Here is a 41566-nt window from a genome sequence, read left to right as displayed (position 1 = left end):
ATGATTGGTGTCAATCCCCATGCAGCAACTTAAATAATCGCAAGTATAAATACTGATTACATAACTGTTATGCTCCCAGATTATCCTACTCGGCATCGCCCTGATTATCAAGTTGCTTGGAGTAATGCAGTCAATAGATTTACTAGGGAGTTTCTAGAAAACTTTTCTACATCAGAAGGGTCATTAGATTGGGAAAAAATTGTTCAGCTTAACAGTGGAAAGAAACCACCAAAAAAGCCAAGAATAAAAAAAAGTAAGTCCTCTATCTAATTTTAACCCTGTGTTCATTATTTGAACCCCTAAAATCCAAAAGCTAGAGCATCAAGCATATGCTTACCCTTCTCCCGCCCAACTTCTTGATATATATCCAAAAGTTCTTCATAGGCAGTCTCTCCCCCTATAATATTCCAAAACTCATGTCCCATAATGACAGCTTGTTCAAAGGGCGTATACTTCCTTGCAACTGACCATTTATAATCTGAACGATTTGGCCCATAAGGATTGTAAGCCATAGCATAATAAGATTGAGCATCGGGGCGAGACAGTCCGCACAGTAAATGATATCTCAGCAGTCGTTGAATCACCTCCAAACATTGTCCTTTGTTGGGTTTCGATCCTTTTATTTCAAAGAAAAATTTCCTTCCGTCATGGGATAGCACGTACAAATCTGCTTTGACCGATCGCCTAACTAAATGGTTGGTTTGTTGAGCTTCAAGAACAGCTTCTATCATTCCTTCAAAACCAGGTTTAGTTGCATTCTTGTCTGCTGACTGTTCAAATAGTGCTATCTGACGCTCAATTTCATTGACAGCCTCTATGCTAACTTCGCCAGAAATTTCATAGCTTCTACTTGCTTCTTGGTGATGTTCCAAAGCAATGAGTTTTGCACATTCTTCATATGTTGTACCCAAGCTACTGCTGAAACCTCTTTCAAACTCGTTAATCCGCAGCAACTCTGAGGGCATAATAGCAGCCTGAAACGGTTTCAATTGACCTTTAGAGGATTTGCATGATAAATATGCTGCTGGAATATCCAGTTTCGGTATTAGCCGTCCTCTGTATTCATTGACAAGATTTTCGATGAAAACCTCTAAGTATGCTTTGATTATGACGCGGGTAGTTGAGCTAATGGCTGACATTATTTTACTGCAAATATTCTGTTGACTAGACTTGTGACAAAAGTGAAATATGTTTCTAGTAAGGACTTTAGTCCTTGCTGATGACTTGGCGAAGAAAGGACTTCAGTCCTTACTACAAAAAGGTCGATCGCGACTTTTACAGTCCTGCACGCATGGGGGCCCAGAAACCGGGTTTTTTACGACAATACTTGATTGTAGCCAGCAGTGCGTAGGTTGGGCCCTTGGAACGAACCCTCCGTTTCACTCCACCCAACATTTTCGCTACAATTTTCCTTAACTGAACCGTATTGAAGCATAAATTATTGCATAAATTGTTGCAGATACTCGCTCTACTTTAGTAGATTTACAGGTCGCTTTAAAATTTGTTGAACTACCCCATAATAATTAGGATTTTCTAACCCTTTTAATTCATGTTGAATATCTTCCCAATCCCCTAATTTACTTTTCCACATACCATTCTCTGCTTGTATTGCAGCGTGCTGTGGTTCACCGTTATAGGTGTATATTGCTATCTTTTGAAATCCCGGTTCAATCTCACCATTATCGCAACATTCATATCCAATAGTTTGATAAGCCTTGATAAAAGCATCCAACGTTAACTCTCTTGGTACACCATCGGGCCAGTATCCATCAGGGTCTACCGGGTCCCATCTACAGTCCTCTTCACCAGCTACGAAAGCAAAGCAATTATAATCTACTGTTTCTTCACTTGTTACTTCATATTCAGTATTCTCTAAATTAGGAAATCTCAAGAGTTTGCGATATTCCAGCCTACCATTCATAACCGTGTTCTTTTCCCCATTGTATCCACGCTTGAGCCATTTGTTTCATTCGACCGCGCTGCTCTGGTTTTACCGGATTATCACCAGTAATTGCCCTCAACGCCCAAAACCAATGATCTGGTTTTTGTTCGAGATCGCGAAAAAGTAACGGTACAACAGGCTGTCCCATGCCAATAATTCTTTGATAAGCTGGGTGCATTGACTTTTGTGTAACCAAGGACAGCATCCTTGTCTGGGCACGCCATTCTTCTGCAAGGCGATTAAACTCCGCTTCGAGTTCTACCTGACTTTTAATCGGGTATTTATAGGTTGTGATGCGATCCGGTAGTTTCATGTCAAGCCGTGGCTACTTCATAAATCTATATTACCTTACCTTCCCAAAGTATTCAGCCAATTAGCTAAAGCATAAACAATTCGATTTGAGTAAGGTGCGTCAGACCGGAAAAACTCGATAATCGTTATAAAACTTCATCTGACGCACCCTACAATTCGATTTGAGTGTGACACGCTTGCTTTATTCCTGTCTATCCAAAATGGGTTAAGAATCGGAAAGCATCGAGTACGTGACTCGCACAAACGTAAGGCGAAGTATTGTAAAAAGCTTGCCAAGCCGCCGCTTTATCTTCGTCGTATTTACCCGCTCTTTCCGGGTGTTTTCCTTGCCAATTCAGCCGCACTGCGTGACCGACTAATACATCTAAAACGATGTATTCTTCTACTTGCAATTCTGGGTTGCGCTGGGCGATCGCCGCCAACTCCATCAGCGCCTCAATATTTACTTGCCGATATTCCGGTGCGACAATTTTATTCAGCAAATGCTCAATTTGTAGCGCAAAATTCTTTTCACCAGGCGTCATTTCCGATAATATAATATGGCTATCTAACCGATTGCGCCGCTCTAATTTATCGCCAATTATCAAGCCTTTGCAGTGCCGCAGCAGTCCCCAAACACTCGGATAAAAATCCTTCGGTACGCGATTGACAGTACCTTCCATTTGCCGTTTCCGGCGCCATCCTCCCCCAGGCATTGTTGGTTCTTCAGAAACTGGCGCGACTACCCATTCAATATCTTTTTCCGGCTGTTTGACGCGCAGGGATTCTTGGTGTTTGAGGATTTGATTCATTTCCTCGTATTCCGTCAACACTTGGCGCAGGCGATTTTTGATTTCAAAGGGACTTAGCTGCATTAAATGTTCGTAAGCTTCATTTTGCGTAACTCCTAATTCGCGGGCAAACTCGCTAGTCAGCAGCAAAATAAAGTAGCTAACTCTTAGCGTCAGCAGGCCTTTAAATAACTGCGGTTCGGCTTTAATTAGCAAGCCAAGGTAGATGAGAACTTCTTGAGTTAGAACTCGATCGCGAATATCTTCTCCGCAGAATTGGCGAATTTTGTCCATCACTTCCGTATAAGAACCCGGCCGCGAAATTATCGAATCTTCGCTGTAGGCTTTCCCCACAGCAATCTGTTTTTGCCGCACCAAAATGTCTGTCACCGCATCGGACAAACTGATATCAACTTTGTCCAGCAAACCTGCGGCATGACGGATGACTGCCCATTGAATTTTTGATTGCGAACTTTCTCCAGCTTTTATATAAACTTCGTTGAGCAAATCCACAACTTTAACTGTTTCTTCCGCCCCACCAAATCCCGTATCAAAGTTTAATCCTTTGAGGCGAACTAACGTGTGCAGCAACTCAATTTGTTCGTACAAGTTTTCTGAATCACGCAGGCTAGTTAGCAAGAATTGAGTATTAGTTTCGCACTCTAATTTAAATTCTTGCGTGTGACCCAAAGGCCAAGTTTTTTCCGGATTGTAAGTTAGATAGCTGCGCGTTTCTACTGCACCGGTCACCGGAGATTCGGTAAATTCAAAATCGTGCATGAAATCAATTCTTTCGGTGCCAGCGGTCAGCATTAACTGCTTAAGATTTCCGAGTTTAACTGGCGTGTTGTTACAGTGTCCATCCCGGAATTCCTTCATTAATTCTAACAACGCTTCCCGCCCGGTTTCCAGCATCGTGTGAGTCAGCATCAGCGTTACCGTAGGGCGTCCCAACTGATACCAGTGGCGGTGAATGTGAGCTATTTCGCTCTTGATTTGAGCTACTAAAAAATGGTAATCTAAAGTTAAGTAAAACTCTTGTCTGTTCAAGAATGAGGGGAGAAATACGATCGCCTCTTCGCGAATTTTAAACACCCTAGAAGTGGTTAAACTCCGCAAACGGCGCACGGGGCGGCCGGTTAAGCCTAATTGGTCGTTGCGTCCAATTTGCGTGTAAATAGCTGATAATTCTTTAGTCTGGCGGACTTGAATAGGTTCTACCTGTTTTGGGGTTTGCGCCGCAATGCCGTTAGCCGCTAATTCTGCTTGCAAATCTTCGTCTTCAGCTAACAGTGCAATTTGCACTAAAGGTTCTCTGTGTTGGCCCACTGACAGATGCCTTCCCAGCGGGTCGATGTCGCCAACTGCGATTAATTCTTCATTTAGCAATTGACCGAGAAAATACAGACTTTGCGCCCAAACTAGGGGAATATTTTCATTGGGTAAGCGCTGCTGGCTGCGGGGATTTCGCTTTTCTGCTTCTATATTTTCGGCGGGGACGTAGTACAATTCTGGTAAGAGCGGCAAACCAGAGCGATCGACTGCTAAAGATTCCAAACGCTGCTGGTACTCCTGCACTTGAGCTTGATTTCCCTGAAATATGCCGTCCAACAATAAATAAGTGAAAAATAGCGGCCACTCGCATTCTATATGCTCGAACTGCCTTAATTCTGTGGGTTCGTAGTGCAGGCGATCGGCATCTTCCAACACTGTTTGGTGTCCGTCGCGCAGAAACCGCTTGCAGCCGTATTTTCCTTGCAATTTGTCAATAATCTTATTTCGAGTCCGTTCTATTAATTCTCGGTCTTCAACAGCAAAAGCCGGAAAACTAATCACGCTCAATAAAGCGGCATCTACTTCTTTTGAACTAGATTCGCGAGGCAAAAGCGATTCCAAAGTTATGCGACTTCGGGCAATTTCGTCTGGCAAAACGTGAATAACTGACGCTTGAGAACCTTTAATCCCGAACAAATCCAACCCGTTTATTGCTTCTAGGGCTGCTTTTGCCATGCCAACAGAACTGGCGTTCAATTCTGCATTGCCTCGATTGATTTTATGGCCTCTTTCCCAAATTCCGTAATCCGGCGTGCGGTAGGCTCTACCGATGTAGTAAACTAAATTTTGCACGAAATTGACTTCATCAATTGTAAAAATTACGTGCAGCCCGGAAGCCGTCATTTGAGCAAGAATTAATAAAAATATAGATGTAGCGTCTAACTGTAAATGTCCCCACTTGTCATCACCGACAACAATACCTCCAGTTTGAGTATTGTATTTAGCGTGCAGGGCGTCTAGGGGCGACTGAGTATTTTTAAAACGTTCTACTTTGCTCGATTGCTGCATCATCGCAAATAGCAAGCCGCGCATCAGTTTGACTGTGCTGTGTTCGAGTTCAAATGTCCTGCCCTGATCTCCATCAATTTTGCGGTAAGCTAAACCCAAACCCCAAACCGCGAGAATGCTGTACACGTTGTCGCGCACCCAGGCATCGGTGTAGTCGCCGTGGGCGTTAACGGCGGTACTCGCGGGCAGCAAACCAGTAATTGGGTTCTGGCGCTTGAGGATGATGGTTTTGATTTGCTCGTAGTAATAATCTAACCTGGTTTGCCGCTGGTTTTTTGCGATCGCCATTTCGTTTTCCTGCTTTTTCCTGATGCGAGTAGATTTGGGGTGAATAGACTTTTAAATATATCAGATATTAGATCATTTCTCAAGTTATCCAAACACAAAAAGGTAATTGCCATGTCTACGCAAAACCACAATAACAACAGCGTTCCTTTCGTGAAAGTTGTCTACTCTACAGTGAAAATTAATGGTAAAATTGAGCTAGTACCGATGGAATGGTACGCCGACGGCTCTGTCAAAAAAATCGAACGCTAATGCTCGATCGCACTTGGCGGGCAAACTCTAATGAACTTGCGCGACTCGTCGCTTACAAAAAAACCGGTTTCTGGGCCACCGAACGATGACTTAACAGACTATTGGTGCCACAAACCGGGTTTTTTGCGTCCAAAACAGCTCTAGCGTCGATCGCCAATCTAAGCTAATTTAAATAACTAGGTGTGTAGGAATCTCAAAGAAAAAAATATGGATCGATCGCCGCCGCAATTTTCAGTGCTGGGACTACCAGTTCACATATTAGATGATTATGCAGGTTGGCTGATGGAGCGCCTGCATCAAGGGTTAGGAAGTCATGTAGTGACTTTGAATGCTGAAATGGCCATGCAAGCCGAGCAAAATCAGACCTTAGCGGATGTAATCCGCAAAGCGGAACTCGTGATTCCCGACGGTTCGGGAGTGGTGCTGTACTTGCGGCTGCGTGGCAAACCGGCACAGCGCTATCCGGGGATTGAATTAGCAGAATCGCTGCTGCAACAAGCGGGAAAATTGCCTGATTCGGAACCACTATTTTTCTTTGGAGGTTCCCCAGGAGTAGCGGCTGCGGCGGCCAAAACTTGGCAACAAAAAGTTAACGGATTATCGATTGCTTCTCAACACGGTTATCTTTCCGCAGATGAAGAGAAAGACTTCCGTGAAAGCCTCAAACAAATGCAGCCAAAACTGATTTTTGTAGGATTGGGAGTGCCGCGCCAAGAATTTTGGATTGCCGAACACCGACACCTTTGCCCTCAGTCAATTTGGGTGGGAGTTGGCGGCAGTTTCGATATTTGGGCGGGAACAAAAACCCGCGCGCCGGCGTGGTTTTGCGACAATCATTTAGAATGGCTGTACCGGCTTTATCAAGAACCTTGGCGCTGGCGAAGAATGTTAGCTTTGCCACAATTTGCCTTGAAAGCTTTGGGGGATTTGCGAGGGTAAGTTAATAGCATCAATCTTCTGTCTGAGTCACAATCCTCTCGATCCCCCCTAACCCCCCTTAACAAGGGGGGGACAAGAATTGAGTCACAATCCTCTCTATCCCCCCTAACCCCCCTTAACAAGGGGGGGACAAGAATTGAGTCAAAATTTTCTTTATTAAGGGGGATTCGAGGGGATCTAGACTCGACTACAAGCGACATAAATCGTGTTATTTCTTCAGTCCGCCTACGCGGACTTTGTTTGTGTAGTAGCGGTTTCAACCGCCGATTCTAATCAATACAAACCTATTGCCATTAGACAATGTAAGGAGAATCGATCGCCTTTGCCCGATTAATCGCCACCAAAGTCTGGTAAATTAAAGCCGAAATCTCACCGCGGGTAATGTCCCGAAGCGGCGAAAGCCAATCGCGGGAAGGATAATTAACCACAATCTTCAAAGCAGTTGCTGTGCCGATCGCACTCAAAGCATAATTAGGAATTTGAGAGCGATCGGTGTATACTTTCAAAGTATCAGCATTTCCCCCCTTAAGTTCCAAACCGTTAACCAAAGACACGATCGCATCAGCCTTAGTTAAATTCTGATTCGGGCCGAACTTCAACCCCGGAAACCCCGCCAAAAACCCCCCCCGATTTGCTCGTTCGATCGCACTTCTCGCCCAAAAAGTAGCAGAAACATCAATAAAATTTGTAGCCGGCACCCTCGGAATCGGACTAAACGCACTCACCAACAGCGCCGCATATTGAGCACGGTTTAAACTGTCATCAGGCCTAAAAGAACCGTCAGGAAAACCGCTAATTATATTCGCCGCAGCCAAAGCTTCAATAAACTTCTGTGCCCAATGTCCAGAAATATCACTGAACACTGTACCCCCGATATTCGGATTGCCGCCGCCCTTTCTCACCGCAGCTTGCACAGCTTTAAAAGCATTCACTTTCCCGTAACCAAACCAATCGCTGCGGCCGTTGTTAGGATCGTAATTTCCCATGCGATTGCCCAACTGGGGATCGGGATCGGGATCGACAATTTTCTCAGCAGTTTGTTCGAGAATTCCCCGCACTTCCCGCGCCGTCAAACGGGGGTTAGCCGAAAGTATCAACCCTGCAACCCCAGCGACTACTGGAGTGGCACTGGAAGTACCGCCAAAAGTATCCGTATAGTCCCCCCAGTCGTAGCCCCGATCGCCCACTCGATCGGCAGTAAACACCCCCAAACCGGGCAAATACTGCGTCACCTCCGGCGGCGTGCCGATAAATCCGGTTTCTGGCAACCAAGTTCCCGGCGGCGCGTTGTTGCTGGGGGCGCAAACCGAGATGCTGGTGCCCCAATTGCTGTAGGCTGCTTTTTTGTTAAGGGAAGTGGAAGCGCTGACGGCAATTACGTCGGGGTGGACGGCAAATCCTGCCAGCCATCTAGTTTGACCGCCCAGGATGTTGTTGGGCCAGCCTTTCTCGTTAATTGTGCCGTTGACTGGGCGGTTGGCATTCCCCGCCGCGAACAGAATGACGCAGCCTCTGCCGCCCCGCCCTTGGGTTGCTGCTTTGGTGATGACCGCACTCTGCCGCAGGGAAAGGGGATAGTAAACTGCAGCAGGCCCCCAACTGCAAGAAATGACGGCGGCCCCTTTTGCGATCGCCCAATTAAACATTTTTTCAACAGAATCGTCATCGAGAAAACCCGTGGTACGAATGGGCATCAGGGCGCAGCCGGGGGCGACGCCGACAATGCCTTTGCCGTTTTCTTCAGCAACGGCGACGCCGGCACAACTTGTGCCGTGGTTGTCTGAGTCGGCGACTGGCATCGGGGAAGTGTCGCCCTCTTTGAAATCGATGGGTGAGACGATTTTGCCTTGGCCTTGAAAATCCGGGTGGGTGATGTCAACTGCATCGTCGGCGATCGCAATTACGATCGATCGAACTCCGCGAGTCATGTTCCAAGCTGGTTCTGCATAAATTTGAGCACCGCCGACAAGTTCGTTGCCACCTTTGTTGTTGAGATACCACTGTTTGGGATAAAGCGGATCGCGGGGCGTATAATGCTGCTGCGTCTCTACTACAATGTTGGGTTCTGCTACGAGAACTTCTGGATATCTTGTCAGGCGGTTGGCAATTTTGACCGGGTTTTCTGTTGCTTGTTTTGTGACTTCGCAGACGAAAGTGTTGAGAATTCCTTCTACTGGCCGGACTATTTTTAAAGCTGCTGCATTGGCGATCGCCTTTCGCGATTGTTCGTCTACTTGTTCGCCAAATTGAATCGTAATTTGGTCGGTTAAATAAAAGAATGTACTGGGATTGTTGGCGGGGCAATAGACGTGGCTGGCAAAAGCTACAGCATCGCTGGCGCGGGCTGCTTGCATTGCTGCTTCTAGGCGATCGGGTGCAACGAGATATTCTTCGAGATTGCTTTGGCCGACGCGACGGTTGAGTTTGGCCCCAGTTGTTGCAGCCCAATCGTTTGAGGCTGATGCTGTTGATGAGGGGCGGACTGTAAAGCGATCGTTCGCTTTTGACAGCAGCAATTCATCGCCGCCGCGCTGCAAAATCAGTGGGAGACTTTCATCGGGAACTCCAATTCCTTGATAATTTTGTAAGGTATTTGCGGAAAGTTCGATCGGTTGTGTCATCAGAAATGCCTTTGTTTAATTTTAATCCAGTCTTACTATATTCTCAAGAACAGGCAGGATGCCTGTTCCACAAAAACTGAATTTTCTTCTTGTGGGGAGTAGGGGTTGGGCTTCTAGCCCGCCCGTAAAAGGCTTATTAACAATGATTCAGCAAATCCCTCAAACTCACATCTTGCACCTTTGTCAATAACCCTTTTCTGAACAGGCAAGATGCCTGTTCCACAAAAGATGAATTTTCTTGTGGAACAGGCATCTTGCCTGTTAAGAGAGAATGGTGCAACATCTGAGTCAAATAAACACGCTAGGATTAACATTAAAAAATTCTCCCAGCGCCTTAGCTTGCGCCTTGCTAATCGCCCGTTTCCCATTAACCACCTCAGAGACTACTCCTTTGGAACCAATCACGCCCACTAAATCGGCTTGTTTGAGTTCGCGAACTTCCATGAAATGCAATAGAACATCCTGGGGAGTCGCTTCTGGATCTGGGTAATATTTTGATTCGTATTCTTCGATTAACAGCGCCCAGAGACTCAGTAAAGTTTCTTCTTCTACTGTTAATTCTTCCTTAGACATCAGGAAATCAAGTTCTGCGAGGGCAAGATCATTATCTTCTTCGTTCAGGATTGGCTTAGGCTGAGATTTAGCCAGCAGTTGACCGTAAGCTGTTCTTTCAATTGCCATATTCATGGTTTGTTCGATTGTTTAATTAGATCGGGACTTACCCATCAAAACCAAAGAAACCGGGTTTTCCACCATTTTTAAAGCCTCAAAGACAGTATTTAGGTAAAAAAACCCGGTTTCTGCGTCTAGGACTAGATTGGCGGGATCTGTCCAATCCCCCGCGATTTCTTTTTTCAATCCAAAATCTAAAATCCAAAATCTAAAATCCAAAATCGATCGCGCACCCTTTGACATTTCAACAAATTTGGTTTACACTTAGCCGGTTGCGATCGCCAATGGTAAGATCGGCTCAAGCTAAATATTTTTTTAAAGCGCACAGGCGCAAAGTAATTTCATGGTATACTCTGGAACTGTTTGTTGGCTTCGCTCCACTGCCCGGATTACGATCGGGGCGATCGCAGCTTTTACCCTGTTGCAACCGCTCCAAGTCCAAGCACAACAACCTTCTGGGCCAGAGAACCAACCCCAAGTCGAGCCCGCCGACGACCCCACAGACCCCAACAATCTTCGCCCTCTGACGCAAGACAGCAGCTTGCTGAGCGTCCCAGGAGGCCAGCGTTTGATGACAGAAGCCAGCAGTGCTATTTCCAATCAGAATTACGCACTCGCCAGTCAAAAACTCCAAGAATCACGCCAGATTTTCAATCAACTCTCCAACTTCTACCAACAACTGGGTAGCAGTTTTGCCGGAATTGACATCCGATTGGCCGAAAGCCACCGCACCAAAGCTGTAGAAACAGCCCAAATGCGTGACGAAGCTACCTACCGGCTGGCGTTGGTACACCGGGCGCAAAATAAGCCCGAACTGGCTGTGCCCCTGCTGATTCAGATTATTCGATCGCAGCAGCCAACTCGCGACTTGGGCAAGAAAGCTTACCAGCAGTTACTGGAATTGGGTTTTGTGGATTCGCCCTTTCCCCGCCCGGCCAGCGCTCAACCGAGTTCATCGACAAAATAGTTCCACTAAAATCTACATTACCAAAAACTTGGGTTTAAAGCCCCGTCCTTCTAGGACGGCTTTGTGTTAGACTTTTGACGTAGTGAGTTTTCACGCAAAATGTTTGTTCTAGAATTCAAGGCTAAAGGCAAACCAAATCAGTACGCAGCAATAGACGAAGCAATCAGAACTGCTCAATTCGTTCGGAACAAATGCGTCCGCTTTTGGCTCGACAACCGAGGAGTAGGGCAAAAAGACTTGTACCGTCACAGCACTGCGCTCAGAGAAGAGTTTGCTTTTGTCAAAGACTTGAATTCTAGTGCTTGCCAAGCCTCTGTGGAAAGGGCGTATTCTGCGATTGCTCGTTTCTACGACAACTGCAAGAAAGCAGTTCCCGGCAAGAAAGGTTATCCAACTTTCAAGAAAAACAGTCGCTCAGTTGAATATAAAGTTAGTGGCTGGAAACTTTCTGAGACTCGGAAACAAATCACTTTCACTGATAAAAAGGGAATGGGCAAGCTCAAACTAAAAGGAACGTGGGATTTAAACTTCTACCAAATCGATCAGATCAAGCGAGTTCGCTTAATACGTCGCGCTGACGGCTACTACGTTCAGTTTGCAATCAGTGCTGATAACAATGTAGATACAACGCCAGCAGGTAAAACAGTTGGATTGGACGTGGGACTGAAAGAGTTTTATACAGACTCAGACGGTCATGCCGAACCGAATCCCAAGTTTTATCGAACCAGCGAGAAACGGTTGAAATTTCGGCATCGCCGTGTTTCTCGCAAAAAGAAAGGCTCTACCAACCGAAAGAAAGCAATTAATCGATTAGGGCGAGTACACCTCAAAATAAGCAGGCAACGTGAAGAACACGCCAAGAGACTGGCGCGTTACGTAATCCAATCTCATGATTTGGTCGCCTACGAAGATTTGAGGATTAAGAACCTTGCAAAGAATCACTGTCTGGCTAAATCGATTAACGACGCTGGTTGGTATCAATTCAGGAAGTGGTTGGAATATTTTGGAGTGAAGTTTGGCAGGGTAACGGTTGCCGTCAATCCTGCGTATACTTCACAGAAATGTTCTAACTGCGGTGCAATCGTAAAAAAATCCCTATCCGTAAGAACCAACGTTTGTGAATGTGGATTTGTCATGGATAGGGATTGGAACGCTGCGATTAATATTCTGAAAATCGCCTTGAGTACGGTAGGGCATACCGGAACTTGGGTCAAAGACCCAAACGCTTTGGGAGATTCGACCTCTACTGTGGCTGGAGAAATCCTGTCGCCAGCAAGTTGAGTCATTGAACAAAGAATCCCCTCGCCTTGATAGCTGGGGAGTGTCAAAGCCGTTTATCAGAGAAACCAATGGTTACACCGTCTCAAGTAGCAGAAATGATTAAGGCAGGGTTGCCCGACGCTAAAATACAAGTGGAGGATTTGACCGGCGGCGGTGACCACTACCAGGCGAGAGTCGTCTCAGCAGCCTTTGAAGGAAAAAGCCGAGTACAGCAGCACCAACTGGTCTACGGCGCTCTCAAACAGGCAATGGCTAGTGAAGCCATCCACGCTTTGGGCTTGGAAACCTTAACTCCCGCAGAATGGGAAGCGAAAAGTCAAGTTGCTTAATTGTTGACTTGCAAGTTGGTATCACAAGTTTGTGCTTGTGTCAATACTTGCTTGAAATACAACTGCTCAACTTACGCACAAAAGCCACAAAAACCCGGTTTTTTTAACCGGAATCTATGGCTGTAACGAAAGATTTTCGTAAAAAACGCGGTTTCTGCGTCAGTCAACGTTTAAAAACTTTCAAACAATATTAGGACCTACCATGAGTACAACAGCACATCAAAGAATTGACGAGTTGGTTAAGCAAAACAAAATCATGGTGTTTATGAAGGGCAATAAGTTAATGCCCCAGTGTGGTTTTTCTAATACTGTGGTGCAAATTCTCAATACTTTGGGAGTGCCTTACGAAACTGTTGATGTTTTGGCAGACCAGGAAATTCGTCAAGGCGTTAAAGAGTATTCCCAATGGCCGACAATTCCCCAAGTTTATATCAACGGCGAGTTTATTGGCGGCTCGGATATTATGATCGAGATGTATCAAAAGGGCGAATTGCAAGAAGTTGTAGAAGTGGCTTTGGCTTCTTAAATTAGGCAGAAAAAACATATCCCCGACTTCTTAAAGAAGTCGGGGAAATAACAGCAATCGGGTTTTACGTTGAATTAAGTTAATTTACTTAATTACTTATGTCCAGGCAGAGCCGGGGAACGCACTGCGGTCGGCTAGACCTCGAATTTTTAGGCTCCGAAAGCGAGGCAGAGCCTCTGGACATCGGTTCCCAGGCCGAGCCAGGGAACCAGTTAAAATTCCCAATTCCCAATTCCCAATTCCCAATTCCCAATTCCCAATTCCCAATTCCCAATTCATCAAGGGTTTATCAAACCGAATTTGCTATTTAATAGTAGTCTGATTCAGCCTGTGTCTGTGTCTGTGGCATTACAAAATTGGAGGGGTCGTGAATGTAACGCGCTGCTTCTTCCTCTAGTCTGTGAATCAGATAGGGTTCCAAACTGTTGGAATGCCGCAGGGCTGCTAAATAGCCGTCTAAGTAAAGCCGTAGGTCATCAAAGCGATAACCTCTATTCCACATTTCGACGAGGGCGTCGGTGAGTTTTTGGTAGTGCCGGATTGTTTGGGTGTCTTGTAGCATGGTGTGAGTTTGAAATCCTTTGTGGTTTGTATAATGACGGCGGGATTTAGGAATGGCCTCGATTGATTCTGAGTGGCTCAGCTTGAGGCTATTTCTAAATAAAAGTTTTTACCCTGCTCAACAGGCTACCCTCCATAAAAAATTTCACTCGTTGCAATGCAGTTGCTCGACTTTTTGCGCGCACCTAGATAATTCGCTGTGCGTTTAATGGAGTCGGGATATTGCTGAATTTGGCGGTCTAAGTGGCTGAGTGTTCCGGCTACCGAGCGAACGGTTGGAGGAATTCTAGTTTCACTTGCGCGATTTGTCAACCTCCTGGGATTGGGGGCTGGGTCGGGGGGATCGCTTTTGGCAGGCGGTTGGGGCATGGGATCGATCGGCTTTACACTGTCCTATTTTCATTGTAAGCTCATCGCCAGAATGATTTAACCTTTCTGCAGGCTGACCCTGCCAAATTAACCCAATCTTTAAAATTCCTACCCTAGGTATGTCCGTTGCTTTAAATGCAGCTCATGCTTGAGTAGCGATGGTTACAAAAGCTTGACAAAAGCTCTGTTAACCTTGTAGCAATTAGTGATATGGGAAGCTCGCCTCTGTGGAATCTGCAAGTATTTCAATTGTTGAAGGGAATCCGCACCTGCGATCGCTCTTGGGCTGGCATCTACAGCAAGTCGGTCACTGGGTGCACCAGTCAGCGGATATCAGTCACGCTAGGGAAATATTTTTCAGCCGCCAGCCAACCCTAGTCATTCTGGATGCCCAATTGCCGGATGGGGACGGTTTGGAATTTTGCAACTGGCTCCAACAGCAGCAGCAGTCGCTGATTTTGATGCTGTCGGCGCGGAATTCGGAATCGGATATTGTTGAAGGTTTGAAGGCGGGGGCAGACGATTACCTGACTAAACCCTTTGGGATGCAAGAGTTTATGGCCAGGGTGGAAGCTTTGATGCGCCGTAACCGCACGATGATACCGCCGGCGACGCTGGAGTGCGGGCTGCTGAAAATTGATTTGGTGCAGCGCCGAGTCAGGTTGTACGACGAACATATTGAGCTGACTCCCCAGGAATTTAGCCTGCTGTACGTGCTAGCCCAAGCTGGAGGAGTGCCGCTGTCGCGATCGGATTTGCTGCGTCGGGCCTGGCCTGATGCTATTGATAACCCCCGGACGATCGACACTCACGTACTTTCTCTGCGTAAAAAAATCGAAATCGACCCGCGACAGCCGAGCCTGATTCAAACTGTACGGAATGTCGGCTACCGACTGAATCTGGAGTTGTTGAATAATGCCAATCAACCGCATTCCCCAGTGCCTAGGGCGGTGCTTTCTTAAACTACGATCGGGCTATAAGTCTGATGTTATTTTGGGGAATTGATTGGCGATCGCATCTGTTTTCGCTGCCATAATAAAATCATTGCGATGCAGTCCAGAAATCGCATGAGTCCACCAAGTAACGGTAACTTTCCCCCACTCGGTTAACAGTGCGGGGTGATGTCCTTCGGTTTCTGCTGCTTCGCCGACGCTGTTTGTAAAGGCGATCGCACTTTTGAAATCCGGGAATTCGTAGGTGCGTTCTATTTGGGGAATGCCATTTTTTTCGATCAAATTCCAGTCGGGAATTTGAGGTTTGAGTTGGACAATTTCGTAAGCTGTGACGCGCGGAGAGTTTGGGTGGCAGGCGGCACAGCGTTCTTTTGATAAAGGTTCCATAAATTGCTTGTTAGCGATCGGATGCTAAAACATATTATAGACATTTCTAATGTGGATTGTTTTGGATGGGCAACTGTCATTTAGGATTGACATCTTGCACCATTTTCAATAAGCTTTTTATGGGCGGGTAGGATGCCCAACCCCTACTCCCCACAAGAAATTCACTCTTTGTGGAACAGGCCGGAAAGCCTGTTATTGAGAATGGTGCAAGGTAGACATTGCGATCGAAAGCGTTCAAAAAACAGATGAGCAATCCTTTAAAATTTCTGGAAATAATCGTTCACCGTGGAATCGCTTAACCGATAATATCAGGAATGGGCGGGTTGATTTGGCTATCTTTCTGAGATTGTAAACGTTGGTGAGCCCGCCCATCCAAGTGCGCTCAACCGATAATTTTCTTAATCAAATCCAACTTACCCTTATAGGGAGCATAGCGCCATTTTAAGTCAAGTAAAAATGACTTTTGCAGCACGCTTTTTTGATGCGAAAAAGTATCAAAACTTGCTTTCGCGTGATAGCTACCGATGCCGCTGTCGCCAACTCCGCCAAAAGGTAAATCTGTTACTCCCACTTGCATAACCGTGTCGTTGAGACAAACTCCCCCCGAAGAAGTTTCCCGCAAAACTCGCTGTTGTTTCTCTTTATTTTTCGAGAACAAATACAAAGCTAGGGGTTTGGGACGGGCGTTGATTTGGGCGATCGCCTCTCCGAAATCATCATACTCCAAAACTGGCAAAATCGGCCCGAAAACCTCCTCCTGCATCACCGGCGAATCCCAGGAAACACGATCTAAAACCGTCGGTGCAATATATCTATCTTCCGGCTTCACTTCCCCACCGACGACAATTTCTCCATCTTTAATAAACCCACTCAAACGCTCTAATTGCCGCTGGTTGATAATCCGCGAATAGTCGGGACTTGTTTGCGGATTGTCGCCGTAAAATTCGTGAATTGCTGTTTTAATTGCTGTCATCAAAGCAGGTTTAACTTTTTTATCAACTAATAGGTAATCGGGAGCGATGCAAGTTTGTCCGGCATTGAGAAATTTGCCCCAGGCAATGCGTTTTGCGGTGTATTCAACCTGAATGTCTGAGTCTACAATGCAAGGACTTTTTCCACCTAATTCCAAGGTTACAGGTGTCAGGTGTTTAGCGGCAGCTTCCATGACTATTCTACCGATTTTAGTGCCTCCGGTAAAGAAGATGTGGTCGAATTTTTCGGCTAGTAATTGTTGGCTGATTTCCACGCCTCCTTCGACGGCGGCTACATAGGCGGGATCGAAGGTTTTAGATATCATGTCGGCGATAACTTCGGAGGTGTGTGAGGCGATTTCCGAAGGCTTGAGAAGTGCACAGTTGCCGGCGGCGATCGCCCCGACTAAAGGTGATATCATTAGCTGAAATGGGTAATTCCAAGGCCCGATGATTAAAACTACGCCCAAAGGTTCTGGGTAAATGCGGGCCGATGCTGGGAATTGATCTATCGAAGCAGGCACTTTTCTCGGCTTTACCCACAATTTGAGGTTTTTGAGGGCATAATTAACTTCGGCAATCGATGCGATTTCAAGATAAGCCTCGAATTCCGGCCGACCCAGGTCTGCCTTGACAGCATCGACTATTCGTGATTGATTAAGTTCGATCGCACTTTTAAGTTTTTTCAGTTGTTCAAGCCGAAAATCCACATCTTTCGTTTTCCCAGTCGCAAAAAATTGCCGCTGCTGCTGGATAATATCGCTGACGCTGATTACCATATTTAGTCCTCCATGTCTATAAATAAATGTTACAACAGGAAAACGGAACTTGGGTAAAGTGCGATGGTGTTAAAGCGCAGACTTCTTGAACAAGTCTGCGATCTGAGCTTTATGCTATAACTTATAAGGTATTAATTGTAGATTTTTAATTTGAGTTAAGTCATGAAAATCTCTAAGAACGATTTTTTTTTCTATTCCTGCTGGCTGCTTTGCTTGCTTGCAGTAGCAGGATGTACCTCTAAGCCCCAAAAGCAAGTTGTCATCTGCTCGAAAGACTTTACCGAACAAGTCATCCTCGCAGAAATTTTAGCACGCCATATCGAAGCTAAAACAGATATCAAAGTAGAACGAGAGCTGAATCTCGGAGGTTCGCTTTGCCATCAATCCCTAACAGCAGGTAAAATCGACTTGTACGTCGAATACACGGGGACTGCTTACGCCAACCTGCTTAAACAGAAATCGATTTCTGACCCCAAAAAAGTCCTCGATTACCTCAAACAAGAATATCCAAAACAGTTTAAAGCAGAATGGACGCAACCGCTGGGATTTAATAACAGTTTTGCGATTATTGTGCGGGGAGACGATGCCAAAAAACTCAATTTACAAACTCTCTCGCAACTTGGGAAAGCTGCACCTAACCTCCGGGCTGGTTTCGGCCCAGAATTTAACGAGAGAGAAGATGGATTTCCCGGATTGGCTAAAACTTACGGGATTAAGTTTCGAGAACAACCGAAGGAATTGCTGTTAGGATTGCTTTATCAAGCGCTGCAACAAAAAGAAGTAGATGTGATTGCTGGTAATACGACAGATGGTTTGATTCAAAGTTTAGGTTTAGTAGTTCTCAAAGATGACAAGAACTATTTCCCGCCCTACGAAGCAGTTCCGGTTGTGCGATCGCAAATTTTGGATAAATACCCGGAATTGCGTCCAGTGCTCGCAGAATTGGGCGGCAAAATCTCCGAGGAAGATATGCGACAACTGAATTATCAAGTTGATAAGAAACAGCAGGAAGCTGGACAAGTAGCCCAGGAGTTTTTGCAGCAAAAGTTGGGCGTATCAAAGCCTGTCGCTCCGGCGAAATAAAGAGTTTCATTGTTCTGCCTGTTTGCGGAACCGTATTGTGGTTAGCTATACTATTAGTTAGACTCATATAAATGAAGGTATAAAGCTATGACAACTGTCAAAACTGCTATCTCATTGCCAGCATCTTTATTTGAACAAGCCGAAACATTAGCTGGCGAAATGCAAATTTCGCAGAGCTTTTTGATCGAAATAGCGCTTGAAGAATTTATCCGCCGCCGCGAAAATCAACAACTGTTAGAAAAAATTAATGCTGCTTCCGAAGCACCTCTCTCTGAAGAAGAACAAATTTTGCGTCGCAAGATGAGTCGCTCTCATCGCAGGCTGGTGGAAGGCGAATGGTAATAAATCAAGGTGATATTTTTTGGATAGAACTTGATGAGCCTTCTGGTTCAGAACCCGGTTATCTCCATCCCCATGTAATAATTCAGAACAATTTATTCAATCGTTCCCGCATTAATACGGTTGTTGTTTGTGTGCTTACTTCAAATCTCAGACGGGCTAATTCACCCGGAAATGTCCTGTTAGAAGCAGGAGAAGCTGATTTACCAGAACAAAGTGTTGTTAACGTCTCGCAGATTTTGACGATCAATAAATCTCAGTTAGGTGAGAAAATTGGCACACTCTCGGCCGAGCGAGTTCGTCAAATTCTTGATGGAATTAGGCTGGTAGTTGAACCTCGCGAAGCTGAGTAAAACTTTCCTTAGCATTTTAAATTTTATGGGGCTTCACCTCTCCTCACCTAGTTATCAGGTGCGCGGGGCGCACCCTACAATACAGTTAGGCTTTCCTCTTAAGTCCCTTCACTGATCCGGCGCAAATTCAAAATATCGCTCATCTTTTTAATTTGCATACAAGTGCGCTCGAACTGTTGTTTATCCTGGATATCCATGCACAAGTCAATTAATGCAGGCAATCCGGGATATGTTTTGACTTGAGCGCTGCGGACGTTTACTTGGTTGTCCTTCAAATGCGATAAAACATCATTGAGAACTCCCACTCGATCGAGGGCTTCAATTTGAATGTTAACCGGATAAGTGTTGGGTCGAGATTCATTGCGGTTGCTGGAATTCCAACTCACAGGAACCAAGCGATCTCCAGGTACGCTCTCAACATTTGAACATCCTTGTCGGTGAATCGAAATTCCGCGAGTGCGAGTCACAACTCCAATAATGGATTCTCCAGGAATCGGACAGCAACAGCCGGATAAATGGTAGAGCAATCCCTCTACACCTGCGATCGGCGATTTGCTCGGAGACGAACTCGGTACTGGTTTCGGTGCCGTCGATGCAGGTATTAGCTGGGGCAATTCCTGTCCTCCGGCGGGAGCAGCTTCAATTTTTTGCTGCACTTTTACTAAATCTCGCAGCCGATTTACTACGAGATTTAGGGTGACTTCGCCGTAGCCCAAACCGGCGATTAAATCTTCGACGCTGTGGTAGTTGCAGCGCTGAGCCACCGATTGCATGGGATCAGATTTTAGCAAAGATTCTAAGCCGTTTTTACCTAATTCTTTTTCCAGCAATTCCCGCCCGCGAGCGAGATTTTCATCTCGGTGCGATCGCTTCAACCACTGCCGAATTCTGTTTTTTGCTCCGTTTGTCTTGACAAAATTCAGCCAGTCGGAGCTCGGATGACCATTTTTTTGGGTCAAGATTTCTACAATATCGCCGTTCTTTAAAACCTTGTCTAGTGTCACCATTCGCCCGTTTACTCTGGCACCGGTGCAGTGATTGCCAATTTCTGTGTGAATGCGGTAAGCAAAATCTACGGGAGTTGATCCGCTATTGAGAGCAATCACGTCTCCGTTAGGAGTAAAAACGTAAATATCTTCGTCGAATAAGTTGTCCTTAATGCTTTGTAAATATTCGCGATCGTCTTTGAGGTCGCTTTGCCATTCTAGGAGTTGTCGCAGCCAAGTAAATTTTTCGTCGTCGCCGGTGACTGTTGTGTTAGAACCGCCAGTTTCTTTGTATTTCCAGTGCGCGGCAATGCCGTATTCTGCAATGTGGTGCATTGCTACGGTGCGGATTTGCACTTCGATGGGGCGGCCGCTGGTTCCGATTACTCCGGTGTGCAAAGATTGGTAGCGGTTGGCTTTTGGTAAACCGATATAATCTTTAAAGCGGCCGGGAATTGGGCGGAAAGAATCGTGGACGATCGCCAAAGCCCGATAACAGTCATCATTGGTTTCTACTATGATCCGCACCGCCGCAATATCGTACACTTGCTTAAACCCTTTTTGGCGGCGCTGCATCTTCGAGTAAATCCCGTACAAATGTTTGGGACGGCCGCTAACTTCATAGCATTTAATGCCTAAATTGTCAAGCCTTTCTCGCAAACTATCTGTGACTTCTGCGAGTTGAGTTTCTCGATCGGCGCGCTTCTCGGCCACCAATTCCTGAATTTCGCGGTAAGCTTCCGGTTCCAGGTATTTAAAGGCTAAATCTTCCAATTCCCACTTAAAGCGGCCAATACCCAAACGGTTCGCTAGGGGAGCAAAAATATCTCGGGTTTCTAGGGCAATACTGCGCTGCTTTTCTTCGGACAAATGCTCCAAAGTCCTCATGTTGTGCAGCCGATCTGCGAGTTTGACGACAATGACGCGAATATCTTTAGCCATTGCTAGGAACATTCGGCGGAAATTTTCCGCAAGGCGCTCTGTTTTGCTGGAAAAATTAAACTTAGAAAGCTTGGTGACACCTTCAACCAACTGTCGCACTTCGGCGCCGAACCGCTGTTCTATTTCTTCGAGAGTAATATCTGTATCTTCAACAATGTCGTGGAGGAAGCCCGCGGCAATCATGACGTTGTTGCCCCCCATATACCGGAGTATTCCAGCGACAGCTACCGGATGGCAAATGTAAGGTTCTCCCGATTTGCGGTATTGTCCTTCGTGCAAGTCGCGGGCAAATTCAAAGGCCCGACAAATTAAGCTGTCGTCAGTCGAGCAATTCGGGTTAGAGCCCCCATCAGGCTCCGATCGAGTATTCAGACATTCTTGCAGCCAATCGGGAACTACAGCAGGATCGATCGAAGGAGAGGGAGTCAGAGTGTTCGCGTTCATGGGGTACACCTTTAAAACTTAGAAATACAAATGGTTAAAAGCCGGTTTCCGGTTGAATTGCCGAAATTATGTGTTTAGCTATACTAAACTAATTGAATGCCACAATTTGCAATTCAAAAAAATAGTCGATTTTTCTGTTAACTATACCTATCTAATTCCGAGTCGCCCCCCCTCGCAGGTAGGAAAATATAGTGACACCACTGCCGCCGCCGCAGTCTGTCGATCGGGGAAAATCGGGTAAAATCAGCATATTTGGGCGGTAGCCGTTGAGGTTGCAGGGGGATCGGCATTTACCGGCAACGCTAAACTAAAAGCAGCAGCCAGAAGGGTAGAGTCAGGGCAGCAAATCAAAAAAAGTTCTGACAAAACAGGGAATTGCTCCAAAACCCCCTGGCTTCCCTCCATATGAGCAAACTTAAGTAAGTATCTACTTTGATTATAAATACAAATTTGTTTACAAAATCATGATATTGTCCGAAGACCGCCGCCAGTGCTACCAAGAATTACAGCAAGCACTAGAACAACTACAAAGAACTGCTGCACAGGATAATCTGGATCGGGCCGCGCTGGCGATCGAATACAGAAAAGTGCAACAATTTTTCGGAAACCAAATTATGAGAGCCGAAAGCGATGACTTAGACGCCTCAGAAACACCCCCAGAGCAGTCCTATTTGACGGAAATTCACAAGCAACTGCGGTTATTGGGGACAGATGTCACCTTTTTGCAAGCGTCGCGCCAGCCAGCGACAGCAAAGGCGAGGCAAACTGGGGCGATCGCGCGGCTTAACACGCTAATTGGCTACTGTGGCGCGCTGCTGCAAAAAAATTCTGGTTCTTCAGGGCCTGCCCAGATACAGAATTAATAATTGAATTAACAGGGAATTAATAAGGCAAGGAGAAATAAAGCGGTGGAATGTCCAAAATGTAAACATCCCAATTTAGAAGGCGGTACCTTAGCCGGCCGTATGTCCGTGCAGTGGTGTCCCAACTGTTACGGTATCTGGATTCCAGGCAGAGAATACGAAGCTTGGCAGAAAGAGCAAAGCCAGTGGTACAACAAATCCGAGAAGCCTGATGCGACAGCGACTCTCGGCATAGAATTCACCCCGTCTGTCTACGACAGCAAAGCAGCGCTGTGTCCCGAAGACGGTCACTATCTGTCGCGGGCGAAAGTTCCTTTCAGCAGAGTGCCCTTTTACATAGAGCGCTGTATGTTGTGCGGGGGCATTTGGTGCGATAACGGCGAGTGGGACATTCTCGAAAGTCTGGGATTCCACACCGAGATTGACAAGATGTTTTCTCCGAATTGGCAAGCTAAGGCCCGCGTGCAAGAACTCGCTTCTCGGGAACGTCAAGTGCTGACTGAGAAGCTGGGGCCGGATATCGCCGGATATGTGTTGGAACTCGCGGAAGTTTTAGCAGACCATCCTCACGCAGATTGTGCCGCTACTTACATACTGCGGAGAGCTGAGTTGAAGCGAAAGGAAATTTAGTCAGTTGATGGTTGTCAGTTGTTAGTTGTCAGTTGTCAGTTGTCAGTTATCAGTTGCTCGGTGAATGATGTACTAATAAAAGCTTTGTTTGTAGCTATTTTTATTTGTATAGCGATTCTAAATGAATTGTGTAATTGTTGTAGGGGCAAACCCCCCGTGGTTGCCCCAATCCGTGGGGGGTAGGCACGGGGAGTAGGGGTAGCGCTACCCCTACATATTTGTACAACTGATTTAGGATTGCTATATTTACAAACAGCAGAGCAGTCTCTTGCCCATAACTAATAACTCTGAAACACTAAGAAGTAACAACTAACAGCCAGTATATTGACCATTAAATAAGAAATAACAACTGACCACTGACCACTGACTACTGACCGAAAGCATCCAGGATACAAGCCCCGGAATTTATCTCGCGCAAGTTAATGCTTTAATTCTTTAATCTAAAATCCAAAATCTAAAATCTAAAATCGATTGACTAAGGACTAATGACTAATGACTAATGACTCTTCTCTATTTTCCGTTGACAATCTGCGAGTAGCTTATCCTCAGCGGCGGGGCCAATCCGGTTGGGCAGTTGACGGGGTTTCCCTGACGCTGAAACCGGGGGAAAAGCTCGGATTAGTTGGGGAGTCTGGGTGCGGTAAGTCAACTTTGGGAAGGGCGGCGATGCGGTTGCTGCCGGATTCAACGCTGATTGAGGGGCGAGTTAGTTTTGCTGGAGAGTCGGTGTTTGATATGAATGCTTCGCGGCTGAGACGGTTTCGGGGCGAAGCTGTAGCATTGATTTTTCAAGATCCGATGACTCGTCTCGATCCTTTGATGACTGTAGGAGAACATTGCATCGAGACTTTGCAAGCTCACAGACCGAATTTGGATCGCAAGCAAGCTAAGAAACGGGCGATCGAAACTCTGGAAGCTGTGAAAATCCCCGCGTCTCGCTGGTCGCAATTTCCCCACGAATTTAGCGGCGGAATGCGGCAAAGAGTAGCAATTGCTTTGGCTCTTTTGCTCGATCCCAAATTAATTGTGGCGGACGAACCGACTACAAGTTTGGACGTAACTGTAGCTGCTCAGATTTTGCAGGAATTAACCAGACTTTGTGAGGAACGGGGAACGGCTATTTTGTTGATTTCTCACGATTTGGCGATGGTGGCTGAGTATTGCGATCGCATTGCGGTGATGTACGGCGGTAAAGTCGTAGAAACAGGGCCGGTGCAAAACGTTTTTGAAAAGCCGCAGCACGAATATACTCGATCGCTCCTCAAAGCAGCTTTGCACATTCAAGCCGATTCTGACAAAGGGTTAGCATTCGAGGAAATCAGGACTGAAGTCGTTACTGCAAACTCAACAAATTCGCCTCTTTTGACAGTAACCAATTTGCAGCAACACTACAGTTTAGAAAGCAATTTATTAGATCAGTTGTTTTCCAGGAATCGGCAGGTAATTAAAGCCGTAGACGGCGTTAGTTTAGAGCTACAACGGGGAGAAATCCTAGGGCTGGTGGGGGAGTCCGGCTGCGGCAAAAGTACCTTGTCACGCACGATTTTGCAGCTAATTACCGCGACTGGTGGCAAAGTGGAATTTCAAGGAATAGATATAACTGCCCTGAACCGCGATGCTGTGAGGAAGCACCGCCGCGAAATGCAAATGATCTTTCAAGACCCCCACGCTTGCCTGAATCCGATGATGACTGTCGGGCAAAGTATTGCTGACCCTTTGTTTATTCACAAATTAGCTAATGGCAGCGAAGCTAAAAAACAAGTAATCCAAATGTTAGAGCGGGTGGGTTTAAGCCCTGGGGAGGATTTCTTTCGTCGCTATCCGGGGGAATTGTCGGGAGGACAACAGCAGCGAGTTTCTATAGCCCGCGCTTTGATTACTCGGCCGCAACTGATAATTTGCGACGAACCTGTGAGTATGCTGGATGCCAGCGTGCAGACTCAAGTTTTAGAGCTGATGTTGGAGTTGAAGCAGGAATTTAATTTGACTTATCTGTTTATTACGCACGATTTGTGGGTGGCGAGATTTTTTTGCGATCGTATTGCGGTAATGAATGCTGGAAAAATTGTTGAAATCGGTAAGACTAGGGATATTTTTACTAATCCGCAGCACCCTTACACTCAGCAGTTGTTGCAGGCTGCTCCTTTACTAGCCCGAACTAATTGATTTGGGATTTGGGATTTGGGATTTGGGATTTGGGATTTGGGATTTCGGAAATTTCGGGTTAAATTGGTTAAAGTTAAGGGATACTTTTCAAATCCTTCCACCGACACCAAGCACGATATGGCAGAATCTGACCTAGGCAGTTTTGCGGTGGCACCCGAAGCCTCATTCGCGATCGCACAAGATGAAGACACTGAGATCGATCGTCCGACGGTAACTCGATCGTCAGCATACAACAACTGGTCTGCCGACGATCCAGTGGGAGCTTTGTTCAAGGAAATGGCTCGGTATCCTCTACTGACAGCAGCCGAAGAAGTAGAGTTGGCGCGCCGCGTTCAAGAATTGGTAGCCCTGGATGAACTAGAACAGCGTTTGCAGCAGGAATTGGACAGAGTGCCGACAAAAGCTGAACTCGCAGCGGCTTTGGGAGTGAGCGAAACTCAACTGCAACAGCTTCGCCACCAGTGTCAGTCGGCGAAACGGAAAATGATCAGCTCGAATTTGCGCTTGGTGGTTTCGATTGCCAAACGCTATCTTAATCGGGGCGTGCCTTTTCTCGATTTAATTCAGGAAGGAGCTTTGGGTTTGAATAGGGCAGCCGAAAAGTTCGATCCGGAGAAGGGTTACAAGTTTTCTACTTATGCCTATTGGTGGATTCGCCAAGGAATTACCCGGACAATTGCCAATCAAGGGCGGACGATTCGCTTACCTGTTCACATTGTCGAACAGTTAAATAAACTTAAAAAAGTTTATCGAGATTTGAAGCGTTCTCTTCAACGAAATCCAAGTGAAACTGAACTTGCTAGAGAAATGCAAGTGACTTGCGAACAGCTTCGCTACCTCCAGCAAGTACGCCGGCAATCTTTGTCTCTCAACCACCGCATCGGCTCAGAAGAAAGTTCGGAACTTTTGGATGTTCTCGAAGATAACGCGACGCAATCTCCCGAGGCTCAGATGAATGAGATGATGATGCGCCAAGATATTTTGGAGGTGTTGGACAGTATTTTGACTGAGCGGGAAAAAGAGATTGTTGCTATGCGTTACGGTTTGCTGACAGGCGAACCTTACACTTTAGAAGAGGTCAGCAGTTTGTTCAATTTGTCCCGCGAACGAGTCCGTCAAATTCAAAATAAGGCAATGCGAAAGCTGCGCCGCCCTCAAGTGACGGAACGATTGAAGGGCTGGTTGAAATAAACTAAAAAACCTTGAGTTGGCATTTTGAAAAATCTTAAAATTATTGTGGGGTGGCACTCCGAGGTCACCGTAAATATGCTGGTTTAATGTGGAAAAAATTAATTAAAAATTACAAATTAAAAATGTCTGGATGTGGTATTTTTAATTGTTGATTGTCGCGTACTACTTACTTATTTATGTCTTCTGAGGTAATTTTGCGTCCAGCTACCCGCGCCGACGTGCCGGTGCTGTTTGATTTGATTAAAGCTTTAGCTGAGTACGAAAAATTATCTCATGCCGTTACGGGCAATGCCGTTGATTTGGAGCATCATTTGTTTGGCGATCGACCTTTTGCTGAAGCGATTTTAGCCGAGTGTGAAGGTCAAGTTGTGGGCTGGGCGCTGTTTTTTTACAATTATTCTACTTTTTTAACTCAGCCGGGAATTTATTTGGAAGATTTGTTTGTGCTGCCTGAGTTTCGAGGGCGGGGAATTGGCAAGTCTTTGATAGTTTATTTAGCGCAGTTGACGGTTGAAAGGGGCTGCGGGCGTTTGGAATGGAGCGTTTTGGATTGGAATGAATTGGCGATCGGATTTTACAAGGGTATCGGTGCTGATGTGATGCCCGACTGGCGGATTTGCCGGGTTGCGGGCGAGTCTTTGGCAAATTTGGCATCGAAGTAATTCAGGGCCCCCTCGCGTGCCCAACCCCTACTCCCCACCCAAAATTCATCTGTTGTGGAACAGGCATCTTGCCTGTGTGTGGAACAGGCATCTTGCGTAATTCAGGGCGGGCTAGAAGCCCAACCCCTACTCCCCACAAAAAATTCATCTGTTGTGGAACAGGCATCTTGCCTGTGTGTGGAACAGGCATCTTGCCTGTGTGTGGAACAGGCATCTTGCCTGTGTGTGGAACAGGCATCTTGCCTGTTAAGCTAAAATGCCGCACTCCGGTTAATTAATACCGACCTACTTAATTGGCAAAAATATAGGAAAATTTAAGTAACAGTAGATTTTAATTGGGAGAGTAGAGCGTGATTATTTGGGTAAACGAGCAAATCGATCCGTCTGGTATTCTTTATTCTTGTATTGCTTGTTGCGATGAGACTCAAGCGAAGGATTGCCACGAATCTTTTGAGAAGAATTTGACGGCTGAGCAAAAACAGCAGGGCTGGGTTGCTACCTTGCGGACTGTTAGTTCTTGGGATGAGGTGCCTGTTAATGCTTTGAAATTGAATTAATGAGCGCAAGTCATCAGCAACTTTAGTCTTCTCCTGTTTCCGTTCGCTCGAAACTGCAGGAAAACGTTGCACGTCTGTTCGTCCAAGGCAAGATAACTCGATCGCACACTTGTGAAATTAACAGAAGTTTTCTGAAACAGAAGGCAAAAAGCTGCAAGTATTTGGGGCTGCCAGTCTGAGGATTGTGCCGTGGAAGGTGCGGGAATTTGGGCGGAAATTTTCGGGCGGGCACTGCTGCGAAGACGCTAGGACGAAAAAGCGTGCAAGTGCGATCCTCTTCGAGGGCTCCGCTAACGACAATTGGCATTTCTTAAACTGATTTTAGCATTACTATTAATAGATAGAGGCATTTCCAATTGTCTAGTTAAATTTTTATGATTGAAACCTTATTTCACGCTTATACGCCTCTAGTTATCTGGACGGGCTTAGGACTGCTGCTGTTTCGGTACATCCCAGTTGATTTTCCCAAGCTGCTGAGCCACTTTCTTTTCTGGATTGGGATACCGCTGCAAATTCTAGTTTTAGCCCGTCAAAGCGATTTTTCGGGTGCTGTGGGATTCACGCCGGCGATCGCCATATTCGTGTTATTTCTGAGTACGAGTTGTGCTTGGCTGACTTGGGTATTATTGCGTAGGCTGAGTGCGGCCCACATCAAAAAGCCCTATTTTCAGGGCAAAAATTCTCTGGTGAATTTATTCTTATTAAATTTTAATTCCCTGAAGCGATCGAGCGAAGGGAGTTTTATCCTAGCTGCGATGTTAGGGAATACGGGCTTTGTGGGATTAGCAATCACCCCGTCTATCATCAGCATTGATAACAGCAACTGGGCGGTCTTGTACAGCGTCACTAACAACGTTATTGGAACTTATTGTTTCGGTGTATTTATTGCTAGCTACTTCGGGAACTCCGATCAAAAAAAACACTGGTGGACTCAGATCCGGGACGTGCTGACAGTTCCCGCCCTGTGGGCTTTTTTAATTGGTTTTTATACTAGAAACATCCCCCTGCCCGAAACAGTGGAATCGGGATTGCAGACTGCTGTTTGGGTGGTAATTGCCAGTGCTTTGCTGCTGGTTGGCATCCGGCTGAGGTCTATTAAGAAATGGGAAAGTTTTGAACTGGCGTTAATCCCGTCGCTGTTAAAAGTGGTAATTGTGCCGGTGCTGATCGGATTGGGTGCTAGTTATTTCGGATTGAGCGGCGATCCGAGGTTCGTGTTGGTGTTGATGTCGGGAACGCCCACAGCTCTTTCCGTGCTGATTTTAGCAGAAGTCTACGAGCTCGATCGCGATTTGTTAGCTAGCAGCATCGCCATCACTTCTGTCGGGTTGCTGTTGATGCTTCCGCTGTGGTTAGCTGGGTTTAGTTAATATTAGCTAAAGTTTCAAATCAGCTCGATCTAAAATTTCGCAGTACAATGAACAATAACTGCACGGAAAAGACGATGAACGAGACAATAACTGCTACTGGTCTGCCTCCTGCATTCCCCGACCATACCCAATTGCCAGACGAAGACGGTACATTTGTGAAAAATTTTCAGGAGCATCCTCAGAGCATAATTCTGACAGATTCGATCGGGCCGGTTGTAGAGCGGCTGCATCCAGACGGACAATATGCGATCGGGCAAGATTGCGGCATTTACTGGCGAGAAACTGACCCGCCAGAGCGAGGTGCAGAAGCACCGGATTGGTTTTACGTGCCGAATGTACCCGCAACACTTGACGGTTTTCGCCGTTCTTATGTACTTTGGCGGGAACACATGGCTCCGTTCATTGCTTTAGAATTTGCTAGCGGTAATGGAGAGGAAGAGCGCGATCGTACTCCGCTTTCTGTGGCGGCCGACGGTACAACAACTAAACCCGGTAAGTTTTGGGTGTACGAGAGAATTATCCGCATCCCTTACTACGGTATTTATGAAATGAGAACTGGCAATTTAGAAGTCTATCACCTGATAGATTTTGTGTATCGCAGGATGGAGCCAAACGAACGCGGTCACTATCCGATTCCTGTACTAGATGTAGAATTGGGACTGTGGCAGGGAAGCTATCAAAATCAAGAACTGCTTTGGCTGCGGTGGTGGGATTCCCAGGGGAATTTGCTGTTAACTGGCTCCGAACAAGTTGAAATTGAGCGGGCTAGAACCGAACAAGAACGGGAAAGAGCCGAACAAGAACGGGAAAGAGCCGAACAAGAACGGGAAAGAGCCGAACAAGCAGAGCGAAAAATTACCCAGTTAGCCGATCGACTGCGAGCAATGGGAATCGATCCCGATGCTGAGGATTGATATCAAAGTCCCCAAACTCTCTCTGTAGCGCAAGCATCCCGCACCTTATCTTTTTTAATCACAAAAAACAAAGCTGATGGAAACTAAACCACCTCTACCGCCCTTTACGTTGGAAACGGCTAAAGCCAAAGTTCAAGCTGCTGAAGATGCCTGGAATACTCGCGATCCAGAACGAGTAGCCTTAGCTTATACGGAAGATTCTCAGTGGCGAAACCGTGCCGAATTCTTCAGCGGACGGGAACAAATCAAGGCTTTTTTAGGACGAAAATGGGCAAAGGAATTAGATTACCGTTTAAAGAAAGAACTGTGGAGTTTTACAGACAATCGGATTTCTGTTCGCTTCGAGTATGAGTGGCACGATGATTCTGGGTACTGGTATCGCGCCTATGGTAATGAACAGTGGGAATTTGCAGAAAATGGGTTAATGCGAAGACGTGAAGCTAGCATTAATGATGTTCCCATTCAAGAGTCGGAACGGAAGTTTCGATAAGATCTATCTGTGAGTTTTTAGACGCATAAACCTGGCTTTTTAGGAAAATATGCAGGTTTGTAGTCAGGACTTTAGTCATGATTGACTAAGGAATGAGAATTAAATAACTTAGAATTTTGATGGTTCTTGTGGGATGGGCGTCCCGCCCGTCCAGAAAGGGCGGGCGGGACGCCCAACCCACTTTCAAGAGTGTAAATTATTTAATTCGCGATCCTAAACGCCAGAAAGAGGACTAAAGTCCTCACTACGAACGAAAGGTTTGTAGTAAGGACTTGAGTCATGATTAGAACTCTTGCAAAAATACAAAGCACCATACCCCAACCCTCCTCTTTAATCAGGGGAAGAGGCAAGATTATTCTTGTTTCCCCCCTTAATAAGGGGGGACTAAGGGGGGTGAATTTGACTTTTGCAAGAACTCTATTGATTAAACGCCAGAGAGAGGACTAAAATCCTCACTACGAACGAAAGACGCCCAATTGCTCAACTCTACTCAATCGCAAAGCAAACTCGGAGAAGTCAGCACAAAGACATCCCTGGTTCCCACCCCTTCAGATTCCGGTTTAATCGGCGTAGTAAAGTGGAAAAACTCGTGGTCGTTAACTAACAGCAATTCTCCCGGATGCAGAATTTTATTAAAAACAGGCTTCTCTTTTTTAGCCAAGTACAAATGCGTTTCCCCGCCTACAATATTAGTTCTGTCAACCGAGAAAATCCCGATAAAGTCAGTACCGTCTTGGTGAATGCCTTCCGGTGCGGGGTTGCCGAAATTGTTTGGCGAACAAGTAGTCCTGATTTGATGGATGCCGATTTCAGCTTCGGGGTGAATTTTGCAGGAATCGAAAAAAGCAAAAATCATCTGTTTGAAATTATCGAGGGCAATTAGTCGATCGTCCAATTCGGCAAATTCCCGCCTGATATCACCCACTAGCGGATTGTATGTTTTGCTTTGATACAAATAGCCGTGAGGTAACTTAACTAACTCATTTCCGTTGACTGCAAACCGCGATAATCTTCTCGAACGATACTTACCTTTCACATACGGATCGACAGGCATATCGTCAAAAAATTCCTTGAAACCTTCTAGCTTAATCGAGTTTACTTTTTTGAAAGTAAACATGAAGGCATAATCCAAATGAATGGATTCTAATACGGTTTTCATAGATTTTACTCCCTGAAGCCTTGCTCCCCTCCCTAATTTTGCCTGGAGGAGGTGTATGCTTCTACTCTAGCGCAGGATTTTTGTATGTGTCGTAAAAGACACTACAAAAATTGCAAAGATATCGTAAAGCTTGCAAGATGAATCCGGGGGCTGGTTCTTCTTTTAATCGAAAATCCCAAATCTAAAATCTAAAATCGATTGACTGCTTTCACCAGCGACTGACAGGCCCGCAGGAAAACGGCAACATCGACCCCAAGTGTGACGTACTGAACGCCAGCATCAATCCACTGCTGGGCGATTTCGGGGTTTTCGGCAAAAGTACCGGCGGCTTTGCCTGCTTTGCGGATGGTTTGCACTGCCTCCTGCATCATGTCGATGACGCGGGGATCGCGGACTTGGCCGGGAATGCCGATCGACTGTGACAGATCGTAAGGCCCTAGAAAAATCACGTCCACCTCTGGGACAGTAACAATTTCTGCCAGGTTGTCGATGCCGCCTTTGCCTTCGACATGAATCACAACTAAGGATTCTTCGTTGAGTTTGTCGGTGATATTTGTACCTGCGGCGGTGTAAAGTCCCGCCCGCGTAGCAAAGGAAAGGCCTCGCGTGCCCAGAGGACTGTATTTAGCGCTTTTGACAGCGGTTTCGGCATCGATTTTGCTTTCAATTTGAGGTACTTGAACGCCTGCACTCCCGATGTCGAGAGCTCGTTGAATTTGCGGCCCGTCGTTTTTGCTGACACGAACAATCGGTGCAATTCCGGTACAGTCGGCGGCGCGACACAAATCTTCAGCAGCAAGCGGGTGCAGGGGCCCGTGTTCCATGTCGATAACGGCAAAATCCAATCCAGCGTGACCGCAGATTTCTATGAATGCGGGATAAGGGCAGTTCATAAATAAACCGAGGACTGTTTCGCCTTGTTTAATTTTTTGTTTCAGTTGGTTTTGACGCATGGGTACTCCCGGAAAATTGAGTTTTTTTACCGCTGATGCAGCCAGATTATTTTAAATAATACAGCTAAAATGTTGTCGTGATAAATTACTTTATGTTAACAAAATAGACAAAAATTTTGTAGCTGCTTTCGCTTCTATCTTAAAGGGAATTAAGCACAAAAGCCAGCCCAAAATAAACATTCCTAAAATTGGTAAAAATATGGCTCCCACGGATGGTTCTACTAACCAAGCAAATAAAGAAAACATTCCTATACTGCCAGTTGTCCACAGCCAAAGAATCAGAATTCCTATAACTGTTGTATGTAAACTCATCCTAATTCTGATGGAACAACCGAACTGTTGATTATGTATATCTCCTTGTATAATTGGGAACAATAAATGTCTCCCGATGATGATGCGATTAATTTTGAATGTTTGGCCAGAAATCGTTCCTTCATAGGGTTTTGCAGGGGGTGGACAAAAGGGTATAATTATTCTAAAAACTTTGGGAGGAGTAACAACTTCGTCTAACCTGCGTAAAACTTCCGAATAAGTTAAACTGGTGGTAATTGTTAAACTCTCAAAAGGAATCAATGACCTAAAAAATTTGACGATTTTGAGCATAAGGTAGATCCGGCTGTTCAATAGTTGTTGCTGGTATTAATGCCTCTTCTCTAAAAAAGTTTTCCCTGACAACACCGCGAAATACCAGTATACTGCAAAATAAACATTTAGATGGGATGAGTGTTTTTCGGGCTATGTCAAAATTAATTCCACAATCTCCGATGAAACTTCGACAGTATCTATTTTTGCTCAAAGGTCGATCGATCCTTAGCCTCACCCTCGGCATAATTTCCGCGATAGGGAGCATTTCGCCAGTATTTGCCGCACCTCCGCGTAATCCAGACAATGCAGAAACTTGCGACATTCTAGTAGCAGGCGGCGGGCTCGCAGGCGCTGCTACCGCTTACGAAGGTTTGCTGGCGGGGCGCACAGTTTGCCTTACTGAAATTACTGACTGGGTAGGCGGTCAAATTTCTTCCCAGGGAACTTCCGCACTCGATGAAAGAGAGACTCAGCGATCGCTCTTATTTTACCCCCGTGGCTACCTAGAATTGCGGGGGCGGATCAAGGAACATTACGGCCGGCTAAATCCCGGAGGCTGTTGGGTTAGCTATTCGTGTTTCATGCCCTACGACGGTCACAAAATTCTATTTAACATCTTGCAGGATGCCGCTAGAAAAGGCAAAGGCACGCTGAAATGGTTTCCCAATACAGTTATTAAAGAACTAGCAATTACTCCTGCTGTGGCGGGGAATACGGTTGGCGGTCAACAAATTAAAAGTGCGATCGCCATTCAACACAAACCCGCCGCCAACACCGGGCCAATCAACACCGAAACTCTTTCTCAAACTATCGAAGATGCCTATCGCTACGAAAATTCTCCGCGCTTTAACAAAACTATTATTCAGTTTATTCCTAAAGCATCTGGACCCCCCCCTAACCCCCCCTTGCCAAGGGGGGGGAATTCCACAAGTTCCTCCCCTTCTGGCAGTAGGGGGGGTGCTGATTGGTACGTTGTAGATGCCACTGAAACAGGTGAATTGATCGGACTTGCCGATGTTCCCTACCGCCTCGGAATTGACCCGCGTTCCCCTCTTGAACCTTCCTCCCCCAGCCCCACCGGCGATGCTTACTGCACTCAAGGTTTTACCTACACCTTTGCGATGGAGGCAACGAAGGAACCGCAGCAGCATCAAGTGCCGTCTTTTTATCAACAATACGCTCCTTACTACAGTTACGAATTGCAGAGATTGGCCAGCTTTCCCTTAGTTTTTAGCTACCGCCAAATCAGGAGCATGAGGCCTGATCAAAAGCGACCTTCAGACCCGAAGCAATTCCCAATTTATCCGGGGGATATTTCGATGCAAAACTGGACTTGGGGCAATGACTATCGTCCCGGCAATTCTCAAGATAATTTAATTTACACTCGCGAGCAGTTGCAAGAGTCCGGTCAACTGCAACCGGGGGGATGGATGGGGGGTTTACGAACGGAAAGTTTGCGCCGGGGAGAGGAAAATGCCAAAGGATTTTTTTACTGGTTGGTAACAGGAACTACTGACTCGCAGCTAGGAGATGGAGTGAAAAAGCCTTATCCAAACAATCGTTTTTTGAGCGGGTTGGATTCGCCGATGGGGACGGTGCACGGACTTTCTAAATATCCTTATATGCGGGAGGGCCGGCGCATTATTGGGCGGCCGAGTTTCAATCAGGCTCAAGGTTTTACGGTGTGGGAAGTTGATATGTCTCGCACTGACTTTACGGCTGATTTTTACCGCCAGAATTTGTCGGAGGAAGAGTATCGGAAGTTGTGGTTGGCTGTCGGTGGTTTGAATGCGCCGGCTTTGGCTGTGGGAAGTCAATCTGTTGAGGATACAAAATCGCGATCGCGCGCTACGATTTATCCTGATTCTGTGGGTATCGGTCATTATGCGATCGACTTTCACCCCTGCATGACTAACAGTCCCCCGGAAGCACCGGGAAATACCGAACGGGAAGGCACTCGCAAAGGTCAAGGGCAAGCTTATCCCTTCCAAATTCCGCTGCGGGCAATGATTCCTCAGAAAATTGACAATATGTTAGTGGCAGGTAAAAGTATTGCTGTTAGCCACACAGCGGCCGCTGCTTATCGAGTGCATTCTTTTGAATGGTCTGCAGGTGTGGCGGCGGGAGTTACGGCTGCTTTTTCCCTAGAAAAGGGGATTCTCCCTTATGAATTAGTGGACGAATTGCCGTCCCGCGAGCCAAACTTGGAAGTGTTGCAGTTGCGGTTGCAACAAAATGCTAATCCGATCGCCTTTCCGGGTACTTCTATCTTCAATAGTTCGTGGCAAAATTGGAAATAATCGCAGTTGGTAATCTGTAGGGCGGACATCCTGCCCCCCCTACAATAAAATTCACTCTTTGTGGAACAGGGTGGAACAGGCTTTCGGGCTTGTTCCTGACACCCCACAATTAACTGCTTACCAAGAAGAGCCTGCTAACGAGTATAAAATAACCAAGAACTCCGTATCTGATAAACAGCAATTTGTCATCTATCTTTCAATAGAAGCAATCAGACACTGCTTTAGTCGGATAATATCAATAATCTCCAAAATATTCCCCCCTTCCCCTTCAAACTCCCCAAAGGTAACGGTCATGTCAACTGCACAGATAACAAGCCCCAATTCCAATAATGCTTATGCCAAACAGTTACTCAGAACCTTAGTAGCTGTCAAAAAAGGGGACTTTTCAGTTCGGATGCCCATAGATCAGACTGGTCTAGCGGGGAAAATTGCTGACGAACTTAACGAAATTATCGAGCTCAATGAGAGAATGGCGGCCGAACTCGATCGCATCGGCACAGTTGTCGGTAAAGAAGGCAAAATCGCCCAGCGGGCCACGATCGGCAGCGCCGAGGGGTCATGGGCAGCTAGCGTCAACTCTGTCAATACCCTAATTACAGATTTAGTGCAACCAACCTCTGAAACCGCCAGAGTAATTCGGGCCGTAGCAAAAGGAGATTTATCGCAAACCATCGCCTTAGAAATAGAGGACAGAGCCCTCAAAGGAGAATTCCTCCAAACAGCGCAAATTGTTAACACAATGGTAGACCAGTTGAGCTCCTTTGCGTCGGAAGTAACGCGGGTTGCTAGGGAAGTAGGAACCGAAGGGAAATTAGGCGTGCAAGCTGAAGTGCGGGGAGTTGCAGGAACCTGGAAAGATTTAACGGATTCAGTTAACTCGATGGCGGGGAATTTAACAGCCCAAGTCCGCAACATTGCTGAAGTAACAACTGCTGTGGCAAATGGCGATTTATCCAAGAAAATTACTGTCGATGTGAAAGGGGAAATTCTCGAACTGAAAAACACGATTAACATCATGGTGGATCAGTTGAGTTCCTTCGCATCTGAAGTAACACGGGTGGCGAGAGAAGTGGGAACGGAAGGTCAATTAGGCGTACAAGCTGAAGTGCGAGGAGTTGCAGGAACCTGGAAAGATTTAACGGATTCAGTTAACTCAATGGCGGGTAATCTTACCGCACAAGTACGGAACATTGCGGAAGTGACAACGGCTGTGGCAAATGGCGATTTATCTAAAAAAATTACAGTAGATGTTAAAGGTGAAATTCTGGAGTTAAAAAACACTATTAACATCATGGTGGATCAGTTAAACTCCTTCGCATCTGAAGTAACGCGGGTGGCGAGAGAAGTAGGTTCCGAAGGCAAACTTGGCGGTCAAGCAGAAGTTAAAGGAGTTGCAGGAACTTGGAAGGATTTAACTGATAGCGTTAACTTCATGGCAGGCAGTTTGACAGCACAAGTGCGGAACATCGCTGAAGTAACAACCGCTGTGGCAAAGGGCGATTTATCAAAGAAAATTACAGTAGATGTTAAAGGTGAAATTCTCGAACTCAAAAACACCGTCAACACGATGGTTGACCAGTTAAATTCCTTCGCATCTGAAGTAACCAGGGTTGCTAGGGAAGTGGGAACAGAAGGGAAATTAGGCGTACAAGCAGAAGTGCAGGAAGTAGCAGGAACTTGGAAAGATTTAACGGATTCAGTTAACTCAATGGCAGGGAATTTAACAGCCCAAGTGCGGAACATTGCGGAAGTGACGACGGCTGTGGCTAACGGTGACTTATCTAAAAAAATTACGGTACAGGTTAAAGGCGAAATTTTAGAACTGAAAAATACCATTAACGTGATGGTGGATCAGCTTAATTCCTTTGCATCTGAAGTGACGCGGGTGGCGAGAGAAGTGGGTTCGGAAGGTAAACTCGGCGGTCAAGCCGATGTCCGAGGCGTAGCAGGAACTTGGAAGGATTTAACGGATTCAGTTAATTTTATGGCTGGTAGTTTGACCGAACAAGTAAGGAATATTGCTGCTGTTACGACTGCTGTGGCTAATGGCGATTTATCAAAGAAAATTACCGTCGATGTAAAAGGCGAAATTCTCGAACTCAAAAACACCGTTAACACGATGGTTGACCAATTAAATTCCTTCGCATCTGAAGTAACTAGGGTTGCTAGGGAAGTGGGAACAGAAGGGAAATTAGGCGTGCAAGCTGAAGTACGGGGAGTTGCAGGAACCTGGAAAGATTTAACGGATTCAGTTAACTCGATGGCGGGGAATCTTACCGCCCAAGTGCGGAACATTGCGGAAGTGACAACGGCTGTGGCAAATGGTGATTTATCGAAGAAAATTACTGTCGATGTAAAAGGGGAAATTCTCGAACTGAAAAACACGATTAACATCATGGTGGATCAGTTGAGTTCCTTCGCATCTGAAGTAACACGGGTGGCGAGGGAAGTAGGAACGGAAGGTAAATTAGGTGTGCAAGCTTATGTGCGGGGTGTAGGGGGAACTTGGAAAGATTTAACTGATAATGTTAACTTGATGGCGGGGAATTTGACGGCACAGGTGCGGAATATTGCGGAAGTGACGAAAGCGGTAGCAAATGGGGATTTATCCAAGAAAATTACTGTAGATGTCAAAGGCGAAATTCTGGAACTGAAAGACACTATTAACGTGATGGTGGATCAGCTTAATTCCTTCGCTTCTGAGGTAACGCGGGTGGCGCGGGAGGTGGGAACTGAGGGTAAATTGGGCGGTCAAGCTGAGGTGAAAGGAGTTGCGGGAACTTGGAAGGATTTAACTGACAATGTAAACTCGATGGCGGGAAATTTGACAGCGCAAGTGCGGGGTATTGCTAAGGTTGTGACGGCGGTGGCGAATGGCGATTTGAAGCGGAAATTAATGCTGGAAGCTAAGGGAGAAATTGCGACTCTGGCAGATACGATTAACGAGATGATCGATACGCTGGCGACGTTTGCCGATCAAGTTAGTACGGTGGCGCGGGAGGTGGGAATAGAAGGAAAATTAGGCGGCCAGGCGAAGGTTCCGGGCGCGGCGGGGACTTGGCGAGATTTGACGGATAATGTGAATGAATTGGCGGCGAATTTGACTACTCAGGTGCGTGCGATCGCCGAAGTAGCAATTGCTGTTACGCGAGGCGATTTAACGAGGTCAATTTCCGTCGCCGCTGAAGGAGAAGTTGCCATTGTTAAGGATAACATTAACCAGATGATTGCCAATCTGCGGGAGACTACGCAGAAAAATACAGAGCAAGATTGGCTGAAAACAAACCTGGCTAAGTTCACTCGAATGCTACAAGGTCAGCGGGATTTAGAAACTGTTTCTAAGCTAATTCTTTCAGAATTAACGCCGCTGGTTTCTGCTCAGCATGGCGTATTCTTTATGATGGAAGCTGTGGAACACGATCCGTTTCTCAAACTGTTAAGTACCTACGCATACCGCGAACGCAAACAGTTAGGAAACAGATTCCATTTAGGCGAAGGTTTGGTAGGACAGTGCGCCCTGGAAAAGGAACGAATACTGTTGACAGAAGTGCCGGACAACTATGTTAAAATTAGTTCGGGTCTGGGAGAAGCTACGCCGCTGAATGTCGTGGTTTTACCTGTACTATTTGAGGGAGAAGTGACGGCAGTAATCGAGTTAGCTTCGTTCCGCCGCTTCAGCGAAATTCACTTGACATTCCTCGACCAACTCACGGAAAGCATCGCCATTGTTTTAAATACAATTGCGGCGAGTATGCGGACGGAAGAGTTGCTGAAACAGGCGCAATCTTTGGCTGAAGAGTTGCAAACTCAGCAAAAGGAACTAAGGGACACTAACCAGCGGCTAGAACAGCAAGCGCAGGTGCAGAAGACGAATGAGGAACTGCTGAAGAAGCAGCAGGAAGAGTTGCAACAAACGAATGAAGAACTAGAAGAACAAGCTGAATTACTAGCGCTGCAAAATAAGGAAGTTGAGCGGAAAAATCGAGATATCGAACAGGCGAGGGGGTTGTTGGAAGAAAGAGCGGAACAGTTGGCTCTAACTTCTAAGTATAAGTCGGAGTTTCTGGCAAATATGTCTCACGAGTTGCGAACTCCGCTGAATTCGCTGTTGATTCTGGCTCGATTGCTTTCTGACAATACTGAAGGCAATTTGACTCAGAAGCAAGTGGAGTACACGCGCACAATTTACTCGGCGGGAAATGATTTGCTGGGGCTGATTAATGACATCTTGGATCTTGCTAAGATTGAATCAGGCACGATGTCGGTGGAAATTGATCAAGTGCTGTTTGCGGACTTGCGAGATCATTTGGATCGAACTTTCCGCCAAATCGCCCAGGATAAGAAGTTGAGTTTTAAAATTGAGCTTGAGGGTGGGTTGCCAAAAGGTCTCTATACTGATGCTAAACGGCTGCAACAAGTTTTGAAGAATCTCCTCTCTAATGCGTTTAAGTTTACAGAGCGAGGTGAGGTGAAATTGCGTGTCGAAGTAGCGCGGGAAGGGTGGAGTTTAGAGATAGAAAGTTTAAGGAGTTCTCCTAATGTTTTGGCTTTCTCAGTTAGCGATACGGGGATTGGGATTTCTGCTGAAAAACACAGGGTTATTTTTGAGGCTTTCCAACAAGCTGATGGTAGCACTAGCCGCAAATACGGGGGCACGGGTTTGGGTTTGTCAATTAGTAGAGAAATCGCTAATCTGTTAGGCGGAGAAATTAAATTGACAAGTCGCCCTGGTGAGGGTAGTAGGTTCACGCTTTATCTGCCGCAAACTTACCAAGAATCGCGAATAATGAATGATCAGGAATCGGGAACGGGCAAGCAAATGGCTCAATTGCCGGCTGCTATTTCTTCTGCTGTTCCTTCGCCGAATTTCAACTTGCCGATCGCTCCTTATCCATCACCGATTATCGCTGACGATCGGGAAAATGTCGAGCTCGACGATCGTGTGCTGTTGATTGTCGAGGATGATGTAAACTTCGCTCGGATTCTGTTGGATATGGCGCAGGAACAGGGTTTTAAAGGTTTGGTGGCTTTGCGGAGCGATATCGGTTTGGCGATGGCGCGAGAGTTCAAGCCAACGGCGATTATGCTGGATCTAAATTTGCCTGTGATGGATGGCTGGACAGTGCTCGATCGCTTGAAGCACGATCCAAGTACGCGCCACATTCCGGTTCACATTGTATCAGTTGAAGAAGGGCGGCAGCGCAGTTTGCAGTTAGGGGCGATCGCGTACTTACAAAAGCCTGTCAGTCGCGAAGCTTTGACCAAAGCTTTGACTGATATTAAGGGGTTTGTGGAGCGACCAGTGAAGAATTTGCTAGTTGTAGAAGACGACGAAACACAGCGTCTGAGCATTGTGGATTTAATCGGTAATCACGATGTTTCTACCACGGCTGTGGGGAGTGGTGCAGAGGCGCTAGAAACTTTGAAATCGGGGCCTTTTGACTGCGTTGTACTCGATTTGGGACTGCCAGATATGACTGGTTTTGAACTGATTGAGCAGATCAAGCAAGATGCAGCTTTAAAAAGTCTGCCGATTATTATTTATACGGGCAAAGATTTGACGAGAACCGAAGAAACTCAACTGAAGCGGATGGCGGAAACAATCATTGTTAAAGATGTGCGATCGCCAGAACGTTTGTTAGATGAAACAGCTTTGTTTTTGCACCGAGTCCAAGCAAATTTGCCGGAACCAAAGCGCCAAATGCTAGAGCAATTGTATCAAACTGATTCGACCCTCGCGGGCAAAACAGTCTTGATTGTTGACGACGATATGCGGAATATTTTCGCCCTCACGAGTATGCTGGAGCGCCATAAAATGAAAATTGAGTATGCTGAGAATGGCAGAGAGGGCATTGCTAAATTGCAAAATACGCCTGACATAAATATTGTGTTGATGGACGTGATGATGCCAGAGATGGACGGTTACGAAACAATGCAAGCAATTCGTAATATGCCTCAATTTGCTTCGTTGCCAATGATTGCTCTGACTGCGAAAGCTATGAAGGGCGATCGGGAAAAATGTATCGAAGCTGGTGCGTCTGACTACATTACCAAACCTGTGGATACGGAACAGTTGCTCTCGCTGCTGCGTGTCTGGCTTTATCGATAGTCATTAGTCATTAGTCATTAGTTATTAGTCATTAGTCATTAGTCATTAGTAAGCAGTGAACAGTCATTAGTAAGCAGTGAACAGTCAACAGTCAACAGTCAACAGTCAACAGTCAGCAGTCAACAGTCAACCGTGAACAGTCAACAGTCAACAGTCAACAGTCAACAGTCAACAGTCAACAGTCAACAGTCAACAGTCAACAGTCAACAGT

Annotated in this window: 37 protein-coding genes and 1 pseudogene; 22 read left to right on the top strand and 16 right to left on the bottom strand. The window is 46.1% G+C overall.

Annotated features, from left to right (window positions below):
• Nucleotides 1-299: 299 nt before the first annotated feature.
• The 4 genes from QUB24_RS27845 to QUB24_RS27830 form a co-directional block, all read right to left on the bottom strand.
• Entirely contained in the window at nucleotides 300-1139 is an 840-nt protein-coding gene (locus QUB24_RS27845; protein ID WP_333156832.1) for a TdeIII family type II restriction endonuclease, read from the bottom strand.
• A gap of 329 nt (nucleotides 1140-1468) precedes the next feature.
• Nucleotides 1469-1921 carry a DUF7689 domain-containing protein gene (locus QUB24_RS27840; protein WP_333156830.1) on the bottom strand — a complete coding sequence of 151 codons (453 nt, stop codon included), beginning with the start codon at nucleotides 1919-1921 and terminating at the stop codon, nucleotides 1469-1471.
• Nucleotides 1911-2255, bottom strand: a complete 345-nt coding sequence (locus QUB24_RS27835) for a hypothetical protein (protein ID WP_333156828.1) — start codon at nucleotides 2253-2255, stop codon at nucleotides 1911-1913. The genes QUB24_RS27840 and QUB24_RS27835 overlap by 11 nt, the downstream gene beginning before the upstream one ends.
• A gap of 190 nt (nucleotides 2256-2445) precedes the next feature.
• Entirely contained in the window at nucleotides 2446-5655 is a 3210-nt protein-coding gene (locus QUB24_RS27830; protein ID WP_333156827.1) for a glycoside hydrolase family 15 protein, read from the bottom strand.
• Nucleotides 5656-5766: 111 nt separating this feature from the next.
• Between QUB24_RS27830 and QUB24_RS27825 the strand changes: the two genes are divergently transcribed.
• Entirely contained in the window at nucleotides 5767-5904 is a 138-nt protein-coding gene (locus tag QUB24_RS27825) for a hypothetical protein (RefSeq protein ID WP_333038037.1), read from the top strand.
• A gap of 207 nt (nucleotides 5905-6111) precedes the next feature.
• Complete coding sequence (locus tag QUB24_RS27820; RefSeq protein ID WP_333156825.1) at nucleotides 6112-6843, top strand: WecB/TagA/CpsF family glycosyltransferase; 732 nt, start codon at nucleotides 6112-6114, stop codon at nucleotides 6841-6843.
• A 293-nt stretch (nucleotides 6844-7136) separates the two neighbouring features.
• Here QUB24_RS27820 and QUB24_RS27815 read toward each other — a convergent pair whose 3' ends face one another.
• The 3 genes from QUB24_RS27815 to QUB24_RS27805 all read right to left on the bottom strand — a co-directional run bounded on the left by QUB24_RS27815 (nucleotide 7137) and on the right by QUB24_RS27805 (nucleotide 10379).
• Nucleotides 7137-9464 carry a S8 family serine peptidase gene (locus QUB24_RS27815; protein WP_333156824.1) on the bottom strand — a complete coding sequence of 776 codons (2328 nt, stop codon included), beginning with the start codon at nucleotides 9462-9464 and terminating at the stop codon, nucleotides 7137-7139.
• A 288-nt stretch (nucleotides 9465-9752) separates the two neighbouring features.
• Nucleotides 9753-10151, bottom strand: coding sequence for a transcriptional regulator (locus QUB24_RS27810; protein ID WP_333156823.1), 399 nt, complete (start codon nucleotides 10149-10151; stop codon nucleotides 9753-9755).
• Between the two features lie 15 nt (nucleotides 10152-10166).
• Entirely contained in the window at nucleotides 10167-10379 is a 213-nt protein-coding gene (locus QUB24_RS27805) for a hypothetical protein (RefSeq protein ID WP_333156822.1), read from the bottom strand.
• Between the two features lie 100 nt (nucleotides 10380-10479).
• Between QUB24_RS27805 and QUB24_RS27800 the strand changes: the two genes are divergently transcribed.
• From QUB24_RS27800 to grxD, 4 genes and pseudogenes are all read left to right on the top strand, one after another.
• Nucleotides 10480-11103, top strand: a complete 624-nt coding sequence (locus tag QUB24_RS27800; RefSeq protein ID WP_333156821.1) for a hypothetical protein — start codon at nucleotides 10480-10482, stop codon at nucleotides 11101-11103.
• 99 nt (nucleotides 11104-11202) lie between these two features.
• Nucleotides 11203-12487 (top strand): annotated as a pseudogene (locus tag QUB24_RS27795) (RNA-guided endonuclease InsQ/TnpB family protein).
• The gene (locus QUB24_RS27790; protein ID WP_333068825.1) at nucleotides 12453-12713 is read left to right on the top strand and encodes a BolA family transcriptional regulator; all 261 of its coding nucleotides are present in this window, start codon (nucleotides 12453-12455) and stop codon (nucleotides 12711-12713) included. Before QUB24_RS27795 ends, QUB24_RS27790 begins: the two are co-directional and overlap by 35 nt.
• Nucleotides 12714-12915: 202 nt before the next feature.
• Nucleotides 12916-13239, top strand: a complete 324-nt coding sequence (gene grxD, locus QUB24_RS27785; RefSeq protein ID WP_006634036.1) for a Grx4 family monothiol glutaredoxin — start codon at nucleotides 12916-12918, stop codon at nucleotides 13237-13239.
• A gap of 307 nt (nucleotides 13240-13546) precedes the next feature.
• Here grxD and QUB24_RS27780 read toward each other — a convergent pair whose 3' ends face one another.
• Both QUB24_RS27780 and QUB24_RS27775 read right to left on the bottom strand, forming a co-directional pair.
• Nucleotides 13547-13801 carry a DUF6761 family protein gene (locus QUB24_RS27780; RefSeq protein ID WP_242719887.1) on the bottom strand — a complete coding sequence of 85 codons (255 nt, stop codon included), beginning with the start codon at nucleotides 13799-13801 and terminating at the stop codon, nucleotides 13547-13549.
• Between the two features lie 125 nt (nucleotides 13802-13926).
• Entirely contained in the window at nucleotides 13927-14169 is a 243-nt protein-coding gene (locus QUB24_RS27775) for a hypothetical protein (RefSeq protein ID WP_333156820.1), read from the bottom strand.
• A gap of 227 nt (nucleotides 14170-14396) precedes the next feature.
• Between QUB24_RS27775 and QUB24_RS27770 the strand changes: the two genes are divergently transcribed.
• On the top strand, nucleotides 14397-15131 hold the full coding sequence (locus QUB24_RS27770; protein ID WP_333156819.1) for a response regulator transcription factor: 735 nt from the start codon (nucleotides 14397-14399) through the stop codon (nucleotides 15129-15131).
• Between the two features lie 12 nt (nucleotides 15132-15143).
• Here the strand turns inward: QUB24_RS27770 and QUB24_RS27765 are convergent, their stop codons facing one another.
• Both QUB24_RS27765 and QUB24_RS27760 read right to left on the bottom strand, forming a co-directional pair.
• Complete coding sequence (locus QUB24_RS27765) at nucleotides 15144-15509, bottom strand: 4a-hydroxytetrahydrobiopterin dehydratase (RefSeq protein ID WP_333156818.1); 366 nt, start codon at nucleotides 15507-15509, stop codon at nucleotides 15144-15146.
• 382 nt (nucleotides 15510-15891) lie between these two features.
• Nucleotides 15892-17259: an aldehyde dehydrogenase gene (locus QUB24_RS27760; RefSeq protein ID WP_333156816.1), complete on the bottom strand. Its 1368-nt coding sequence runs from the start codon at nucleotides 17257-17259 to the stop codon at nucleotides 15892-15894.
• A 162-nt stretch (nucleotides 17260-17421) separates the two neighbouring features.
• On the opposite strand from QUB24_RS27760, the gene QUB24_RS27755 reads away from it, so the two are divergent.
• From QUB24_RS27755 to QUB24_RS27745, 3 genes are all read left to right on the top strand, one after another.
• Nucleotides 17422-18342, top strand: coding sequence for a glycine betaine ABC transporter substrate-binding protein (locus QUB24_RS27755; RefSeq protein WP_333156815.1), 921 nt, complete (start codon nucleotides 17422-17424; stop codon nucleotides 18340-18342).
• Nucleotides 18343-18429: 87 nt separating this feature from the next.
• On the top strand, nucleotides 18430-18684 hold the full coding sequence (locus QUB24_RS27750) for a hypothetical protein (RefSeq protein WP_333156813.1): 255 nt from the start codon (nucleotides 18430-18432) through the stop codon (nucleotides 18682-18684).
• A complete protein-coding gene (locus QUB24_RS27745; protein ID WP_332952822.1) occupies nucleotides 18678-19034 on the top strand; it encodes a type II toxin-antitoxin system PemK/MazF family toxin in 357 nt (118 codons plus the stop codon). The genes QUB24_RS27750 and QUB24_RS27745 overlap by 7 nt, the downstream gene beginning before the upstream one ends.
• Nucleotides 19035-19132: 98 nt before the next feature.
• Here the strand turns inward: QUB24_RS27745 and QUB24_RS27740 are convergent, their stop codons facing one another.
• Entirely contained in the window at nucleotides 19133-21406 is a 2274-nt protein-coding gene (locus QUB24_RS27740; RefSeq protein ID WP_333156812.1) for a bifunctional (p)ppGpp synthetase/guanosine-3',5'-bis(diphosphate) 3'-pyrophosphohydrolase, read from the bottom strand.
• Nucleotides 21407-21870: 464 nt separating this feature from the next.
• On the opposite strand from QUB24_RS27740, the gene patD reads away from it, so the two are divergent.
• The 7 genes from patD to QUB24_RS27705 all read left to right on the top strand — a co-directional run bounded on the left by patD (nucleotide 21871) and on the right by QUB24_RS27705 (nucleotide 27475).
• Nucleotides 21871-22269, top strand: a complete 399-nt coding sequence (gene patD / locus QUB24_RS27735) for a heterocyst frequency control protein PatD (protein ID WP_333140213.1) — start codon at nucleotides 21871-21873, stop codon at nucleotides 22267-22269.
• A gap of 45 nt (nucleotides 22270-22314) precedes the next feature.
• The gene (locus QUB24_RS27730) at nucleotides 22315-22899 is read left to right on the top strand and encodes a zf-TFIIB domain-containing protein (RefSeq protein ID WP_333156811.1); all 585 of its coding nucleotides are present in this window, start codon (nucleotides 22315-22317) and stop codon (nucleotides 22897-22899) included.
• 492 nt (nucleotides 22900-23391) lie between these two features.
• Nucleotides 23392-25065, top strand: a complete 1674-nt coding sequence (locus QUB24_RS27725; RefSeq protein ID WP_333156810.1) for an ABC transporter ATP-binding protein — start codon at nucleotides 23392-23394, stop codon at nucleotides 25063-25065.
• A gap of 117 nt (nucleotides 25066-25182) precedes the next feature.
• A complete protein-coding gene (locus tag QUB24_RS27720; RefSeq protein WP_333156808.1) occupies nucleotides 25183-26256 on the top strand; it encodes an RNA polymerase sigma factor, RpoD/SigA family in 1074 nt (357 codons plus the stop codon).
• A 176-nt stretch (nucleotides 26257-26432) separates the two neighbouring features.
• Nucleotides 26433-26918: a GNAT family N-acetyltransferase gene (locus tag QUB24_RS27715; RefSeq protein ID WP_333156807.1), complete on the top strand. Its 486-nt coding sequence runs from the start codon at nucleotides 26433-26435 to the stop codon at nucleotides 26916-26918.
• 54 nt (nucleotides 26919-26972) lie between these two features.
• Nucleotides 26973-27173 (top strand): hypothetical protein, encoded by a 201-nt coding sequence (locus QUB24_RS27710; protein WP_333156806.1) that lies wholly within the window; start codon nucleotides 26973-26975, stop codon nucleotides 27171-27173.
• A gap of 95 nt (nucleotides 27174-27268) precedes the next feature.
• Nucleotides 27269-27475, top strand: a complete 207-nt coding sequence (locus tag QUB24_RS27705; RefSeq protein WP_333038077.1) for a glycogen debranching protein — start codon at nucleotides 27269-27271, stop codon at nucleotides 27473-27475.
• 22 nt (nucleotides 27476-27497) lie between these two features.
• On the opposite strand, the gene QUB24_RS27700 is transcribed toward QUB24_RS27705, so the two are convergent.
• Nucleotides 27498-27782, bottom strand: coding sequence for a hypothetical protein (locus tag QUB24_RS27700; RefSeq protein ID WP_333156805.1), 285 nt, complete (start codon nucleotides 27780-27782; stop codon nucleotides 27498-27500).
• Between the two features lie 67 nt (nucleotides 27783-27849).
• Here QUB24_RS27700 and QUB24_RS27695 point away from each other — a divergent pair, with 67 nt between their 5' ends.
• From QUB24_RS27695 to QUB24_RS27685, 3 genes are all read left to right on the top strand, one after another.
• Nucleotides 27850-28845, top strand: coding sequence for an AEC family transporter (locus tag QUB24_RS27695; RefSeq protein ID WP_333156804.1), 996 nt, complete (start codon nucleotides 27850-27852; stop codon nucleotides 28843-28845).
• A gap of 74 nt (nucleotides 28846-28919) precedes the next feature.
• Complete coding sequence (locus QUB24_RS27690; protein WP_333156834.1) at nucleotides 28920-29759, top strand: Uma2 family endonuclease; 840 nt, start codon at nucleotides 28920-28922, stop codon at nucleotides 29757-29759.
• A gap of 76 nt (nucleotides 29760-29835) precedes the next feature.
• On the top strand, nucleotides 29836-30249 hold the full coding sequence (locus QUB24_RS27685; protein WP_333156803.1) for a nuclear transport factor 2 family protein: 414 nt from the start codon (nucleotides 29836-29838) through the stop codon (nucleotides 30247-30249).
• A 490-nt stretch (nucleotides 30250-30739) separates the two neighbouring features.
• Here the strand turns inward: QUB24_RS27685 and QUB24_RS27680 are convergent, their stop codons facing one another.
• The 3 genes from QUB24_RS27680 to QUB24_RS27670 form a co-directional block, all read right to left on the bottom strand.
• On the bottom strand, nucleotides 30740-31408 hold the full coding sequence (locus tag QUB24_RS27680) for a 2OG-Fe dioxygenase family protein (protein WP_333156802.1): 669 nt from the start codon (nucleotides 31406-31408) through the stop codon (nucleotides 30740-30742).
• 188 nt (nucleotides 31409-31596) lie between these two features.
• Nucleotides 31597-32361, bottom strand: coding sequence for an aldolase/citrate lyase family protein (locus QUB24_RS27675; RefSeq protein WP_333156801.1), 765 nt, complete (start codon nucleotides 32359-32361; stop codon nucleotides 31597-31599).
• Nucleotides 32362-32451: 90 nt separating this feature from the next.
• Complete coding sequence (locus QUB24_RS27670) at nucleotides 32452-32673, bottom strand: hypothetical protein (protein ID WP_333156800.1); 222 nt, start codon at nucleotides 32671-32673, stop codon at nucleotides 32452-32454.
• A gap of 452 nt (nucleotides 32674-33125) precedes the next feature.
• Here QUB24_RS27670 and QUB24_RS27665 point away from each other — a divergent pair, with 452 nt between their 5' ends.
• Nucleotides 33126-35246, top strand: a complete 2121-nt coding sequence (locus QUB24_RS27665) for an FAD-dependent oxidoreductase (protein ID WP_333156799.1) — start codon at nucleotides 33126-33128, stop codon at nucleotides 35244-35246.
• 292 nt (nucleotides 35247-35538) lie between these two features.
• Nucleotides 35539-41355 carry a HAMP domain-containing protein gene (locus tag QUB24_RS27660; RefSeq protein ID WP_333156798.1) on the top strand — a complete coding sequence of 1939 codons (5817 nt, stop codon included), beginning with the start codon at nucleotides 35539-35541 and terminating at the stop codon, nucleotides 41353-41355.
• The last annotated feature ends 211 nt before the right edge of the window (nucleotides 41356-41566 follow it).

It is taken from the genome of Microcoleus sp. B9-D4, from assembly GCF_036705105.1.
Classification (GTDB): domain Bacteria; phylum Cyanobacteriota; class Cyanobacteriia; order Cyanobacteriales; family Microcoleaceae; genus Microcoleus.
The sequence above is the reverse complement of the archived record's forward strand: the minus strand, read 5'-3'. Positions and strand labels throughout refer to the sequence as shown.

Coding starts and splice junctions, on each gene's coding strand:
- QUB24_RS27835 (WP_333156828.1), bottom strand. CDS start 2,255: ATGAAACTACCGGATCGCATCACAACCTATAAATACCCGATTAAAAGT.
- QUB24_RS27825 (WP_333038037.1), top strand. CDS start 5,767: ATGTCTACGCAAAACCACAATAACAACAGCGTTCCTTTCGTGAAAGTT.
- patD (WP_333140213.1), top strand. CDS start 21,871: ATGATATTGTCCGAAGACCGCCGCCAGTGCTACCAAGAATTACAGCAA.
- QUB24_RS27800 (WP_333156821.1), top strand. CDS start 10,480: ATGGTATACTCTGGAACTGTTTGTTGGCTTCGCTCCACTGCCCGGATT.
- QUB24_RS27660 (WP_333156798.1), top strand. CDS start 35,539: ATGTCAACTGCACAGATAACAAGCCCCAATTCCAATAATGCTTATGCC.
- QUB24_RS27745 (WP_332952822.1), top strand. CDS start 18,678: ATGGTAATAAATCAAGGTGATATTTTTTGGATAGAACTTGATGAGCCT.
- QUB24_RS27805 (WP_333156822.1), bottom strand. CDS start 10,379: ATGTCAAAGGGTGCGCGATCGATTTTGGATTTTAGATTTTGGATTTTA.
- QUB24_RS27755 (WP_333156815.1), top strand. CDS start 17,422: ATGAAAATCTCTAAGAACGATTTTTTTTTCTATTCCTGCTGGCTGCTT.
- QUB24_RS27775 (WP_333156820.1), bottom strand. CDS start 14,169: ATGCCCCAACCGCCTGCCAAAAGCGATCCCCCCGACCCAGCCCCCAAT.
- QUB24_RS27665 (WP_333156799.1), top strand. CDS start 33,126: ATGAAACTTCGACAGTATCTATTTTTGCTCAAAGGTCGATCGATCCTT.
- QUB24_RS27685 (WP_333156803.1), top strand. CDS start 29,836: ATGGAAACTAAACCACCTCTACCGCCCTTTACGTTGGAAACGGCTAAA.
- QUB24_RS27715 (WP_333156807.1), top strand. CDS start 26,433: ATGTCTTCTGAGGTAATTTTGCGTCCAGCTACCCGCGCCGACGTGCCG.
- QUB24_RS27790 (WP_333068825.1), top strand. CDS start 12,453: ATGGTTACACCGTCTCAAGTAGCAGAAATGATTAAGGCAGGGTTGCCC.
- QUB24_RS27765 (WP_333156818.1), bottom strand. CDS start 15,509: ATGGAACCTTTATCAAAAGAACGCTGTGCCGCCTGCCACCCAAACTCT.
- QUB24_RS27780 (WP_242719887.1), bottom strand. CDS start 13,801: ATGCTACAAGACACCCAAACAATCCGGCACTACCAAAAACTCACCGAC.
- QUB24_RS27720 (WP_333156808.1), top strand. CDS start 25,183: ATGGCAGAATCTGACCTAGGCAGTTTTGCGGTGGCACCCGAAGCCTCA.
- QUB24_RS27695 (WP_333156804.1), top strand. CDS start 27,850: ATGATTGAAACCTTATTTCACGCTTATACGCCTCTAGTTATCTGGACG.
- QUB24_RS27675 (WP_333156801.1), bottom strand. CDS start 32,361: ATGCGTCAAAACCAACTGAAACAAAAAATTAAACAAGGCGAAACAGTC.
- QUB24_RS27830 (WP_333156827.1), bottom strand. CDS start 5,655: ATGGCGATCGCAAAAAACCAGCGGCAAACCAGGTTAGATTATTACTAC.
- QUB24_RS27820 (WP_333156825.1), top strand. CDS start 6,112: ATGGATCGATCGCCGCCGCAATTTTCAGTGCTGGGACTACCAGTTCAC.
- QUB24_RS27680 (WP_333156802.1), bottom strand. CDS start 31,408: ATGAAAACCGTATTAGAATCCATTCATTTGGATTATGCCTTCATGTTT.
- QUB24_RS27810 (WP_333156823.1), bottom strand. CDS start 10,151: ATGAATATGGCAATTGAAAGAACAGCTTACGGTCAACTGCTGGCTAAA.
- QUB24_RS27740 (WP_333156812.1), bottom strand. CDS start 21,406: ATGAACGCGAACACTCTGACTCCCTCTCCTTCGATCGATCCTGCTGTA.
- QUB24_RS27840 (WP_333156830.1), bottom strand. CDS start 1,921: ATGAATGGTAGGCTGGAATATCGCAAACTCTTGAGATTTCCTAATTTA.
- grxD (WP_006634036.1), top strand. CDS start 12,916: ATGAGTACAACAGCACATCAAAGAATTGACGAGTTGGTTAAGCAAAAC.
- QUB24_RS27725 (WP_333156810.1), top strand. CDS start 23,392: ATGACTAATGACTCTTCTCTATTTTCCGTTGACAATCTGCGAGTAGCT.
- QUB24_RS27815 (WP_333156824.1), bottom strand. CDS start 9,464: ATGACACAACCGATCGAACTTTCCGCAAATACCTTACAAAATTATCAA.
- QUB24_RS27760 (WP_333156816.1), bottom strand. CDS start 17,259: ATGGTAATCAGCGTCAGCGATATTATCCAGCAGCAGCGGCAATTTTTT.
- QUB24_RS27690 (WP_333156834.1), top strand. CDS start 28,920: ATGAACGAGACAATAACTGCTACTGGTCTGCCTCCTGCATTCCCCGAC.
- QUB24_RS27700 (WP_333156805.1), bottom strand. CDS start 27,782: ATGCCAATTGTCGTTAGCGGAGCCCTCGAAGAGGATCGCACTTGCACG.
- QUB24_RS27845 (WP_333156832.1), bottom strand. CDS start 1,139: ATGTCAGCCATTAGCTCAACTACCCGCGTCATAATCAAAGCATACTTA.
- QUB24_RS27750 (WP_333156813.1), top strand. CDS start 18,430: ATGACAACTGTCAAAACTGCTATCTCATTGCCAGCATCTTTATTTGAA.
- QUB24_RS27670 (WP_333156800.1), bottom strand. CDS start 32,673: ATGAGTTTACATACAACAGTTATAGGAATTCTGATTCTTTGGCTGTGG.